The sequence below is a fragment of the Streptomyces altiplanensis genome (genome assembly GCF_053591575.1).
Window position 1 is genome coordinate 1 of the sequence record NZ_JBSFUB010000032.1, and the last position, 56,617, is coordinate 56,617.

The window sequence follows — 56,617 nt, forward strand, 5'->3', positions numbered from 1 at the left end:
ACGGGACCGGGCCCCGCAGCCGCGTTCCCGCAGCAGGTTCCAGCCGGTCAGAAAGCGAGCCGAATTACTCGGCACCGCCCTGCTCGGCCTGCTTGGCACCCGGACCGTGGGAACGGTCCGGGCGCCGAGGCGTGTGCGCGCCGTGGGCCTCTGTCGCGGCCGGGCGGCGACGGAGAGCCGGTTCAGGTCACAAGCCCTGTGCCATGCGGTAGTAGGCCTGGTTCCAGCGGATCTCCTGGGTGAACCGGCGGATCGTGGTGTCCGCGTCGATCACCAGCAGTTCGGTGCCGAGGATGTCCGCGAGATCGCCCAGCTCCTCGGCTCCGACGGCGCTCGACAGCACGGTGTGGTGCGGGGCTCCGGCGGTCAGCCAGGCTTCGGTGGAGGTCCGCAGGCCGGGGCGCGGCTGCCACACCGCCCGGGCCACCGGCAGGTTCGGCAGCGGCTCGACGGGTTCGACCACGTCAATCTCGTTGGCGACCAGGCGGAACCGGTCCCCCATGTCGGCGAGTCCGACCACCACGGCCGGGCCGGTGTGCGCGTCGAAGACGAGCCGGACCGGGTCCTCGCGCCCGCCGATGCCCAGCGGGTGGATCTCGCAGGACGGCACGCCCGCCGAGATGGTCGGGCAGACCTCCAGCATGTGGGCGCCGAGGATCAGTTCCCGGCCGGGCTCCAGGTGATAGGTGTAGTCCTCCATGAAGGAGGTGCCTCCGGGCAGGCCGGCGGACATCACCTTGAGGGTGCGCAGCAGGACCGAGGTCTTCCAGTCGCCCTCGCCGCCGAAGCCGTAGCCGTCGGCCATCAGGCGCTGCACCGCGAGGCCCGGGAGCTGCCGCAGGCCGCCGAGGTCCTCGAAGTTGGTGGTGAAGGCGCGGAAGCCGCCCTCGTCGAGGAATCCGCGCATCCCGAGCTCGATCCGCGCGGCGTAGCGCAGCGAGTCGTGCCGGTCCCCGCCGGCCCGCAGTTCGGAGGCGACCCCGTAGGTCTCCTCGTACTCCTTGACCAGTGCGGTGATGTCGGCGTCGGCGACCGCGTCGACCACCTCGACCAGGTCGTTGACTCCGTAGGTGTTGACGGACACCCCGAAGCGGAGCTGCGCCTCGACCTTGTCGCCCTCGGTCACCGCGACGTCGCGCATGTTGTCGCCGAAGCGGGCGAGCTTGAGGCCGCGCAGCTCGGCCCGGCCCGCGGCGGCCCTCGCCCAGGAGGCGATCCGGGCGGCCACGGACGGGTCGCTGACGTGTCCGGCGACCGTCTTGCGGGCGACGCCCAGGCGGGACTGGATGTACCCGAACTCGCGGTCGCCGTGGGCGGCCTGGTTGAGGTTCATGAAGTCCATGTCGATGGACGACCACGGGAGCGCGACGTTGGCCTGGGTGTGGAGGTGGAGCAGGGGCTTGCGCAGCGCGTCGAGTCCGGCGATCCACATCTTGGCCGGGGAGAAGGTGTGCATCCAGGCGATCAGGCCGATGCAGGCGTCGTCGGAGTTCGCGTCCAGGCAGACGCGCCGGATCGCGTCGGCCTCGGTGAGGACGGGCTTCCAGACGATACGGACGGGAATGCCGGCGTCGGCGCCGAGCGCGTCGGCTATCTGCCGCGACTGCTCGGCCACCTGCCGCAGCGTGTCGTCGCCGTACAGGCTCTGACTGCCCGTCAGGAACCAGATCTCGCGTCCCTCGAGTGACGTCATGGGAAAGCTCCTCACCGGGCAGCGCGCGGCTGGCCGTACACGTTCTGGTAGCGGTAGTTGAGGCGGTCGATGTCGTCCTGCGCGATCGGCAGCGGCTCGCCGAGCTGGCGGGAGATGTGGACGGTGCGCGCGACGTCCTCGCACATCACGGCGGCCTTGACGGCCGCCTTGGCGTCCTTGCCGATGGTGAAGACGCCGTGGCTCTTCATCAGGACGGCGGGCGACCGGTGGCCCCGCAGCGTCTCCACGATGCCGCGGCCGATGGAGTCGTCCCCGATCAGCGCGAAGGGCCCGACGGGGATCTCGGCGCCGAACTCGTCCGCCATGGCGGTCAGTACGCAGGGCACCGCCTCACCGCGCGCGGCCCAGGCGCAGGCATAGGTGGAGTGGGTGTGCACCACTCCGCCGACCTCGGGCATGTGGCGGTAGACGTAGGCGTGGGCGGCGGTGTCGGAGGAGGGCGAGTGGTCGCCCTCCACCACGTTTCCGTCCAGGTCGCAGAGAATCATGTTCTCCGGGGACAGCTCGTCGTACGCGACACCGCTGGGCTTGATGACCAGGAGGTCCTCGCCCGGGACGCGGGCCGAGACGTTGCCCGCCGTCCAGACGACGAGGTGGTAGCGGACCAGGTCCTGGTGCAGGTCGCTGACCTGGCGGCGCAGCAGATCGATGGGTGACGACATGGGTCAGACCTCGCTGTTGTGGGCGGTCAGGGCGTGGTTGCGGATGGCGCGGAGCCGGTGCATCTGCTGGTCGGGGCCGGTGCCGAAGTGGTCGTGCAGGAGCCGGTACTCGGCGTACAGCGCGTCGTAGGCGTCGGCCCGGGCCGGGTCCGGCCGGTACACCGCGCGGTCGACCCGGCCCATGGCCGAGGCGGCGGTGCGTACGTCCGGGTAGGCGCCGGCGGCGACCGCCGCGTGGATGGCGGAGCCGAGCGCCGGGCCCTGGGCGGACACGGCGAGCGAGACGGGGCGCCGCAGCACGTCGGCGTAGATCTGCATCAGCAGGGCGTTCTTCTTCAGCCCGCCGGTGACGATGAACTCGTGGACGGGGACGCCGCCCTGCTCCAGGGCGTCGACGATGGTGCGGGTGCCGAAGGCGGTGGATTCGAGGAGCGCGCGGTAGATCTCCTCGGGGCGGGTCGCCAGGGTGAGGCCGACGACGACGCCGGAGAGGTGGTGGTCGACCAGGGTGGAGCGGTTGCCGTTCATCCAGTCGAGGGCGACCAGTCCGTGGCCTCCGACCGGCTGGTCGGCGATCTTGCGGGTGAGCAGCTGGTGGAGGTCCTCGCCGGCCGCCTCGGCCTCGGCCGCGTACGCGGCGGGGACGCCCTGCCCCAGCCACCAGGCGAAGATGTCGCCGACCGCGCTCTGCCCCGCCTCGTAGCCGTAGGCGCCCTCGACGATGCCGCCGTCGACGACTCCGCAGATGCCGGGGACGTCGGCGAGCGTGGCGCCGTTGACGACGTGACAGGTGGAGGTGCCCATGACGGCGAGGAGCCGGCCGTTCTCGACGGCCTGCGCGGCGGCGGCCGCCACGTGGGCGTCGACGTTGCCCGCCGCGACGGCGATGCCCTCCGGCAGACCGGTCCAGGCGGCGGCCCCGGCGGTCAGCGAGCCGGCCCGCGAGCCCAGGGGCGAGAGCGGGTGCTCCAGGCGGGTGCGGGCGAAGTCGGCGAAGCCGGGGTGCAGCTCGCCGAGGTAGTCCTCGCTCGGGTAGTGGCCGTCCTGGTGGATGCCCTTGTAACCGGCGGTGCAGGTGTTGCGGGTCTCGACTCCGGTGAGCTGCCAGACGATCCAGTCGGCGGCCTCGATCCAGCGCTCGGTGGCGGCGTAGGCCGCCGGGTCCTCCTCCAGCACCTGGAGCGCCTTGGCGTACTGCCATTCGGCGGAGATCTTGCCGCCGTACCGGGAGATCCACTTCTCGGCCCGCCGGTGGGCGAGGTGGTTGATCCGGTCGGCCTGGCCCTGGGCGGCGTGGTGCTTCCAGAGTTTGGGCCAGGCGTGCGGACGGTCGCCCAGCCCGCTCTCGGCGAGCGGGGTGCCGTCGCCGCGGACGGGCAGGACGGTGCAGGCGGTGAAGTCGGTGGCGATGCCGACGACGGCCGCCGGGTCGATGCCGGCGGCGGCGACGGCGGCCGGGACCGCGGTGCGCAGCACCTCGCGCCAGTCCTCGGGGTGCTGGAGGGCCCAGTCCGGCGGCAGTTGGGCGCCGGTGGTGGGCAGTACGCGGTCGATGACGCCGTGGGGGTACTCGTGGACGGCCGAACCGAGCTCCTCACCGTCTCGCACGCGGACCACCACGGCCCGGCCGGACAGCGTGCCGAAGTCGACACCAACGACGTAGCTCTCCGGATCCCGGGTGGGAGGAGTCACGGTCACTTTCACTTCCTTCGTTACGAAGCCGGGGTGCCGGAGGCCGGCCGCTGGGTCGTCCGCGTCCCCGCGGAGCCCGGCGGCCGGCCACCTGTTCCGCTCCTCCCCCTGAGGTGCGGAACAGGTGCCGCCGACCGGGCGCAAGCCCGAGGCGTCGGCCGGGTCGGCGGAGTCGGTGGCCGCTCATGGAGCGGCGTCGAGGGCACGCTCAGTGATTGTTAACGCTAACAACCATGCTGTCAACAGGCTGCCCGGGCCCGCCGGCCCGCGCCGGGGCGGTCCGGAGCGGGGAGCCGGAGACGATCCGCTCGCGGTCGTGCTCCGGCTCCCCGTCCGTCGCCGCCTCGCAGGTGAAGCGCAGCACGGTGGTGGAGTGGTACACCTCCCCCGGCCGCAGCACCGCCGACGGGTACTCGGGGCGGTTGGGCGAGTCGGGGAAGTGCTGGGTCTCCAGGGCGACGCCGGCCCGCGCCGGGTAGCGGCTCCCGGACTTGCCGGCGAAGGACCCGTCGAAGTGGTTGCCGGTGTAGATCTGCAGACCGGGTTCGGTGGTGTGTACGTCCATCCGGCGGCCGGACGCGGGATCGCGGAGCACCGCGGCCCTGCGCGGCCCTGCGGCGTCGTCGCGCAGTACCCAGTTGTGATCGAATCCCCCGCCGCCGAGGCGCAGTTGGCGGTGGTCCTGGGCGAGGGCCTCACCGATGCGCCGGGGTGACGTGAGGTCGAAGGGCGTGCCGTGGACACGCTCGGCGGGCCCCAGGGGGATCAGGCCCCCGTCGACGGGGAGGTAGTGGTCGGCGTCGCACTGGAGCAGGTGGCCGTCGACGGTGCCCGCGCCTTCTCCCGCGAGGTTGAAGTAGGCGTGGTTGGTGAGGTTGACGACGGTGGGCCGGTCGGTGACGGCCGTGTACTCGATCGTCAGCGTGCCGTCCCTGTCCAGGAGGTAGCAGACCGTGGCGTCGACGGTGCCCGGGAAGCCCTGGTCGCCGTCCTGGCTGCGCAGCCGCAGCCGCACTCCGGTGCGGTCCTCGCACCCGGCGTACCCGGCAGACTGGGCGGACCACTTCCGCAGGTCGAAACCTTCGGGGCCGCCGTGCAGGCTGTGTCCGGTGGGGAGAGTGCGCAGGTGGTGGACCTCGCCGTCGAGCGGCAGGATCCCTCCGCCGATCCGGTTGCCGTAACGGCCCACGGTGGCGCCCAGGTAGCGGGCCCGGCCGGACAGCTCGCGCGGATCGGCCGGGGCCAGGACGACGTCGGCGAGGACACCGTCGCGGTCGGGGACGTGCAGCGCGTGCAGGCGGGCCCCGACGGCGTACACCTCGGCACGGACCCCGCCGTCGAAGCCGAAGGCCCAGAGCTCGTCGCCGTGCGCGGCGTCCGGTGTGCGTACGGCGTAGGGCGTGCTCACCGGGCGGGCCCCGGCCTGCGGTACGCCGGTCCGGCCGGACCGGGGTCCGGTGCTCCGCGGCGGGCCGCGGAACTCCGTTCGTGCGGTGCGGCGTTCGGTTCGGTGATCAGGTCGGTGATCACGCGGGTCTCCTTTGCGGGATCGTGCCGGCCGGGCGCCCTGGGGCGCCCGGTGCGGCGGATCGTGACGGGTCCGGACCGGGTCCGGGGGGGCGCTCTCAGGCCCGGCGGCGGCCGGTGCTGAGGCGCTGGAGGAGGATGAAGACGAGGAGCAGCCCGCCGATGACGATGCGGGTCCACCACGAGCTGAGGGTTCCCTGGAAGCTGATGACCGTCTGGATGAGGCCGAGGACCATCACGCCGAGGGCGGTGCCCAGGACGAAGCCCGATCCGCCGGTGAGCAGGGTCCCGCCGATGACGGTGGCCGCGATGGCGTCGAGTTCGAGACCGACGGCGTGCAGCCCGTAGCCGGAGAGCATGTAGAAGGTGAGGAGCACGCCGCCGAGGGCGGAGCAGAAGCCGCTGATCGCGTAGACGGCGATCTTCGTACGGGCCACCGGCAGGCCCATCAGGAGAGCCGACTGCTCGTTGCCGCCGAGCGCGTAGACGTTGCGGCCGAGCCGGGTGCGGTGCAGGACGACGAAGGCGGCGAGCAGGACCAGCAGCGCGATGATCACGCTGGGGGAGATGAACAGGCCCCCCGGCAGCGACAGCCGGGTCTGGGCGATCGAGACGAAGGTGGGGTCGGTGATGGAGATCGACTCGGTGCTGATGGTGTAGCAGAGCCCGCGGGCGAGGAACATTCCGGCGAGGGTGACGATGAAGGGCTGGATCTCGAAGGTGTGGATGATCCAGCCCATCAGGGTGCCGGACGCCGTACCGATGAGGAGGACCAGCGGGATGACGAGCAGCGGCGGCCAGTTGTGCTGTTCGACGAGCCAGGCCGCGACCATGGTGGAGAGGGCGAGCATCGCCCCGACGGAGAGGTCGATGCCGCCGGTGAGGATGACGAAGGTCATGCCGACGGCGACGACGAGCAGGAACGCGTTGTCGATGAGCAGGTTGACCAGTACCTGCCCGGAGAAGAAGCCTTCGTACTGTACCGAGCCGGCGGCGAACATGATCACCAGCAGCGCGGCGGTCACGAGCAGCGGGATGGACGCCCCGTTGCGGCGGAAGGTGTCAGTCAGGGTGCTCATGCGCCGACCTCGTGCTTCTCAACGTTTCTTGCGCGACCGGAGTTCAGTGGCGGGCGGGACGACGGGCGCCGGAGATCGACCTTGGCCCGGAAGGCCGACGACTGGACGAGGCAGACGGCGATGACGACCAGGGCCTTGAAGACCAGGGTCGTCTCGGGGGGAATGCCCATCGAGTAGACGGAGGTGGTGAGCGTCTGGATGATCAGCGCGCCGAGCACGGTGCCGCCGAGGGAGAAGCGGCCTCCGGTGAGCGCGCCGCCGCCGATGACGACGGCGAGGATGGCGTCGAGCTCGATCCACAGGCCGGCGTTGTTGCCGTCGGCGCTGGAGACGTTCGAGCTGATCATCAGCCCGGCGACGGCGGCGCACAGGGCGCTGAACACGTAGACGAGGGTGAGCAGTCCGGTGGCGCGGATGCCGACGAGCCGGCTGGCCGTGGGGTTGCCGCCGACCGACTCGATGAGCAGGCCGAGTGCGGTGCGGCGGGTGAGGAGCCCGGTGAGGGCGACCAGCACGGCGGCGAGGATCACGGCGAAGGGGACCGTCAGCCAGTAGCCGCCGCCGATGAGCTTGTAGGGGGCGCTGGAGACGGTGAGGATCTGGCCGTCCGTGATGAGCTGGGCGACGCCGCGGCCCGCGACCATCAGCATGAGGGTCGCGATGATCGGCTGGACGTCGAGCCTGGCGACCAGGAGACCGTTGATCAGCCCGAGGGCCAGCGCGACGGCGAGGGAGATGCCGACGGCTTCGAGCACCGTCGACAGCGCGGCCGGCGACGCGGACGTGGCGATGTGCTCGCAGGCCAGCGCACCGGAGATGGCCACGGTCGAGCCGACCGACAGGTCGATGCCGCGGGTGGCGATGACCAGGGACATGCCCAGGGCGACCAGCACCAGCGGTGCGCCGAACTGGAGGATGTCGATCAGGCTGCCGTAGAGGTGGCCCTCCTTGACCCGGATGGCGAAGAAGTCGTGGTTGAAGGCGACGTTGGCCAGCAGGAGTGCGAGCAGGACGGCGGCGGGCCAGAACAGGCGGTGCTTGGTCATTTCCGGTCTCCGGTGGCGATGGTGGCCATGATGCGTTCCGGTGTGAGGGTGCCGTCGTTGGTCAGGGTGGCCACCATGCGGTGATCCCGCAGGACGCCGACGCGGTGGCTGAGCCGCAGTACCTCTTCGAGTTCCGCGGAGATGAACAGGACCGACATGCCCTCGCCGGACAGCCGCTGGACGAGTTTCTGGATCTCGGCCTTGGCGCCGACGTCGATGCCGCGGGTGGGCTCGTCGAGGATCAGCAGCCGGGGATCGGTCAGCAGCCAGCGGGCGAGCAGCACCTTCTGCTGGTTGCCGCCGCTGAGGTTGCGGATCTGCGTCTCCGGGCTGGCGGGCCGGATGTCGAGCGCGGAGATCCAGTGCCTGGCGAGTTCGTCCTGCTTGCTCCGGGACAGGGGCCGGGCCCAGCCCCGGGCGGCCTGCAGGGCCAGGACGAGGTTCTCACGGACCGTCAGTTCGCCGACCAGCCCCTCGGCCTTGCGGTTCTCCGAGCAGAAGGCGATCTTGTGGGCGATGGCGGCCCGGGGCGTGCGCAGGGCGGCGGGCTCGCCGTTGACGGTGACGGTGCCCTCGTCGCTCTGGTCGGCGCCGAACAGCAGCCGGGCGGCCTCGGTGCGGCCCGAGCCGAGCAGGCCGGCCAGTCCGACGACCTCCCCGACGTGGATGTCCAGGTCGAAGGGGGCGATGGAGCCGCGGCGGGCCAGGGCTCCGGCCCGCAGGAACGGTTCACCGGCCGCGGCTTCGGCGGCTTCGGCCCGCGAGGCGTCGGAGAGGACGTCGAGTTCGGCCAGTTCGCCTCCGATCATGCGCTGGACCAGCTGTACGCGGGTGAGGTCGCCGATGGCGTACTCCCCTTCCAGCCGTCCGTTGCGCAGGATGGTGACGCGGTCGCAGATGTCGTAGACCTGGTCGAGGAAGTGGGTGACGAAGAGGATCGCCACGCCCTGGTCCCGGAGCCGGCCCATCACGGTGAAGAGCTGCCTGACCTCGTCGCGGTCGAGGCTGGAGGTGGGCTCGTCGAGGATGAGCACCTTCGCGGAGATGTCGACCGCGCGCACGATCGCGACCAGCTGCTGGACGGCCAGGGAGCAGCTGCTCAGCGGGGCGCTGACGTCGATGTCGAGGTCGAGGTCGCGCACCAGCTCACGGGCGCGGCGGCGCAGTTCCGGCCAGTGGATCATGCCGAAGCGGCGCGGTTCGCGGCCGATGAGGATGTTCTCCGCCACCGAGAGGTTGGGGCAGAGGTTGACCTCCTGGTAGACGGTGCTGATGCCGGTCTGCTGGGCCTGGAGAGGGCCGGAGATGTGGACGTCCTCGCCGGCCAGCGTGACGCTGCCGCCGTCGGACGGGTGGACCCCGGTCAGGACCTTGACGAGCGTGGACTTCCCCGCGCCGTTCTCGCCCATCAGGGCGTGCACTTCTCCGGGGAAGAGACGCAGGTCGACTCCGTCGAGGGCGACGACGCCGGGGAACTCCTTCCGTACTCCCCGCAGTTCGAGGACGGGGCGCCGGTCCGCGCCGGCCTCGGGGGTCAAGGACCTGTCAGTGGTGGGAGGGCCTGCCATCCGCCCGTCCTCTCGTGTCGGGTGCCGGGGGCACCGTCGGCACAGCGGTGCCCCCGTACGTCATGGGGTGGTTGCGGTGGTGCGATGCGGGCACGGGGTACGGGCGTTCGCCCGCCGGCCCTGCCGTACGGCGCTCCGGGGCGTTCTCACTCCCCGGCCGTCCCGCCGCGGTCAGTACTTGCGGTCCGGGAGGGCGGCTGCGGCCTGCTCCTGGGTGAAGACTCCCTCGTCGACCTTCACGCGGGCCGGGACGGACTCGCCCTTGGAGACCTTCTTGGCGAGGTCCATCAGCTGGTCGCCGAGCAGGGGGTTGCACTCGACCACGACGTTGATCTTGCCGTCGGCCATGGCCTGGAAGGCGTCCTTGATGCCGTCCACCGAGATGATCTTGATGTCGGTGCCGGGCTTCTTGCCGGCCTCCTCGATGGCCTGGATCGCGCCGAGCGCCATGTCGTCGTTGTGCGCGTACAGGACGTCGATGTCGGGCTGCGACTTGAGGAACGCCTGCATGACCTCCTTGCCCTTGGCGCGGGTGAAGTCGCCGGTCTGCGAGGCCACGATCTTGAACTTCGGGTCGCCCTTGACGGCCTGCGCGAAGCCCGCCTTGCGGTCGTTGGCGGGGGCGGAGCCGGTGGTGCCCTGGAGCTCGACGATGTTCACCGTCCCGTCCTTGCCCTCGTACTCCTTGGTCAGCCAGTCGCCGGCCTTCTTGCCCTCCTCGACGAAGTCGGAGCCGAGGAAGGTGGTGTAGAGCGAGGTGTCCTTCGAGTCGATGGCGCGGTCGGTCAGGACGACCGGGATCTTGGCGTTCTTGGCCTCCTTGAGCACGGTGTCCCAGCCGGACTCGACCACCGGCGAGAAGGCGATGACGTCGACTCTCTGCTGGATGAAGGACCGGATCGCCTTGATCTGGTTCTCCTGCTTCTGCTGCGCGTCGGAGAACTTGAGGGTGACCTTGGCCTCCTCGGCCGACTCCCGCACCGACTTGGTGTTGGCGGTGCGCCAGCCGCTCTCCGCGCCGACCTGGGCGAAGCCGAGGACGAGCCGGCCGTCACCCCCGCCGGTGGATTCGGCGGAGCATGCGGTCAGGAAGGACGCGGCAAGCAGTCCGGCGGCGACGGCGGAAACAACCTTCTTGGGCATCTGCGGTTCCTCTCGTGCTTCGAAACGCACCTGGAGCAGCGGCACGCCTGGTGCCCTCTGCGGTGCGGGGAGGGACTGCTGGGCCGGCCCGGAAGGCCGGCACGGCGACGTGACAGGCCACAGCAAGGTTCGTGCGGCCGCTGGAGAAGTGTGAGCGCTAACACAGACGAAACTCAAGAGTTACGAGGCTCGTTATAGATTCTTCATCACTCATGGCTGGCGTAGGATGATCGCGCTAACACAACGAGATCCCGCACCGGGGCTCCGTACGCAGTCCTCCAGTCAGCAGCGCGCCTTCAGCGCGCCTGCCCACCCTCAGGGAGATGCCCGTGCGTCAGTCCGCTACGGACCGCCCCCCGACGATGGCGGACGTGGCCCGCGTGGCGGGGGTGTCCCACCAGACCGTGTCCCGAGTCCTGAGCGGCCACCCCAACGTACGGAAGGCCACGCGGGCAGGGGTGCAGCGGGCCATCGACGAGCTCGGCTACCGGCGCAACTCCGCCGCCCGCGCCCTGGCCACCCGCCGCACCCGCACGCTTGGCGTCATCGCCGTCAACACCACGCTCTACGGGCCGGCGAGCACACTCTCCGGGCTCGAAGGGGCGGCGCGCGAGCAGGGGTACCTGGTGTCCGCGGTCAGCTTGCGCACCATCGACAAGGACGCGCTGACGCAGGCCATGACCCATCTGGCCACGTGGGGCGTGGAGGGGGTCGTGGTGATCACCTCCCAGCGGCAGGCCGTGGACGCGCTGGCCGAGCTGCGCACCCCGTTCCCCGTGGTCACGGTCGAGGGCGGGCACAGCCTGGCCCTCCCCGGGGTGGCCCTCGACCAGTACCTGGGGGCCCGGCTGGTGACGGAGCACCTGCTCGCCGTCGGCCACGAGACGGTGTGGCACGTCGCCGGCCCGCAGGACTGGCTGGAGGCCGAAGCGCGCACCGCGGGCTGGCGGGCCGCGCTGGAGGACGCGGGAGCGCCGGTCCCGCCCGCGCTCGTGGGGGACTGGAGCCCCCTCTCCGGGTTCCGGATCGGCCAGCAGCTGGCGGGCAGGGCGGGCAGGCGCAGCGGCCCGGACCCCCGGCTCAGCGCCGTGTTCGTCGCCAACGACCAGATGGCGCTGGGGGTGCTGCGCGCCCTGAGCGAGGCCGGCGTGCGGACGCCGGCGGACGTCGCGGTCGCCGGCTTCGACGACATCCCCGAAGCGGAATTCTTCCCTCCGCCCCTCACCACCGTCCGGCAGGACTTCGGAGCGATCGGTCGCGCCAGCATCAGGCTCCTGATCGACCGCATCGAGGAACGCGCGGTGCGGGAGACTCATCTGACCGTGGCTCCACAGCTCATCGTCCGCGCCAGCACCGCCCGCCCCCTCGTCTGACAGCGCCGGGAGCGGGCCGGGCCAGGTCGGAACAGACGGGAGCAGACCGGGAACAGGCCGGGAGCAGGCCGCCGGGGCCGGCGCCCCCTAGGAGTTCGGTTTCAGGAGCACCTTGCCCACCCCGGGGTCCCCGCCGTCCAGCAGCGCGACGGCCTGCGGGAACGCGTCCAGAGGCAACTCGTGCGTGATCAGCGGCAGGAGCGAGAGCAGCCCGGAACCATGGGCGCGTACCGCGTGGGTCCAGGCAGCGGTCGCCGCACCGAAGACGGACCGGATCTCCAGCTGCCGCGCGGTCAGCACTTCCGGGTCGATTCCGGTGGCCCCCGACGCCGGCGTGCCCGCGAGCACGAGGCGGCCGCCTCGCCGCAGGAGGGTCATGGAGAAGTTCACCGAGGAGGCCAGGCCGGTGGTCTCCACGACGACGTCGAAGTCCGGAGAGGGATTCCGGTCGTACGCGCCCCAGTGGGTGGCCCCGAACGACAGGGCCGGCTTCCGGCGGCCCGGACACGAGCCGACGGCCATCAGCCGGGCCGGGGACGCCGCCGCCATGAACTGGACGGCGAGCATGCCGGCCGTTCCGTCGCCCACCACGGCGACGCGCTCGCCGGGGAGGACGGCCGCCTTCAGGGCGGCAGCGGCGACGCGGGCGGCCGGTTCCAGCAGTGCGGCCGCGGTCAGGTCCGTGTCGTCGGGCAGGATGTGCAGGAGCCGCGCCGGCAGAGTCAGGGTCGCGGCCATCGCGCCGGGCCGGGTGAATCCGGTTTCTTCGTAGCCTGCGCCGCACAGCGTGTTCTCCCCGGCACGACACCGTTCGCACGCCTGGCAGTTGCGGAACCCCTCGCCGACGGCCTTCCGTCCGACCAGCGCCTTCGGCACGAGATCCCCGACGCTCTCCACGGTCCCGGACCACTCGTGCCCCGGGATGAGCGGATACCGCACGTATCCGGCGGGCCGGACACCCCGCAGGACGTCCAGGTCACTGCCGCACATGCCCACCGCGTGCACGCGGACGAGCGCTTCCCCGGGCCCGGGCGGCGTCGGTTCATGAGGGACCAGCCTGTGTGCGCCCGGCCCGGAAATCACGACTGCGGTACTCATTTTGATGCCTTCGGGTCCTGGCACTGCCGAGCACTGGTGTGCCGGCCGGAGGGAGACACGTCAAGGCAGACACGTCAACGGGACAGGGCCGGATCCGGCTGTCGAGCGGTGCTGGCGCGCACGATGAGCTCAGGTTCGATGGTGAGGTGGGCCGCTTCGGTCGTACGGCCCTCGATGTGCTCCAGCAGCAGGGCGATGCTGCTGCGGCCGATCGCGGCGAAGTCCTGCCGGACGGTGGTGAGGGGCGGAGGGAAGAACTCGGCCTCCGGAATGTCGTCGAACCCGGCCACCGCCACGTCGGCGGGGGTCCTCATGCCCGCCTCCCGCAGGGCTCGGAGCACCCCGAGTGCCATCTGGTCGTTCGCCACGAAGACCGCGGTCAGAGGGGCACCCGTGGCGCGGGCCGCGGCGTGGCCCGCGAGCTGCTGGCCCGCGTGGTAGCCGGAAAGAGGGCTCCAGTCCCCCCGCAGGAGCGGCGGAACCTCGGCCCCCGCCTCGCGCAGGCAGTCTTCCCATCCGACGGCGCGTGCTTCGCTCTCCAGCCAGTCCCGGGGGCCGGCGACGTGCCACACCGTGCGGTGCCCCGCGGCGAGCAGGTGCTCGGTGACCATACGGGCGCCGAGCGCCTGGTCGAGGGAGACGCCGGGGAGATCGAGGCTGTGTCCGCCTTCCACCGTGACCACGGGGAAGGGGGTCTGCATGGCCGCGAGGGCCTGCACCATCTCGCGCTGCGGAGTGATGGCGATGACACCTTCGACGCCCCACGCCGCGAGGTGGTCCATGGCCTGGGTGAGCGCTGACCGCGTCACCGTGCGCAGGGTGACGGTCGACACCAGATAACCCTGGCCCCTGGCCGCTTCCTGCACCCCGGAAAGGGTGCTCGCCGGCCCGTGGAGGGTGGTGTTGACGGCGATGACGCCAAGCGTGTGGGTGCGGCGGGTGGCCAGGGCGCGGGCAGCCGAGTTGCGGCGGTACCCCAGCCGCGCGATGGCTTCGTTGACCTGGTCACGCGTCGTTTCGCGCACGTTCGGGTGGTTGCTGAGCACACGCGACACGGTCTGGTGCGACACGCCCGCCACTCGGGCGACGTCCGCCATGGTCGGCGCTTTCACGGCGTCAGAGGACTGCTGCACGTGTCCTCCTTCCCTGTCACCTGGTGAGATCCCTGCCATACGGTACCTGCCCCGCCGAACGGCCGACCACGAGCCGACCCCCGGCCGAGCAGGAACCGAGCAGGAACCGAACAGGAACCGACGACCAGCCGCGGCCCGCCCGGCGGTTACCGCCCCAGCCAGTAGGTATGTTGACATAGGTATTGAGCCATACTTATGCTGTCCACATGCCCGCCTCCAGCGCGTCCGAACAGGACATCCAGCACATCGCCTCAGCGATGTCGGCTGTCCTGCCCGCGCTGCACCGGGCCCTGGACCGGCGTGTCGCCCAGGACTTTCCGTACCCCAAGCCGCCCGAGGGCCAGCTGGCGCTCCTGCGGCTCGTCGGCGAGCGCGACGGTGTCACCGTGCGCACGGCGGCCGACGTGCTGCTGATGAAGCCGAACAACGTGAGCGCCCTGGTCACCCAGCTGGCAGCCCAGGGGCAGCTGGAGCGCAGGCAGGACCCGGCCGACAAGCGAGTCGCGCACCTGCACCTCACGGCCCAGGCCCGGCAGCGGATCGCCGAGGTCGACACCCTCATGACCGGGTACGTCGCCGAGGCGCTGCGCGCCCTCACCGACGGGGACCTCGACGCCATCGGCTCCGCCCTCGGCGCCCTCGAGGGACTGGCGCGGCACGTCCACCCCGCCGCCGGCTGACGGCGCCCGCGTACCCGTATCACCCCCCGCTCAGGAAGCAGTACACCTTCATGCCCTCCACCACCGTGGATCGCTCCCCCCTGCCCGCACCCGCCCCGGCCGGCGCTCCGGCCGGCCGCCGCGGCAACCCCTGGCTGACGCTGATCGCCGTCGCCTTCGGCCTGTTCATGGTCGGCCTGGACGGCTCCGTCGTCGCGATCGCCAACCCGGAGATCGGCCGGGACCTGAACGCGTCCACCGCCGACCTGCAATGGGTCACCAACTCCTACCTGCTGGCCCTGGCCGCCGCGCTGATCCTCGGCGGAAAGCTCGGCGACCGCTTCGGCCGACGCACCTTCTACCTCGTCGGTGTCGTCGGCTTCACCCTCGCTTCCGTCGCCATCGGCCTGGCGGGCTCGATCGAGGGCGTCATCGTCTTCCGCGCCGCGCAGGGCCTCTTCGGCGCCCTGCTGATGCCCAACACGCTCGGACTGCTGCGGGCGGTGTTCCCGCCGAAGAAGTTCGGCATGGCGGTGGGCATCTGGGCCATGGTGTCGTCCGTGTCCACCGCGCTCGGCCCCATCGTCGGCGGACTGCTCGTCGAGCACGTCAACTGGGAGTCGGTCTTCTACATCAACGCCCCCATCGGCGTGATCGCGCTGGTCTTCAGCGCGCTGGTGCTGCCGCAGAGCAAGAACGCCTCCGGTGACCACCGCTTCGACGTCCTCGGCGTCGTCCTGCTGGCGCTCGGACTGCTCGTCGTCGTCTTCGGCGTGGTCAAGGGCGAGACGTGGGGCTGGAGTTCGGGAACGACCCTGGGCACCCTCGCCGCGGGCATCGTCGTCCTGCTGGTGTTCGGCTGGTACGAGACACGCATCGGGCGCCCTTCCCCGAGCTCCCGGTCCGGCTCGCGCAGGGGCTACCCCATCCTCCCGATGCGGCTGTTCCGCAGCCCGGCGCTGACCATCGGCACGATCATCACCGCGGTCAACTTCTTCGTCCTGCTCGGCGTGATCTTCTTCGTGATGCTCTACCTGCAGAACGTGCGCGGCTTCACCCCCGTCGAGGCCGGCGTGCGCACCCTGCCGCTGAGCCTGGCGTCCGTCGTCGCCTCCCCGCTGGGCGCGAAGCTCACCGAGAGGTTCGGCGCCCGGCTGTCCATGCCGCTCGGCATGGTGCTCCAGGCCGCCGCCTCCTTCGGGATGCTCGGCTGGGGCGTGCACTCCTCGTACGGCGCGATGTGGCCGCCGTTCATCGCCCTCGGCCTCGGCGTCGGCATGGTGATGGCCGCCTCCTCCGAAGCCATCGTGGGCAACTCGCCCGTCGGGGACGCCGGTGTGGCGGGCGGCCTGCAGGCCACCGCGCTGCAGGTCGGCGGAGCGCTCGGCACCTCCGTGCTGGTGTCCCTGATCAGCAGCAGGGTCGGCTCGACCCTGACCGGCGAACTCACCTCCGCCGGGGTTCCGGCGCCCCTGGCCGAACGACTGCACGAGGCCAAGGACGCGGTGGCGATGGGGGTTTCACCGGTCTCCGGCGACATGCCGGCGCAGCTGCGGGCCGCGGTCGTCGAGGGCAGCGGCCAGGCGTTCCTCAACGGCGTGCACACCGCCGCGCTCGTCACCGGCGTGCTGTGCGTGGCCGGCGCCGTCCTCGCCGCGGCCGGCGTACGACGCGACCCGCAGGCCCACGCCGAACAGTGAGAGCAGTGGCAGTGAACGGTTGACCGGCCCCGGCCGGGCGGCGCGCCTCCTCGGGGACGGCGGGCGCCGCCCGGCCGGGGTTTCCCGCGCCTGCGGCTCTTCGCGGTACGCCACTCCCCCGCACGCTCGTCGCACCGGGCCCGGAACGACGGCACGAGCGTCTCGTAGCCGACCACGGCCGGCGGTGCGGTGCGGTGCGGTGCGGTGGGGGCCTTGCGCGGTCGGTTCCGGTCCGACGGCTTCCTGGCGCCACCCCATGTGTCGCATACCTCCCGATATCATGTAGATGACGTGTAAGGTTCCCCGCGGTGTGCCGGGAAGCCTGGTCGGCGGTCTTGAGAGAACTCTCTTTGCCGATCGGGGTCCAGTCATGGTTCTCATTGCCGTCTTCGGAGTCGCACCGCTCATCGCCGTGCCGCTCTCCGGGCTCATCGCCCGTACGGCCCTTCCGGCCCGCTCCACCGCGGACAGCGGCATCCTCGTGGTCACCGCGGCCCCGGCACGGTTCCCGGCGCCGTCCGCCGACGGCAGGCACGTCTCGTTCCCCACGCCGCGCGAGTACGGGAAGAACCCGGCCCGCGCCCTGGGCTCGGCCCCGGGACCGGACATACCGCCCGCCTCCGTGGCACGGCCCCGCTCACGCACTGCCCCGCCGGCCTCGGCCGGACCGCCCTCGTTCCTGTCAGACGCCCACCCCAGCAAGGAGAACGGCCATGCTCGCACGTGATCTCGCGGAGACCTACCCCTCCGTATCGACCGACGCCGACGCGGTGGACGCGGCCCGGCTGCTCTCCGAGCACAAGCTGCCCGCGCTGCTCGTGGTCGACGCCGACCATCGCCCGTACGCCATCGTGCCGGGCTCCCAGCTCATCAAGCAGCTGGTGCCCGACTACGTGATGGAGGACCCGCTGCTCTCCACCGTGATCGACGACCGGCACCTCGACGAGGTCATGGAGCGGATGGCCGGGCTGACGGTCGCCGAATGGCTGCCGCGGCGCGGCTACGCGCCACCGGTGGTCGGTCCCGACGCCGGTGCGCTGCAAGTGGCGGCGCTCATGGCCCGTACGCGCAGCCCGCTGGTCGCCGTGATCGAGCGCGAGGGCGACGAGGTGCGTCTGCTGGGCGCCATCACCGCCGCCTGCCTGATGACCCACATCGTCGGAGCCTCGTGAACGACTGGCAGAGCTGGGCGGCGCTCGTCGTCTTCGTCGGCGCGTACGCCCTGATCATCAGCGAGAAGGTGCACCGCGTGGCCGCCGCCCTCGGCGGCGCCGGGCTGATGCTGGCGATCGGGGCGACCGACGACAAGTCGGCCTTCTACTCCGAGCACAGCGGGGTCGACTGGAACGTCGTCTTCCTGCTGCTCGGCATGATGATGATCGTCGGCGTGCTGAAGAAGACCGGCATGTTCGAGTACCTCGCCATCTGGTCGGTGAAGAGAGCGAGGGCCAGGCCCTTCCGGGTGATGACCATGCTGGTCGTCATCACGGCCGTCGCCTCCGCGCTCCTCGACAACGTCACCACCGTGCTGCTCGTCGCCCCGGTGACGCTGCTGGTCTGCGAGCGGCTCGGGCTGCCGGTGGCGCCCTTTCTGATCGCCGAGGTGCTGGCGTCCAACATCGGCGGCATGGCCACGCTGGTCGGTGATCCGCCGAACATCATCATCGCCAGCCGGGCCGGTCTGACCTTCAACGACTTCCTCGTCCATCTCGCCCCGCTGTCCGCGCTGTTGCTCCTGGTCCTGATCGCGCTGTGCCGGTGGCTGTTCCGCAGGTCGTTCGTGTACGACGAGGAGCGCGCGGCCGAGGTGATGTCGCTGGAGGAACGCGAGGCCATCCGCGACCCCCGCCTCCTCGTCCAGGGCCTGGCCGTCCTGGCGCTCGTCATGGCCGGGTTCGTCCTGCACCCCGTACTGCACTACGAGCCCAGCGTCGTCGCCCTGCTCGGCGCCGGGCTGCTGATCGCCGTCTCCAGCGTGCGGACCGGTGACGTGCTCGGTGAGGTCGAGTGGCCCACGCTCGCCTTCTTCGCGGGGCTCTTCGTGATGATCGGCGGGCTGATCGAGACCGGTGTGATCGGCCAGGTGTCCAAGGCACTCGCGGACGCCATCGGCGGCAACGAACTGGGCGGCTCCATGCTGCTGCTGACGGCCTCAGCCGCGCTCTCCGGCATCGTCGACAACATCCCGTACGTCGCCACCATGGCGCCCATCACCAGCGACCTCGTCGAGTCGGTCGGCGGCTCCGGCGACCACGTCATGTGGTGGGCCCTGGCCATCGGGGCGGACCTCGGCGGCAACGCCACCGCGATCGGAGCCAGCGCCAACGTCGTCGTCCTCGGCATCGCCGAACGCAACCGCACCCCCATCTCGTTCTGGCAGTTCACCAAGTACGGGCTCGTCGTCACCTCCATCACCGTGGCGATCGCGGCGGCGTACGTCCGGCTGCGCTACTTCACCCTGGCCTGAGAGGCGTGTGGTGCGGCCGATGCGGCCGAAACGACTGATGCGGCGATTTTCTTTGTATGTTTCACATCAATGGTCTGGTCAGAATCCGGGATGTGAATGAGGCTGGGACCAAGAGGAACAAAAAAGACACAGGAGCCTTGAGCCTTCTCCGAGAAGACGGGAGCCGGCCGTGCGCGCGCGTGACCTGGCAGAGGAGTACGAAGCCGTGAGCATCGGCAGCGATGCTCTGGAGGCCGCCCGGCTGATGTCCGAGCACCGGCTTCCCGGGCTGCTGGTGCTCGACGGGCGGGGCGAGCCGAAGGCGATCCTCCCCGCCTCCCAGATGGTCAAGCTCCTGGTCCCCTCCTACGTGATCGACGATCCGGCGCTCGCCGCGGTCATCGACGAGAAGCACGCCGACCGGCTCTGCGAGACCCTGGCCGGGCGCCGGGTCGGCGACTGCCTTCCCCGCACCACGGCCCCGCCGCCGATCGCCGACCCCGGCGACACCGCGCTGGAGGTGGCCGCGCTGATGGCACGGGTGCGCAGCCCGCTGGTCGCGGTGGCGGAGAAGACCCGGGAGGGGACGCGCCTGTTCGGCGTGATCACGGCTTCGCACCTGTTGCACGAGCTTCTCGGCTCGGCAGCGGTCTCCGGTGGCGAGACCCACCACCCGTAGTCCCTCCCGTCAGCGGGTGTCCGTCTCGCCGCCGGTCACGACGAGGACCTCGCCCACCGTGAAGCTCGAATCGGTGTCCGAGGCGAGGTGCAGGCGGGTGGGCGCGGGTGGGCGCGATCTCTTCCGGCTGGGCCGGCCGTCCGGCGGCCGTTTCGCGACCCACCCGGGCCGGACCGCCCAGCGGCACGTGCGCGCCGGCGACGTCGAGAACGGTCCGGGTGGGGGTGAAGGGGCGGCAGGGCCTCAGGGAAAGGGCAGGGGGGTGCCGCACCGGCCGCAGTACCGGTCGCCGCGCTCCGGCGCGAGACGGCCGCAGTCGGGGCAGACCCGGTCCAGCAGACAGGCCGCCTCGCCGCCCTCCTCCGCCACGGGTGACACGGGCGGGGCGTTGCGGATGGTGAGCCCCGGGCGGCGGCGGTGGACCGTGAGGTAGGCCAGGCCGTCGGGACCCGCCGAGACGGCGCGTCGGGCTCCGTGCGGCAGCCATGCCACGGCCCCCGGTGCGAGTTCGTGCCGTTCGCCGCCGCATTCCAGCAGGCCGGCGCCCTGTGCCACGTACACCAGGACGTCCAGGTCGGGCTCGACGTGCGGAGCGACTCGGGCGCGGGGCGCCAGCCGGATCACATTCGCGTCCAGCTGCCGGCCGCTCTCGCCCAGGCGCCACAGCGCACCGCCTCGGTGGGCGGCGGGCGCCCCGCCGGTCAGTGCCGCCAACCGGGCGAGGACGCCCGGCCCTTGCGTGCGGACCGGTGCTTGCACCGACCCGGTTCCTTCGGCTGTGGCCTCCCGCAGCCAGGACCGCTCCGCGTGGTCGGCGGCCCGGGCGACGGCGAGCATCCCGCGACGGTACGGGTCGTCCGTGCCGTCGGCGTCGGCGTCGTGGAAGGAGTGCCTCGGCTGTTCCAGGAACTCCAGCCGCCGGCGCAGCACCGCGTGGCGGTCGCCGGGGTCGGGGAGCCGGGAGAGGAACGTCAGGACCGTGAAGTACCGGGCGCTGTCGCTGATGTCCAGGTCGTCGGGGGCCCGGAGCCGCCGCAGCAGCTCGGCGTGGCCGGTGCCGGTCAGGCTCAGGGTGTGCTGCCGGGCGGTCGCGGCGCCCGGCTCGGTCCGCCGGTCCAGCAGGCCGGCCTCGACGAGGCGGTCGATCACCGGGCGGAGGCTGCCCTCACCGACCGGCCGGAAGCGGCCGGCCAGGCGCACCGTACGGCGGCGCAGCTCGTCTCCGTACAGTGGCCCGTCGGCCAGGAATCCCAGGATCGCGAGCTCCAGCATGCCGCCACTTTGGCACATCGGAACGGGGTGCCTCGAACCGAGCGAGGCGTCCCCGTCACGAGCGGGATTCGCGCTTCCCCGGTTCCGGTTGTTCTTGTGCCTCGTACGCGGAGCAGTCGGGGTTCTGGCACGGCCCCGGGCGCCAGACGGGCACGAAGACTCCCAGGGACTTGTGTCGTTTGATCACTGTCTGGACGGGTTGCTTGCAGGCCGGGCACACGTGCCGGGCCCGGGCTTCGGTCTCATGCTCATTACTGCCCATATGTAAATTTTATGCCAATATCGCACCGTGGGGCAGGTCGGAAAGGTCCGGCCGACACCTGGGCCCGGCGGCGGATTTCGTCGCGTCGGACCACTCCGCACTCCGCCCGCACCAGGGCGCCCTGCCCTCGCGGTACGTACCGCGAGGGCAGGGCGTCCGGCTCGGGGGTCAGCTCGCGTAGCCGGCGAGCGCCCCGTTCGCGACGGGCACGAAAAGGCGGCCCTTCGCGGTGGCCAGGCCCGGGACGACCCACCCGGTGCCGTCGTCCTCACCGTTCCAGAACCCGGGCGGCAGGTCGCCCGGCGCAAGGCGCAGGGACCAGACGAGCCGCCCGTCGGACGCCCTGAGCACCCGCAGCCAGTCGCCGCCGGCCGCGTAGACGTGACCGGCGGCGACCAGCCGCACGCCGATGCCCTCGCTGGTGCCCCGGTAGGTCCACAGCGTCTTGTCCGTGCGGGTGTCGACGGCGCGCACCGCGCCGTCCTTCGCGACGAACAGACGGTTCCCCGTGTACGCCGGAGTGCCGTCGGCGGCCAGGCCGGGCCCCAGCTCGCCGGTGGCCCGGTCCACGCCGGTCAGCGTCCCGTCCGGGGACGTGCCACGCATCCACAGCTTGCCTCCGCCGAGCACCGCGGGGCTGCCGCTGGAGCCGCTGTAGCCCGGCGGCTTGACGTAGTGGCGCAGGGTGCGTCCGGTGGCGTGGTCGAGCAGGTAGTACTCGATGTCGTCGAAGGCGACCCAGACGCCCTGCGAGTTCACCGCGACCGGCACCTGGCCCACATTGGCCAGCGGAGTGCTCCACAGGGTGTGCCCGTCGCTCGCCCGTACCGCCATCGCCGTACTGGCGTAGCCGGAGTGCGTGTAGAGCACGCCCTTGTACCAGACCGGCGGGTAGTGGAACCAGTGGCTGTCGGGAGCGTTCAGCCGGACCGACCAGCGCCGGGCCCCGGCCGCCGGGTCCCAGGCGGTGAGGACGCCGTCCTGGGTCTGTGTGTAGACGAGCCCGCCACCGTAGGAGAGCGAGGCGCCCGGCCGGTCGGTGAGGTGCTTGGCGGGCCACAGGTTCTTCCCCGTCCGGGCGTCGAGCCCGACGAGTTGCATCCGCGGGCCGCCCTCGTCGCCCTGGTCCGCGTTGACGACGGCGAAGAGCCGGTCGCCGACGGCGACGGGCGCGGAGACGGCGCTGCCCAGGTCGCGCGACCACAGCTTGCGGTAGGGCGGTGCGGCGGTGGCTCCGGCGACGGCGCTGCTGCGAGCGGGGTCCACCCGGTAGCCGAGGGTGGCGTCCGTGGTCTCGGCGGCCGTGGCGGTACGTCCGGGCAAAGCGGTGGCGGCCCGGGGCGCGGCGCCGGGCGCGGCCAGCAGAGCGGCGAGGGCGACGGCCGCGGTGACCGAGGCTCTGAGGCGTACGGAAGGTCTGTGGCGCATGATTCCCCCCTGGGAACACGGCCGCCTGCGCGGCGGCTTCCGCTGCGCTGGTACCCGCCGCCCCCGGCCCCATGCCCCAAGTAGGCGTGTTTCAGGGCCGGTTCGCGACCGGCCCCACGGCCGGCGGACCGACTCGCCGCTTCCGGACCGGACGTGGAGCGGCGTGCGCCGCCCTTCTCGTACGTTCACCAGAAGGGCGACGGCTGCGCGCACACGGCCGAGGGGGTCCCCACAGCCGCTTCCTCAGCGCGGCATGATGGCCGGGCTGGCGAGCCGCACCAGTTCCAGTGCCTGCTCCGGGAACCAGAGGCCCGCCTTCGGGTCGACCGTACGGCGCTCGGGGTCCTGGGGTCCGGCCGTACCGCGCAGGCACTCGCCGTCCGACTCCCCCGGCGTCTTGATCCACAGGTCGGCGTCGTTCAGCGGGTCCCCGGTGCGGGTGGTGGGGCGGGCACCGAGGCCGCGTCCCGGCGGGTTGCACCAGTCCTGCGCGTCGCTGTACTTGCCGGCGGGCGGGGTCCACGGGCCCTGGCCGTTGCGGCTGGTGTCGGTGACGAAGTGCTTCATACGGGCCGGGTCGGGGACCCCCACATGACGGTCGAGCCAGTTCTGCGCGTCGGCCCTCGGCCACGACTGGCTGGGGCAGTCGGACGCCTTGCCGCCCTTGTCGACGTAGGCCAGGCAGGAGGAGATGAGCTTGCCGTACCAGGCGTTGGCGCTGTCGGTGCTGTAGTTGGCGACGTTCACGGAGAAGCCCGCGGCATGTGCGACACCGCCCTTGACCAGCCGGGGCACGATGCTGTCCACGGTGTGCCAGGAGGGGTGCCCGGCGTCGACGTACACCTTGGTACGGGGCAGCGCGGCGAGGGTGGTGACGGCGTCGGTGATCTGGGCGTAGCGCGCGGCCGTCCTGGCCTCCTTCGCCCCCTCGGTGTCCTCGGCGCCGCCGTCGGGGCAGTCGGAGGGCACCAGGGCGAGCGCGTCGGGTTCGAGGACGACGAGCGCGCGGCTGTCGCCGATGCCCTTCGCCACGCCGCCGATCCACTCCCGGTACTCGGCGCTGTCGCGCAGGCCGCCCGCCGAGTACAGGGAGCAGTCGCGGCCCGGGACGTGGTAGAGCACCAGCGTGGGCGTCGCCTTGTCCCGGGCGGCGTCGCGGACGATCTCGCGCGTCTCGTCCCTGACCTCCCCCGGGGTGCGGCCGGCCAGCCAGACGGCGTGCGGGATGCGGGCCATGGCCCGGAGCCCGGCGGCCTCGCGCGACTGGGTGCCGCGGTCCAGTTCGTCGGCCTGGCGGTACGCCGCCGGGTTGGCGTCGGGGACGTACAGACGGGTGGCGGCGGAGCCGTCCGGGGCGTCCGGGCCGGCCGGGTCGTCGGTCGCGCCGGCGGACAGCGCGCCCAGGAAAAGCGCCGCTGCCAGGCCGGTCAGGGTGAGGGGTACTGCGGTCAGGGTCGGGAGGGTGGGTCTTCTGCTGCGCACGGGGTCGCTCCTGGCTCGCGAGAGGTGGGGACAGGGAGCGCTCCCACGCCCCACGTCACGACGCGTGGCGCGGGCCGCTCGGCCGGGGCACCATGGCGCATATGAGCAGGAAGAGGCCCGCGCCGACGGCGTACCAGAGCAGATCGGGCGCGTTGAAGGTCGAGCCGAGCACCAGCCGGGCGGCCGTACTGCGTTCGGCCAGCTCCGCGGGTACGCCGGTGAGCTGGGCGCACTCGACCGCCCAGCTGAGCCCCAGTGCGACGGCGGCGGCCACCGGCGGGCGGGTCGCGGGCGCGAGAAGCAGGGCGAGCGTGCACAGCAGGACGGTGTAGAGCGCGTCCCCCGCGTACTTGGCGATGTCGCCGTCCGCCACGGCCCGGACGCCGAGCCCCGCGGACAGGGTCAGGCCCGCGGCCACGGCCGCGCGTACGCGGGTCCGGGCCCGGGTCCGGCGAAGATCACTCACGCCGGACACTCTACGTCCATACCACGGTCAGGCGACGGAACCTATCCGCCCGGCCGGTTCCCGGGGACCCTCGTGGTGGATCGGGGTGTGGGCGCCGGTGAGGGAGACGCCGGTGCCGCCGCGCCGGGACGCGACGATCTCCGCGGCGATGGACAGGGCGGTCTCCTCGGGCGTACGGGCGCCGAGGTCGAGGCCGATGGGGCTGCGCAGGCGGGCCAGTTCGAGCTCGGTGACGCCGACCTCGCGCAGCCGCCTGTTGCGGTCCTCGTGGGTGCGGCGGGAGCCCATCGCGCCGACGTACGCGACCGGCAGGCGCAGCGCCAGTTCCAGCAGCGGGACGTCGAACTTGGCGTCGTGGGTGAGGACGCAGAGCACCGTACGGCTGTCGACCTCGGTCGACTCCAGGTAGCGGTGCGGCCACTCGACGACGATCTCGTCGGCCTCGGGGAAGCGCGTGGCGGTGGCGAAGACGGGCCGGGCGTCGCACACGGTCACGTGGTAGTCCAGGAACTTGCCGACGCGCACCAGCGCGGCGGCGAAGTCGATGGCGCCGAAGACGATCATGCGGGGGGCCGGGACGCTCGACTCGACGAGGAGCGTCAGCGGCCGGCCGCAGCGCGAGCCGTCCTCGCCGATGAGGACGGTGCCGGTGCGTCCCGCGTCGAGCATGGCGCGGGCCTCGCCCGCCGCCGTACGGTCCAGCTCCGGGTGTCCGCCGAGGCTTCCTTCACAGGCGAACGAGCCGTCGCGCGAACCGTCGGGGCGTACGAGCAGGGCGCGGCCCATGACTTCGGCCGGCCCGTCCGTGATCCGCGCGACCGCCGCCGCGCCCCCACGCGCGGCGGTGGCCAGCGCGGCCGCGAACACCTCCCTGGCGGGAGAGTCCGCGCGTACCGGGGTGACGAGGATGTCGATCACGCCGCCGCAGGTCAGGCCCACGGCGAACGCGTCCTCGTCGCTGTAGCCGAAGCTCTCCAGGACGGCCCGGCCGTCCTGGAGAGCCTGCCGGCACAGTTCGTACACCGCGCCCTCCACACACCCGCCGGAGACGGAGCCGATCGCCGTGCCCTCGGAGTCGACCGCCAGGGCCGCTCCGGGCTCCCGGGGCGAGCTGCCGTGCGTCGCCACGACCGTGGCGACGGCGAAGTCGCGTCCTTGCTCGACCCACCGGTTGAGTTCTTCGGCGATGTCCAGCATGACTGTCTCCTTACGGGGTGCGGGGGGAGGGACGGGGCGCTACTTGACGCCCAGCCAGCCCTCGATGGGGTGGAGTGCGAAGTAGGCGAGGAAGACGGCGGCCAGTACCCACATCAGCCAGCCCACTTCCCGCACCCTGCCCTGCGCCGTCTTGATCAGCACGTGGGCGATGACGCCGGCCGCGATGCCCGCGGTGATGGAGTACGTGAACGGCATCAGCACGGTGGTCAGGAAGACCGGGATGGAGGTCGCCGTGTCGTCCCAGTCGATGTGCTTGGCGTTGGTCAGCATCATCGCGCCGATGACGACCAGCGCGGCGGCGGCCACCTGGGTCGGGATGAGCTGGGCCAGCGGGGTGAAGAAGAGGCAGAGCGTGAAGGCGAGGCCGGTGACCACACTGGCGAAGCCGGTCCGCGCGCCGTCGCCGACGCCCGCGGTGGACTCGACGAACACCGTCTGCCCGGAGGCGCCGGCGAAACCGCCGATCGCGCCGCCCGCGCCGTCGACGGCCAGGGCCCTGTTGAGGCCGGGCATCTTGCCGTCCCTGTCGGCGAGGTTGGCCTGCTGGCCGATGCCGATGATGGTTCCCATGGCGTCGAAGAAGCCCGCCAGCACCAGGGTGAAGACGATGACGCCGACGGTGATGCCGCCGATGCTGCCGATGCCGTCGAAGGAGACGCTGCCGAAGAGGCCGAAGTCCGGCGTGCTGACGATGGAGCCGGTGAGCTCGGGGGCGTTCAGGCCCCAGGCCTTCTGGTCGAGGCCGGCGAGCTGGTGGACCAGCGCGGCGAAGACGGTGCCGCCGACGATGCCGATGAGGATCGCGCCGGGGACCTTGCGCACCTGGAGGAGGAAGATCAGCAGAACGGTGAAGGAGAAGCACAGCACCGGCCAGCCGGTGAGCATGTCGCTCGTGCCGAGCTGGATCGGCTTGGCGCCGGCGATGCCGCCCTCTCCGGGCATGGAGGTGACGAAGCCGGCCTGCACCAGGCCGATGAGGCAGACGAACAGGCCGATGCCCATGGTGATGGCGTGCTTCAGGGCCAGCGGGATGGCGTTCATGATGAGTTCCCGCAGGCCGGTGACGACGAGCAGGATGATCACGAGGCCGTAGATGACGCACATGGCCATCGCGTTGCCCCAGGTCATCTCCGGGGCGACCTGGAAGGCCATGACGGCGGAGACGCTGAGACCCGCCGCGAGCGCGAGCGGCACGTTGCCGACGAAGCCCATCACGATGGTGGTCACTGCGGCGGCGGCGACGGTCGCGGTGGTCAGCTGATTGCCGTCGAGCCTGTTGCCCGCCACATCGGGGACCGAGAGGATCACCGGGTTCAGCAGGATGATGTACGCCATCGCCATGAAGGTGGTGATGCCGCCGCGGACCTCACGGGCGACCGTGGACCCTCTGTGCGTTATGTGGAAGTAGCGGTCGAGCCACGACCGGCCGGCGGGCTGGCGCGTTCCCGCGCCGGCGTCCTCCGCCGTGGTCGTCGGCTCTGTGGACTGCTGGGTCATGGTGCCTGTCTCCCAAGGTTCAAAGGGGCACCCGCATGAAGACTGGAAACGCGGGATTTGGGATGGTGCGAGGGCTGCACGACCCGGGGGACGGCCCGAGACGAACTGGGGCAAAACCGGCTGAGCGAAAAAGCGGGTGGTGCGAGGACCGCGAGCGGTGCGGTACGTGGGGACCCCGGGCGGTGACAGGCGGGGAAGTGTGACGTTCCTTGGAGGCACGGCACCGCCCGGGGAGCTTTCCGGCGGAACTCGGGTGATCAGGTGCCCGTGAGGTGCTCGGGGCGCACCGGCGTCCTGTTGAGTTCCAGACCCGTCGCGTTCCGGATCGCCGCGAGGACGGCCGGGGTCGACGAGAGGGTGGGGGCCTCACCGATGCCACGCAGACCGTACGGCGCGTGCTCGTCGGCGAGTTCGAGCACGTCGACGGGGATCGTCGGCGTGTCGAGGATGGTGGGGATCAGGTAGTCCGTGAAGGAGGGGTTGCGCACCTTCGCGGTCTTCGGGTCGACGATGATCTCCTCCATGACCGCGACGCCCAGGCCCTGGGTGGTGCCACCCTGGATCTGGCCGACGACGGACAGCGGGTTGAGCGCCTTGCCGACGTCCTGCGCGCAGGCCAGCTCGACGACCTTCACCAGCCCGAGCTCGGTGTCCACCTCGACGACCGCGCGGTGCGCGGCGAACGAGTACTGGACGTGGCCGTTGCCCTGTCCGGTCCGCAGGTCGAACGCCTCGGTGGGCCGGTGGCGCCACTCCAGCTCCAGGTCGACCGCCTCGTCCTCCAGCACGTCGACCAGGTCGGCCAGTACCTCGCCGCCGTCGGTGACGACCTTGCCGCCTTCGAGCAGCAGCTCGGCGGTGGCCCAGGCGGGGTGGTACGAGCCGAACTTGGCGCGGCCGATCTCCAGGACCTTCTCGCGGACGTTCTCGCAGGTGTTCTTGACCGCGCCGCCGGTGACGTAGGTCTGGCGGGACGCGGACGTGGAGCCCGCCGAGCCGACCCGGGTGTCGGCCGGGTGGATGGTCACCTGCGCGACGCCCAGCTCGGTACGGGCGATCTGCGCGTGGACGGTGACGCCGCCCTGGCCGACCTCCGCCATCGCGGTGTGCACGGTGGCGACCGGCTCGCCGTTGATGACCTCCATGCGCACACGGGCGGTGGAGTAGTCGTCGAAGCCCTCGGAGAAGCCGACGTTCTTGATGCCGACCGCGTAGCCGATGCCGCGTACGACGCCTTCGCCGTGCGTGGTGTTCGACAGACCGCCGGGCAGGGCGCGTACGTCGGCCTGCTCGCCGGCGGCGAGCCACTGCTGCTCGGGCGGCATCGGCATGGCCTTGACGCGGCGCAGCAGCTCGGCGACGGGCGCCGGGGAGTCGCACGGCTGGCCGGTGGGCAGGAGCGTGCCCTGCTCCATGGCGTTGAGCCGGCGGAACTCCACCGGGTCCATGTCGAGCTTCGCCGCGAGCTTGTCCATCTGCGCCTCGTAAGCGAAGCACGCCTGGACGGCGCCGAAGCCGCGCATGGCGCCGCAGGGCGGGTTGTTCGTGTAGAGCGCGATGGCCTCGATGTCGACGTCCTCGATGACGTACGGGCCGGCGCTCAGCGACGAGGCGTTGCCGACGACCGCCGGGGAGGCCGACGCGTAGGCGCCGCCGTCCAGGACGATCCGGCACTTCATGTGCGTGAGCTTGCCGTCCTTGGTCGCGCCGTGCTCGTACCAGAGCTTCGCCGGGTGGCGGTGGACGTGGCCGAAGAAGGACTCGAACCGGTTGTAGACCATCTTGACCGGCTTGCCGGTGCGGAGGGCGAGGAGGCAGGCGTGGATCTGCATCGAGATGTCCTCGCGGCCGCCGAAGGCACCGCCGACGCCGGAGAGCGTCATGCGGACCTTCTCCTCGGGCAGGCCGAGGACGGGGGCGATCTGCTTGAGGTCCGAGTGCAGCCACTGGGTGGCGACGTACAGGTCGACGCCGCCGTCCTCACCGGGTACGGCCATGCCGGACTCGGGGCCGAGGAACGCCTGGTCCTGCATGCCGAAGACGTACTCGCCGGAGACGATGACGTCGGCGCGCTCGGCTGCCTCGTCGGCGTTGCCGCGGACGATCGGCTGGCGGTGCACGATGTTCGGGTGCGGGACGTGACCGATGTGGTGGTCGTCGCGGCCCTCGTGGATCAGCAGCGCGTCGGGCGCCGTCGCCGATGCCTCGTCGGTGATGACGGGGAGTTCGACGTAGTCGATCTTGATCTTGGCGGCGGCGCGGCGGGCCGTCTCCGGGTGGTCGGCGGCGACGACGGCCACCGGCTCGCCGTGGTGGCGGACCTTGCCGTGGGCGAGGACGGGGGTGTCCTGGATCTCCAGGCCGTAGTTCTTCACCTCGGTGGGCAGGTCGTCGTACGTCAGCACGGCGTAGACGCCGGGCATGGCGAGCGCCTCGGACGTGTCGATCGACCGGATCTCGGCGTGCGCGGTGGTGGAGCGCAGCGTGTGGCCCCAGAGCATGTCCTCGTGCCACATGTCCGAGGAGTACGCGAACTCGCCGGTGACCTTGAGGGTGCCGTCGGGGCGGAGCGTGGACTCGCCGATGCCGCCCTTGGTCTTCGACCCCTGGTTGATGCTGGTGGGGGTACCTGTGACGCCCATGATCAGACCCCGCTTCCCTGACGGTCCTGACGAGCCGCGGCAAGCCGCACCGCGTCCAGGATCTTCTCGTAACCGGTGCAGCGGCACAGGTTGCCCGAGAGCGCCTCGCGGATGTCCGCGTCGGAGGGCTCGGCGTTGCGCTCCAGGAGCTCGTCGGCGGCGACCAGCAGACCCGGCGTGCAGAAACCGCACTGCACGGCGCCGGCGTCGATGAACGCCTGCTGGATCGGGGCCAGCTCCGTGCCCTCGCCGGTCTGCGAGTCGGTCCCCTTGGCCTGCCACTGCTGGGCCGCCTGGAGCGACGTACCGCCACCGCAGGCGCCGCTCGCACAGCCCTCTTCGCGCTGCCTGGCGAAGTCGGCGAGGCCCTCGACCGTGACGACCTCGCGGCCCTCGACCTGGCCGGCGGCGACGAGGCAGGCGCAGACGGGGACGCCGTCGAGGCGGACCGTACAGGAGCCGCACTCGCCCTGCTCGCACGCGTTCTTGGAGCCGGGCAGGCCCATGCGCTCACGCAGGACGTAGAGCAGGCTCTCGCCCTCCCAGACGTCGTCCGCTTCCTGCTTACGGCCGTTGACCGTGAAATTGACGCGCATTGCTATGCAGCTCCTTCAAGCGTGCGGCCGGTGCCGCGGTACTGCTCCCAGGTCCAGCCCAGCGTGCGGCGGGCCATGATCCCGACCGCGTGGCGGCGGTACTTCGCGGTGCCGCGCACGTCGTCGATCGGGTTGCAGGCGCCGGAGGCCAGCTCCGCGAACTGCTTGGCGATCGAGGGGGTGATGATCTTCCCGCTCTCCCAGAACCCGCCCTCTTCGAGCGCGGCGTTCAGGAAGTCCTCGGCGGCGCGGGCGCGCAGCGGGGTCGGGGCGGCCGAACCGATGCCCGTCTTGACCGTGCGCGTCTCGGGGTGCAGCGCGATGCCGAACGCGCAGACCGCGATGACCATGGCGTTGCGGGTGCCGACCTTGGAGAACTGCTGCGGCCCGTCGGCCTTCTTGATGTGGACGCGCTTGATCAGCTCGTCCGGCTCCAGCGCGTTGCGCTTCACACCGGTGTAGAACTCCTCGACCGGGATGAGGCGCGTACCGCGCACCGACTCGGCCTCGACCTCGGCGCCCGCCGACAGCAGGGCGGGGTGCGAGTCACCGGCGGGGGAAGCGGCACCGAGGTTTCCGCCGACCGAGCCGCGGTTGCGGATCTGGGGCGATCCGACGGTGTGGGCGGCGAGCGCGAGGCCCGGCAGCTCCGCCCGCAGGTGGTCCATGATCTGGGTGTACGGGACGGAGGCACCGAGCTGTACGGTCCCCTCGCCCACCTCCCACTCGCGCAGTTCGCCGATGCGGTTCAGGTCCAGGAGGTACTCGGGGCGGCGGTGGTCGAAGTTGATCTCGACCATGACATCTGTGCCGCCCGCGATGGGCACAGCCGTGGGGTGCTCGGCCTTGGCGGCGAGCGCCTCCTCCCAGCTGGCGGGGCGAAGGAAGTCCATGAGGCTCTCTTCTTCTCAATCGGGTGGTTCGCGTGTCGCTGGGGCTGGAGACGGCCAACCGCCGGCTGTCGACCTGGTCGCTCCGAGCAGTTCCGGGCCGCTCTGGGGCGTTCATCTGCTGTTCACGTGGCTTGGCCCCAGTACACAAGCCGGGCCTCCGCCCGGTGCAGTCACCGAAACCATGAAGGAGTTGGCTGGTGGCCGCTCGCGTCTTGTAGATTCGAACGAAAGGCGGGGCCCGGTGGCCCCACGGTTTTCTTCGGGAAACCACAAACCCATTGGCACACACATCCCCACTGGCAACAACGAGAGACAGATCGGCGGCGACCCATGCGGCTGCGCGCACTGCTGGAGACCGACCCGCTGGGCCTGCGGCTGCTCGGCGGCGAGGACGAGCTCGACCGCACCGTGCGCGGTGTGATGACCACGGACCTGCGGGACCCCAGCCGCTATCTGTCCGGCGGCGAGCTGGTGCTCACCGGTCTGGCGTGGCGGCGCTCCGCCGAGGACTCCGAGCCCTTCGTCCGCATCCTGGCGGGCGCCGGCGTCGTCGGCCTGGCGGCGGGCGAGGCCGAGCTCGGCGCCATCCCGAGCGATCTGGTCGAGGCGTGCGTGCGCCACCGGCTGCCGCTCTTCGCGGTCAGCGAGGCCGTCGCCTTCGCGACCATCACCGAGTACGTGGTGCGCCAGGTGTCCGGCGAGCGGGCCGGCGACCTGGCGGCCGTCGTCGACCGGCACCGCAGGCTGATGACGTCGGGCCCGGCGGGCGGCGGTCCCGAGGTGGTGCTCGACCTGCTCACGTCCGACCTGGACCTGCGCGCCTGGGTGCTCTCGCCCACCGGCCGCCAGATCGCGGGCGCCGGCGACCCGCTGCCGCCGGCCGTGGGGGCCGCGCTCGCGGGCGAGCACCTGGCCGCGAGCCGCACCGGGCGCCGGGCGCCGCACCGGGCCGCCGTGCGGGGGACGACGTACTCGCTGTTCCCGGTCAGGGGCGGCGGCCGCGGCGCCACCGCGACCGCCGCCGCTTCCCGCGACGTGCGCGAGAGCGTGCTCTCCGACTGGCTGCTGGCCGTGGAGGCGGACGCGGGCGACTGGCCCGCCGCCCGCCTCGACCTGCTCCAGGGCGTGACCCAGCTGATCGCCGTCGAACGCGACCGGCGTGACGCGGCCCGTACGGTACGGCGCCGCCTCGCCCAGGAGGTCCTGGAACTGGTCCAGGCGGGCGCGGCCCCGGCCGAGATCGCGGCACGCCTGCGGGTCGCCGCCCCGGTGCTGCTGCCGGGCCTCGGCTCGGCGCCGCACTGGCAGGTGGTCGTGGCACGGGTCGACTGGCAGGAAGGGGGGCCCGGCGGGGCGGCCGGCACCGGCGGTCCGGGCGGACCGGCCGCGGCGATCCAGGCCGGGCCCGTCGCGCAGACGCTGCTGGAGGAGATCCTGGTCGACCCGGCGGTGACGGGCTCCGACTCCTCGGACCGGATCGCGGTGGCGCACGCGGGCGACGAGGCGATCGCGCTCGTACCGCTGCCGGCGTCCGCGCCGGACGGGGACGGCGGCGCGGACAAGGACGGGGAGGGCGGCGAGGGCGCGCCCGGCTCCCGTACGGGCCTGCACGCCGACGTACTCCTCGAAGCGGTGCGCGAGCCGCTCTCGGGCGGTCTGGCCGAGGACGGGCGGCTGACACTGGGTGTCAGCGCGGCCGTGCACTCGGCGGAGGGGCTGCGCGGCGCGCTGGAGGAGGCCCGGCACGCCCGCCGGGTCGCGGCGGCGCGCCCCGGCCGGGTCTGCGCGGCGGGCCACCACGAGCTGGCGTCGCACGTGCTGCTGCTGCCGTTCGTGCCCGACGACGTGCGCAGGGCGTTCACGGCGCGGCTGCTGGATCCGCTGCGGGACTACGACCGGCGGCACCGGGCGGAACTGATCCCCACCCTCGAAGCGTTCCTCGACTGCGACGGTTCTTGGACGCGCTGTGCGGCCCGGCTGCATCTGCACGTGAACACCTTGCGCTACCGGGTGGGCCGGATCGAGCAACTGACGGGCCGTGACCTGTCGCGTCTCGAGGACAAGCTGGACTTCTTCCTCGCCCTGAGGATGAGCTAGCGCACCCGGGAGGGGGCTCCGCCCTGACCACGAGCGGGGGCAGGCGGCCGGTGCCGGCCGGTGCCGAGTTGTCCGGGTACCCCGAACGGATGAAGCCGGTGACGACCGCCGCTCCCGGCCCACCGGCCGCCCCGGCCGGCCGATTGTGAATTCGTTCACCTGACCCCTTGGCCCGGGGTGCCATTCCGTGCTGAGATTCGCCCACTACCGCACGACCGGTACTCACAGCTCGATGACGTGCTGCTCGGGGAGGGCAATGTGGCGCATACCGCCATGTCTGGTTCCGGAACGACCGCAGATGACGGAAGCCCACTCCAGACCGCGGTATGGCGGCTGCGCTCGCGCGGCTGCTGGACCGACGCCGCGGCCCTGCTCGAACCACACGCGGGCGCCGCCGCGGCCCCCGCCGCCGCGCTACAACGGGCCTCGCTGCTCGTCGAGCGCTGCCTGTTCACCACGGAGGGCTGGGCGGAGGCGGAGGACGCCCTGCGTACCGCGGAGGCGGTGGCCCGGAGCGACGACGAGCGGGGCGCGGCGGCGTGCGAACGCGGTCACCTCGCGTACGCGTCGACGGTGCTCGGCGTCCGCGACCGCGCCGACGAGGCGCGTTCCGCGCTCGGCAGGGCGGCCGCGCTGCTCACCCCCACGGCGCCGGGGCGCCCCCTGCTGGACTTCCGCCGCGGTCTGGTCGCGGAGCACCTCTCCGACTCCCCGCAGTCGGCCCGCGCCGCCTACCGTCGCGCCCACGCGGGCGCCACGGCGCACGGCGAGACGCTGCTGCTGTCGTTCACCTGGCGCCACCTGGCCGGACTGTCCCTGCGCGAGGGCGAGTTGGCGGACGCGAGGCACGGCTTCGCCGAGTCGCTGCGGATACGGGAGGAACTGGGCTACCTGGTGGGCACGGCCCCGGCCCTGGCCGCCCTGGCAGAAGCGGAACCGGAGCCCGAGGCGACACGCCTGCGGGCGGAGGCGGGCCGCCTGTTCCGGCTGCTGGACGGCGTACCGACCTGGCTGGCGGCGCAGCTCTCACCACCTGCGGCGGCGTAGCGCGGCGGGTCCCGGCCCGGTCGGCGGGCCCCGGTTCGCCCGGTCGGCGCCGGTTCGCCGGGCCGGTGAGGCCCCGGGGGCCCTCCGCTCGCGGCCCGCCGCCCGGCCTGCTGGACTGGCTGTACGACGAGGCGGAACCGGTCCAGCAGCCCGAGGAGCAGACATGAAGGCCGTCCAGTACCGCGCCATCGGCGCCGCTCCCGAGGTGGTCACCGTCCCCACGCCCGAGCCGGCCCCCGGCCAGGTGCTGCTGAAGGTCACCGCGGCGGGCGTCTGCCACTCCGACATCGCCGTGATGGGCATGCCCGCCGGCAGCCTGGGCTTCCCGCTGCCCCTCACCCTCGGCCACGAGGGCGCCGGCACCGTCGCCGCCCTCGGCGACGGTGCCGCCGGCCCGGCCGTGGGGGACCCGGTCGCCGTGTACGGCCCGTGGGGCTGCGGGACCTGCGCCAAGTGCGCCGAGGGCAAGGAGAACTACTGCCCGCGGGCGGCCCGGCTCGGCATCTTCCCGCCCGGACTCGGCGCCCCCGGCGCGATCGCCGAGTACATGATCGTCGACAGTCCGCGCCACCTGGTGCCGCTCGACGGCCTCGATCCGGTCACGTCGGTCCCGCTCACCGACGCCGGCCTGACGCCGTACCACGCGATCAAGCGCTCGCTGCCGAAGCTGGTGCCGGGCTCGACCGCCGTGGTCATCGGTACGGGCGGCCTCGGCCACGTGGCGATCCAGCTGCTGCGCGCCATGACGACGGCCCGTGTGATCGCCCTGGACGTCACCGAGGACAAGCTCTCCCTGGCCCGCACGGTCGGCGCGCACGAGACGGTGCTCTCGGACGCGAACGCGGCGGCGAAGGTCCGCGAGCTGACGGGCGGCCTGGGCGCGACGGCCGTCTTCGACTTCGTGGGCGCGGCCCCCACGCTGGCGACGGCGGGCGCGGTGGCGGGGATCGAGTCCGACGTGACGATCGTGGGCATCGGCGGCGGCACGCTCCCGGTGGGGTTCGGCAGCCTCCCGTACGAGACGTCGGTGAGCTCCCCCTACTGGGGTTCGCGCTCCGAACTGATCGAGGTCCTGGACCTGGCCCGCGCGGGCGCGGTCGACGTGCACGTGGAGACGTACGGCATCGACGAGGCCCCCCTGGCGTACGAACGCCTGCACGCCGGCGAGATCAACGGCCGGGCGGTCATCGTCCCGGAAGCGGCCTGAAAGGGTCCGTACCTCAGCGGTCCGCGCCCGCGAAGTGTTCGCGGACCAGGGACTGGACCACCGTCAGGTCCTGCGCCGCCAGGGCGTCCAGCAGGGCCAGGTGTTCCGCGGCGTCCGCCAGGAGGTCCGCCCGGCGTCCCAGGGGGTCACCCGTGAGCAGGGGCCACTGGGAGCGGCGGTGGAGGTCGTCGGCGACGGTGACCAGCTGGTGGTTTCCGGAGAGGGAGAGGATCGCGCGGTGGAAGGCGCGGTCCGATTCGGCGTACGCCGCCCGGTTGCCCGTCGCCGCCGCCGCCGTGGTGGCTTCCGCCAGGGGACGCAGCTCGCACCAGCGGCCGGCCGGGACCGTGAGGGCCAGGCGGAGCATGACCGGCACTTCGATCAGGGACCGCACTTCCGCCAGCTCGGCCAGTTCCACCGCGCTGCGGACCGTGACGCGGAAGCCGCGGTTCGGTACGACCTCCACCGCGCCCTCCAGCGCCAGCTGCTGCATCGCCTCGCGGACCGGGGTCGCCGAGACGCCGAAGCGGGCGCCGAGCGCGGGGCCCGAGTAGACCTCGCCGGGGACCAGCTCGCCGGTGACCAGGGCCGTGCGCAGGGCGTCGAGAATCTGGCCGCGGACCGAGTGGCGCCGGACGGGGCGGGGGGCCGGGGGCTCGCTGTGCGTGTGTTCGCCGCGGGCCCGCTCCGGGGCGCGGACGGCAGGTATCCGCCCGTACGCGGCCTCGCGCGGTCTGGCCTGCTCCATGTGGGTCCCTCCGGTGCGTGTCCCGTATGCACGATAAGCGGCCGGGGTGACAGTTCAAACACAGAGAAGATCGGGTAAGGTAAGGCTTACCTGCAAACGATCGCGATTCGGTGGTCCCCTGCATGACCGTTCCCACGCTTGCCCCCGACGTCACCGCTTCCCCTGTCGCGGTTTCGTACGCCCGCCTCACGGAGGTCTTCTCCGGACTGCGCGTCATCGAACTGGACGACGGCGAGCAGGTGCCCCGCGGGAACGGCTGGGTGGGCGCGGCGGAGCTGGCGGCCGGCGGCGACGCGCTCGACGCCTTCCTCGCCTGGGACAACGCGCAGGTCCTGCGCGACTACGGACAGCAGGCCCGCCCCGACGTCGTCGCGAGCTTCGGTCTGCACCGGTACGCCTGGCCCGCCTGCCTGCTGGTCACCGTGCCGTGGTTCCTGGACCGCCGGGTGCCCCGCGTGCCCGTCGAGGACGTCGCCTTCCACCGGTCCCTGGGCCGCATGACCGTACGCGTGCGGGAGTTCGCCTGTCTGCCGGGCGACCCGGCCGCCGCCCTGCCCGGCGCCCGCGTCGTACCGGACGAGGAGGCCCTGCGCGCCGAGGTGCGGGACGCCGTCGCCGAACACCTCGGGCCGGTGCTCGACGGCTTCGGGCCCCGGATGCGGCGCGGGAAGCGCGCGCTGTGGGGCATGGCGACGGACGAGATCGTGGAAGGGCTCTGGTACGTCGCGCACCTGCTCGGGGACGAGCGGCGCGCCATGCGGGAGCTGGAGGAGCTGCTGCCGGGCACGACCAAGCCGTACGCGGGCACGGCCGGCTTCCGCGAGCTGACCGGGCCGAACGGCGAAGCGCTGCCGACCCGCGACCGGGCGAGCTGCTGCCTCTTCTACACGCTGCGCCCCGAGGACACCTGCGTGACGTGCCCCCGTACGTGCGACGCCGAGCGCGTACGGAAGCTGAGCGAGGAAGCCGCGGCGACAGCGGCGTCCGCGGTCGCCACCGCCTGACGGCACGCCACCCGGACGGGTGGCATAAATCGAACGCAACTCATCGTCCCAGCACGGCGGTTCGATCGGATCGCGCCTATTCGCATGCCCGGGCCCCCCCTTGGCGTTCTCTTGCACCGAAAGCCTCTTCGGGGCACTTCGATTCCGCCAATATGGCGCCCGAAACGCCCTACCGCGATGCAAGGGACACCGCATGAGACTGACCGACATATCGCTGGACTGGCTGCTTCCGGGTGGCGTGATGCTCGCGGGGGTCCTGGCGGCGGTCGCGGTGCTCGCGCGCGGCAAGCGCGCCGGCGGCAAGGCCGCGGCCGACGACTCCTGGGAACGTACCGAGGAACGGCGCAGGCGCAAGGAGGCGGTCTACGGGATCGCTTCGTACCTGCTGCTCTTCTGCTGCGCGGCGGTCGCCGCCGCACTCTCCTTCCACGGCCTGGTCGGCTTCGGCCGGCAGAACCTCAACCTCTCCGGCGGCTGGGAGTACCTCGTCCCCTTCGGCCTCGACGGCGCCGCCATGTTCTGCTCGGTGCTCGCGGTGCGCGAGGCCAGCCACGGTGACGCGGCCCTCGGTTCGCGCCTGCTGGTGTGGACGTTCGCCGGTGCGGCCGCCTGGTTCAACTGGGTCCACGCGCCCCGGGGCCTGGGCCACGCGGGCGCCCCGCAGTTCTTCGCCGGGATGTCGCTGTCGGCCGCGGTGCTGTTCGACCGCGCACTGAAGCAGACCCGCAGGGCCGCGCTGCGCGAACAGGGCCTGGTGCCGCGCCCGCTGCCGCAGATCCGGATCGTACGGTGGCTGAGGGCACCCAGGGAGACCTTCGGCGCGTGGTCGCTGATGCTCCTGGAGGGCGTGCGCACGCTGGACGAGGCGGTCGAGGAAGTACGCGAGGACGTACGCGAGAAGGAGCAGAACCGCATCCGCCGGCGCGACCACCAGAAGCTGGAACGCGCCCAGTTGAAGGCCATCAACCGGCAGCACAGGGCCTGGCGCGGCCGTGGCGGCGGCCGGCAGGTCGAGATCCCGCCTCTCGCACCCGCTCAGGGCTCCGCACCGCCGCAAGCGGTCGCGGAGCCTGCCATAGCAGAGCCCGGACAGCTGCCGCTTCGACCAAGGCCCTCCCTTCAGGCCGTGAAAGGCGCTGAGGGCGTGACGACCGTCGACCTCACCGCCGAGGACGACACCCAGGCCCTGCCGCGGCTCGACTCCCTCGAGCGCAAGCTCAAGGACCTCGAACAGCAATTCGGCTGAACCGCGGCGGCGGGCCGGGCGGTCACGCCGGCCCGCCGCCCAGGTCGAGTTCGAACCAGACCACTTTTCCCACGCCGTGCACCCTTACGCCCCACGCGTCCGCGAGCGCCTGCACCAGGAAGAGGCCCCTGCCGTGCGTACCGTCGTCGGCGATCGGTACGTGCAGCTGCGGGTGACGGGCGGCGAGGTCCCGCACCTCGACCCGTAGCCGGGAGGCGGCGACGGTGGCCGTGACCTCCGCGTCGTGTTCCGTATGGACCAGGGCGTTGGTCACCAGCTCGGTGGTCAGGAGCTCGGCGACGTCCGTGCAGTCCCGGTCGCACCGGTCGTCCCGGTCACCCCGGTGGTCTTCGTGGTCTTCGTGGTCCTCGCGGTGCCGCAGGTGGTCCTCCCGGTGCCGCAGCAGGTCGCGCAGAGCGCGCCGTACCTCCGGAACCGCTGTGAGATCCGCATGCCGCAGTCTGCGCCGCAGATGAATGAGTGCCCCCTTTCCCTCCGCCGGTGCTTGCGACGGCCCTCGCGCGGCGGCACCGCGGCCGCCCGCCTGTTGCCCTGTCATAGCCCCCACCCGCACGCCGGATCGGCCTTTTCTCTCGAACAGGTTCACGGGATGCATGCCCCGCTCGCGCGATAGCACTCATGTCCGTTCCCTGTGCCGGCCGGGCGGTGGCAGGCACATGCCGGGGGCCGGATGACGCCGTCACGCCTCCCAGACCGCCACCGCCGTCCGGTCGTCGGCGTACCCCTTCACCCTCAGGCAGGTGTCCATGAGGTACTCGGCGAGGCCGGGAGGTTCGGCGGGTGCCCAGCGTTCGGCGAGTTCCCCGGCGAGGGCGGGCTCGCCGCGCAGGGGGCCGGCGAGGCCGTCGGTGCACAGGAGGAGGGTGTCGCCCGGGCGGGCCACCGAGGCCCGGAAGCGGAAGGGCTCGGCGGGCGGGAGCTTGCTTTCGGCGTACGGGGGCGGGGGCGTCGCAATGCCGAGGTCCAGGGTGAGGCGGTCGCCCTCGGGGGTCTCGGACGGGGCCGAGCCGAAGCCGAGGACGGGCCCGCCGGTGACGGCGGCGGGCTCGGGGGCGGAGGGCTCGATGTCCTGCCAGGCGCCGCCGCGCAGCCGGAACAGACCTCCGTCACCGATCCCGAAGAAGACCCTGGTGCGGCACCGGGGGTCGGTGGGGAGGAGGAGGCAGCGCAGGCTCGATGTGTACTCCTCGGGTTCCAGGCCGAGTTCGGACGCGCGGGCGCGCAGCTTGCCGTAGCTGCGGTCGGTGAGGCGGTGCAGGCCGGACTTGAGGTCGCCCCTGCGGGCCGCCCGTATGTCGTCGGCGAGGCGGGTGTGGCTGCGGCCGACTGCTTCACCGATCCGGCGGCAGGCATCGGCGGCGGCCAGGTGCGCGCTCTCGGTGGCGCGGGCCCCGCCGGCCACCGCGACCAGGACGAGCCCGTCCTCGCCGTGGCCGAAGCGGGCGGTGAGCAGCGCGTCGCGGCGGGGTTCGCCGCGGTAGCGGGCGGAGTCGCCGCGGACGGAGGCGGCGCGCAGGGTGTACGTGCCGTACCGGGCGCCGTCGAGCACGGTGTCCGCGACCAGGGTGTCGAGTGTGCGCGGGTCCGCGGCGGGCAGGGCGGTGGGGTCGGCGTCGTAGGTGGGCGGCCGGTCCCCGACGAAGCCGGCACGGGGGCGGCCCTGGTCTCCCCCGCTGCCGGTCCCGGCGGTCTCTGGCGGCCCTCCCGCGTACGGGGCCGCAGGCCGCGGCCCGGCCTCCGGAGACGTGGGGGGCCCGGGCCGCCGGTCGTCCGGCGGAGCGACGTTCGCGGACCGCGGCCGGTCCGGCTTCCGTGGGGCATGCGGTACCCGGGGTGCGTCGGGCGGCTCCCAGGGGGCACGCCGGCGAACCGTGGCGGGAGGCCCGGACGGGCGGGCGGGAGCGGGCGGCGCCGGTGGTGGTGGTTCCGGTACGGCTGCCGGTGGAGCGGGTGGCTGCGCCGGTTCCGGCCGCGATTCCGGCTGTCGTACCTCGGGCGGGCCCGGGGGCGGTGCCGGCAGAAGCGGCTGTTCTGCCGCCGGGGCCGGTTCGGGTTCCCGCGCCGGTGGAGCCGGCGGGAGCGGGGGGCGGTCGTCCGCCGCGGGAGCCGGCCCCGGCCTCCACGAAGGCGGCAGCTCCGGAAGGCGCGGGGCCGGGAGCGACTGCGACTGCGGCGGTGGCGCGGGCGGGGGCGGGGGCGCCACCGTGCCCGCAGCGGAGTCGAAACGGTCGTCCAGGGTGTCGCCCGTGGGCGCGGGGCCCGTGTCCGGGGCGGTCTCGTCGCCGTACAGCCGGCTCCACCACTGGTCCTCGTCGGTGGTGCGCCTCTCCCCCTGCTGGCTCATGTCCCTTATTGTCCACCGCTCGGGCCGTACGAAAACGGGGCAGCCGGAAAAAGAAGTCCGCCGGGCGTCCCCTCCCCCCACGGGAAGGACGCCCGGCGGACGGCTTCCGGCAGACGCGCGGCCAACGCACGTCGTAGGCGCGCGCCACGACCTGGGTGACGGAATTCCCCTTCGCGTCCGTCAGTTCGGTCTTCAGCGTGACCGGCTTGCCCGACGCGCCCGCGTGGTTCACGGTCGCCGTCCAACGGCCCGACCGCTCGGCCGCCTTGGCGTCGGTCCAGGTCTCACCGTCGTCGTACGAGTACGACAGCTTCACGGCGGTGAGCGCGCCGGACGTGTAGCCGGGCAAGGAGACGGTGCTCAGGGACGGGCCGGTGTTGCCCGCCGCTACGACGAACAACGTGCCTTTGCTCCGCGCGAGTTGCTCGGCGCCGACGCTCATCGGGTCGGTGCAGTCAGCGGCCCCGAGCCGTCCCTGCTCACCAGCGCCTCGTCGCCGGTGACGAGGGTGACCGTGACCGGCCTGCCGCCCTTCTCCCCCGCGGCCTTTCCCGCGGCCGCGCTGCCGGTCAGCGGTCTCTTCCCCGCCACGTCGCCCTGTGGCCGGGCCACGGACGGCGCGACCACGGTGACGGCGAGGACGGCGGCGGCCGCCGCCCCCAGTGCCGTACGCGATATCGGGCGCATCGCCCTCCTCTGGTGAATCCGGCATAAAAGCGTTGTTGCCGGAGGCTGTTGGTGCTGCGGTGGCGCCACATTGGCAGAGCGGCAGGAGATGGGGGGATGATGCGTGCGGCGGGTTTACGCCGTGGCCGCTTCCCGCCACGAGCCAGTGGGCAAGATCGGGGAGGCGGTGCGGAATCGAAGCGTCCGGGGAGGGGTGCGGAGAGGTGCTGGGAGCCATTGGTCTGGATGAGGCACAGGAGTCGACGTACCGCGCGCTCGTCGCGCTCGGCGCCGCGGAGGTCCCCGACCTCGCGCACCGGCTGACGCTTCCCGAGGCGGACACGGAGCGCGCGCTGCGCCGCCTGGAGCACCAGGGGCTCGCCGCCCAGTCGTCGGCCCGTACGGGGCGCTGGGTGGCGGCGCCGCCCGGGGTCGCGCTGGGCGCGCTGCTCACCCAGCAGCGGCACGAGCTGGAGCAGGCGGAGCTGACGGCGGCGCTGCTCGCGGAGGAGTACCGGGCGGAGGCGGCCGAGCCCGCGGTGCACGATCTGGTCGAGGTGGTGACCGGGGCCAGCGCTGTGGCGCACCGCTTCGTACAGCTCCAGCTCGGCGCGGCCGAGGAGGTGTGCGCGCTGGTGACCGGGAATCCGATCGCGATCACCGGTACGGACAACGAGGCGGAGGAGCGGGCGGCGACCCGCGGCGTGACGTACCGGGTGGTGATCGAGCGCGCGGTGCTCGCGCTGCCCACCGGGATCACCGAGGTGTCGGCGGCACTGGGGCGCGAGGAGCAGGTCCGGGTGGTGGAGGAGGTGCCGACCAAGCTGGTCGTCGCGGACCGCACCATCGCGATGGTGCCGCTGACGGGGCGCGGCGCGGAACCCGCGGCTCTGGTCGTGCACGCGAGCGGGCTGCTGGAGTCCCTGACCGGGCTCTTCGAGGCGGTGTGGCGGGAGGCCCTGCCGCTGCGGCTCGGGATGGACGGGGTGGTGTCGGAGCAGGGGCCGCCGGGCCCCGATGCCACGGATCTCCAGGTGCTGTCGCTGCTGCTCGCCGGGATGACGGACGCGAGCGTCGCCAAACAGCTGGAGCTGGGCCTGCGGACGGTGCAGCGCCGGGTGAAGGGGCTGATGGAACTGGCGGGCGTGACGACCAGACTGCAGCTCGGCTGGCATGCGTACGAACGGGGCTGGGTGGCCAGGCACTGACCGGTTGGCGGGGGCGTCCTCCCGGGCGGGCTCTCCGGCCTGCGAAGACGGCCCGGGTCCCGCACTCTGGACAGATGGGCGTGTGGCAGCTCCTTCTGGTCGGCCTCGTCATGCTGCTCGGTCTGCTGGGCGTCCTGGCGCCGGGCGTGCCGGGGCAGGCGATCGTCTGGGCGGCCGTGCTGTGGTGGGCGCTGGACGAGAAGACCGCGCTCGCCTGGGGCGTACTGATCGGCGCGACCGCGTTGCTCCTGCTCAACCAGGCGCTCAAACCCCTGCTCCCCGCCCGCCGCCGCCAGGAGTCGGGCGCTCCGCCGCGGACGCTCGTGGTGGGCGGGATCGCCGGGATCGCCGGGTTCTTCCTGCTGCCGGTGGTGGGCGGGGTCGTGGGGTTCGTCGGAGGGATCTACGGGGTGGAGCGGGCGCGGCTCGGCAGTCACGGCGGCGGCTGGGCCTCGACCCGTATGGTCATGCGCGCCGTCGGATACCCGGTGCTCGTGGAACTGTTCACGTCCCTGCTGGTGGTCGGTGCCTGGGTGGGCGCGGTGCTCTGGGGCTGAAGAGCTTCCGGCCGGAGGCCGGCCCGAGGTCCGGCCCCGGGCCCGGCCCGGAGCCCGGCCGTCCGAAGTCCTGAGCCGTTGTGCCGATGTGCCGGTGGGCGGGACACGGCAGACGTGCGGGCCGGCGCCATGACCGCACGCAGCGGTGCCGGGCGCGCACACCTACGGCGCGGCCTCCAGGCGGACCCGAAGGCCGCACTGGCGGTCGACGACATCGCGGACCTGAAGCCGTGGACGGTGCGCGGGGTGGGCATCCGGGGCGAGGCCGAGCTGCGGCCGGGCCGGGCCGCACCGGCCGGGCCGCACTGGCCGGGCCGGGCCGCACTTCGGCGAGGAGCCGATCCGGAGCCCCCCACAGAAGACCCACAGCCGGGGTCCGGGCCGGGAACCGCCCGCCCGGTCATGAATTGCATAAGCAGTTTAGATAATTCCTTGATACATTCGGGCTCATGGCAGGACACCGCAGCCCGGACTTCGACGCCGCCGAACTCAACTCGGTCGTAGAGGAGTTCACCCGCAGCAACATCCGGCTCCCGGCCCGCGACAAGCACAGTTTCACCACGCTGTCCGTCCTGCACACCCTGACCCGCGAAGGCCCCATGCGGCTGACCGCACTGACAGCGACCGAGCAGATCACCCAGCCGGCCGTCACCCAGCTCGTCACCCGCCTGGAGCGCGAGGGACTGGTGGAACGCCGTCCCGACCCGGACGACCGCCGCGCCGTTCTGGTCCGGGTGACGGACGCCGGCGCTGAGGTCATCCACGGCCGCCGCCGGGAACGGGTCCGCCGCTTCTCCCAGCTGGCAGATCGCCTCACCCCCGAGGAACGGCACGCCATCGCCGCCGCCCTTCCCGCGCTGGCCCGCATGGCCGCGCTCATGGATGACCGGCCCTGACGTCCGGCGGTGCCGCCCCTGCCGTACCGGAAGGAATCCACCGTGACAGACACGCCGCGCTTCCCGCTGGACCCGACGCCCGTCCATGTGCCCGACGCCGTACTGGACGACCTCAGGAGGCGCCTGGAACTCACCCGCCGGCCCGACGACGCCGGAAACAGCGACTGGTCCTACGGCGTCGGCCGCTCGTACCTCCAGGAACTGGCCGATTACTGGCTCCACCAGTACGACTGGCGCAAGGCCGAAGCCGCCATCAACGCCTACCAGCACTACCAGGTGCGCGTGAACGGCGTACCGGTCCACTTCATGCGCAGGCCCGGAACCGGCCCCGCCCCGGTCCCGCTCATCCTCACCCACGGCTGGCCCTGGACCTTCTGGCACTGGTCCAAGGTCGTCGACCCCCTCGCCGACCCCGCCGCCTTCGGGGGCGATCCCGCCGACGCCTTCGACGTCATCGTCCCCTCCCTGCCCGGTTTCGGCTTCTCCTCCCCGCTGCCCGACCACCCGGACATGAACTTCTGGAAGGTCGCCGACCTCTGGCACACCCTCATGACCGACACCCTCGGTCACCCTCGGTACGCCGCCGGCGGCTGCGACATCGGCGCCCTGGTCACCGGTCAGCTCGGCCACAAGTACGCGGACGAACTCCACGGCATCCACATCGGCTCCGGCCAGAAGCTCACCTTCTTCAACGGCGACCGCGCCTGGGACTTCAGCGGCGGCCGGCCCATCCCGGACGGTCTGCCCGACGACGTCCACGCCCGCGTCGTCGCCCTCGACCGCCGCTTCGCCGTCCACCTGGCCGCCCACGTCATCGCCCCCAGCACGCTCGCCCACGGCCTGAGCGACTCCCCCGTCGGCCTGCTCGCCTGGCTCCTGGAGCGGTGGGTCAACTGGAGCGACAACCACGGCGACATCGAGACCGTCTTCACCAAGGACGACCTCCTCACCCACGCCACGATCTTCTGGGCCACCAACACCATCGGCACCTCGATGCGCTACTACGCCAACGCCAACCGCTACCCCTGGACCCCCGCCCACCCCCGCACCCCCGCCGTCGAAGCCCCCACCGGCATCACCTTCGTCGGCTACGAGAACCCGCCCGGCGTCACCACCGCGCAGCGCGTCGAGCACTGGCTCGCCGGGGACCGCGCCGACTGGTACCACCACGTCAACCTCACCGCCCACGACGGAGGCGGCCACTTCATCCCCTGGGAAGCCCCCGACGCCTGGGTCGACGACCTGCGCCGGACTTTCCGCAAGGCCAGGGCAGCTGAGGACGGCGCGTGAGCGGCGTCGCCGCCGGCCGGGCGGGCGGAGCCCAGCTCCCGGGCCCGGTACGGCTCGTCCCGCCCGAGGCGTGCGTACGGGCGTAGTGGCGGCGCACCCGGTCGCGGCTGCCGCAGTCGTCCGAGCCGCACCGGCGGCGCGTTCCGTCGCGCGTGCGGTCGGGGAGGAGCCACCGCGGCCGGGGCCCGCACGGCGCCGGACGCGTGCCGGGGCGTTACGCCGTCCAGAGGTGCCGTACCGCGTACGACCGCCAGGGCCGCCACGCGTCGGACTCCGTCCCGGAGGGGAAGCCCTCGCCCTCCGGCGCCACATCGGGATCGCCGAGCGCCCTCATCCGGATCAGCGCGGCCGTCCGCGCGCCGACACCGGGCAGGGCGCGCAGTGCCCGCTCCGCTTCGTCGCGGTCCGCTCCCGGGCCGAGGCGTACGACGCCGTCGGCGAGCGCGGTCGCCAGCCCCCGCAGCGCCGGGTCCTCGGCCCCGGCGAGGGCGGCCGGCTCGGGGAAGACGTGGGTCAGCGCGCCGCACGGCTGGTCCAGGACCTTCCCGTACGCCTCGACGAGCCCGGCCGCGGCCTCCCGGCCCACCAGCGCCCGCAGCGCGAACTCGTCGGGGTCCGCCGCACCCGGCGAGCGCAGTCCGGGGCGGGCGGCGACCAGCGGCGCCAGCGCCGGGTCGGCGGCGAGCCGCTCGTCGACGGCGTACGGGTCGGCGTCCAGGTCGAAGAGCCTGCGCAGCCGCTGGACGGCGGTGGTGAGGTCGCGCAGGTCGGTGAGGTGGATCCGGGCCTCGAGCCAGCCGCTGTGCGGCGCCTCGTCGACGGCGGCGATGCCCGTTCCGTACGGCAGGCGCAGGGTGCGCCGGTAGGTGCGGGCACCGGGCTCGCCGAGCATCTCCTCGACGCGGGGAACCGCCTCGCCGGCGAGCAGGTCGAAGACCTCTCCGGCGGCGTACGTCCCGCGGTAGGCCAGCCGCAGCGGAATCCCGGCGGCGAGGGCGGGGCCCGCGCCGGAGGAGCCCGCGGTCCCGGTTCCGGACTCCGCGCGCAGGAGGCTGGGGGTGCGGGCGTAGATCTGGCGGATCGTGTCGTTGAACTGCCGCACGCTCGCGAAGCCGGAGGCGAACGCGATCTCCGTGACGGGCAGCCCGGTGGTCTGGAGGAGCACCCGGGCGGTGTGCGCGCGTTGCGCGCGAGCGAGCGCGACGGGCCCGGCGCCCAGTTCGCCGGTCAGCTGCCGCTGGACCTGCCGGGTGCTGTAGCCGAGCCGGCCCGCGAGGCCGGGCACGCCTTCGCGGTCCACGATCCCGTCGCCGATCATCCGCATGGCGCGGCCGACGACGTCGGCGCGCGCGTTCCAGTCGGCGGAGCCCGGTACGGCGTCGGGGCGGCAGCGGCGGCAGGCCCGGAAGCCATTGCTCTGGGCGGCGGCCGCGGTCGGGTAGAAGCGCACGTTCTTGCGCTTGGGGGTGACGGCGGGGCAGCTCGGCCGGCAGTAGATGCCGGTGGTCACGACGGCGAAGAAGAACTCCCCGTCGAAACGCGCGTCGCGGCTGGTCACCGCCTCGTACTTGCTCTCTTCGTCCCTCACGCCATCCAGTGTGCGCCGGCCCCGCAGGGCCGGCTGGCGGAATTCGGACACGGCCCCGGGCGGGCCGGGAGTGGCCGCGAGCGGCACGGTCACTCCCGCCCCGGGAGCCGGGAGCCGGGGGCCGGGGCAGACCCGCAGACCCCGGAGCCCCGGCCCCCGGCGCCGCCCCTACCGCCGCCTGCCGCCGCCGCCCCGCTTGGCTTCCATGCCGGCCCGCCCCTGCGCGGTCTTCAGCCGCCACTCGCGCCCGATCTCCGCGCGCAGCCTCGCGTCGGTCTTGGCGACGATGCGCCGGTTCTCCCGCAGCAGCTTGCGGTAGCTCTCCAGCCGGCGCTCCGGCAGTGCGCCCTCCTCCAGCGCGGCCAGCACGGCGCAGCCCGGCTCCGACTCGTGCGCGCAGTCGTGGAACCGGCACTGTGCCGCCAGCTCCTCGATCTCGGAGAAGACCTGCCCGACACCCGCCTCGGCGTCCCACAGCCCCACGCCGCGCAGACCGGGCGTGTCGATGAGGACTCCCCCGCCGGGCAGGGCGAGGAGGTTGCGGGTGGTGGTGGTGTGCCGGCCCTTGCCGTCGACGTCACGGATGGCCTGGACCTCCATGACGTCGGCACCGAGCAGTGCGTTGGCCAGCGTCGACTTTCCCGCGCCGGACACCCCGAGCAGCACGCTCGTACCGCCCGAAACGACGGCGGTGAGCACGTCGATGCCGTCGCCCGTGGCGGAGCTGACGGGCAGCACCTGCACGCCGGGCGCGGTGGTCTCCACGTCCTCGACGAGGTACGAGAGACCGGTGGCGTCCGGCACCAGGTCGGACTTGGTGAGGACCACCAGCGGCTGGGCGCCCGACTCCCAGGCCAGGGCCAGGAAGCGCTCGATCCGCCCGAGGTCGAGCTCGACGGCGAGCGAGACCGCGATGATCGCGTGGTCGACGTTGGCCGCGAGGATCTGCCCCTCGGACCGGGTGGACGAGGTGGACCGTACGAACGCGGTGCGGCGCGGCAGGTACGCCCGTACGAACTGGGGGTCGCCGGCGGGGTCGACGGCGGCCCAGTCACCGGTGCAGACGACCCGCAGCGGATCGTGCGGAGTCACATAGGTGGTGTCGCCGCGGACGACGCCGTCGGCGGTGAGGACGTCGCACTGGCCGCGGTCGACCCGTACGACACGGCCGGGCAGCAGGCCCTGCGCGGCGTACGGGGCGAACTCCGCCTCCCACCCCTCGTCCCAGCCGTAGCGGGCGAGTGGGTGCGACGGAGAAGAAACCTCGGACGACGAGGCGAAAGAGGAGGACGAAGACAAGGGGTGACCCTTCACAAGGGCGGCCCCGGCACGCGCACACAGGCGCGGGAAGAGAGGAAGGTCAGCCGGTGGCCACGGGAGTGGAATTGATGAACTTCTGGATGAGGGCAGCGCCCGTCGAAGAGACAGCCATCGGTCACACCTCCCGGATCACACACCACTGGCATACGGCGGCCACCGGCCACCGCGAGGAACGGTCACACCTTAGCCCGGCCCCCCGGAACCGCGCCAAGCATTTTCGACGGCGTGACGACGGCTCAGCCGGTGCGGCCCACTATCAGCCACTGCGCGGGCAGGTCTATGCGGGTGCCGTCCGCCCGGAACTCCGTCTGGGCGAGGGCGGTACGGCCGGCCGCCAGGACGGTGAGCCCCGACGCCCGCAGGAGGTCCGGTACTTCGCGGTCCTCGGACCCGGCCGGTTTCAGCCCGTGTGCGAAGACCCGCGCCAGCTTCGGCGGCGGTCCGCCCGGCTCCCGCATGAGCTCCCGCAGCACGGTCTTCGCCTCGGCGGTCAGCTCCGCCACGAAGGCACGTCCCCGCTCCCCCACCAGCTCCGCGACCGCCGCCGCGATCAGTGGCCGGTCCGGCGGATCGCTCTGGTGGATGACGGCCCGCAGGTAGACGTTGCTGTCACCGAGCCGCTGGTGCAGCTCCCGCACGGCCGCCGTGTCGGTGGCGTTGAGCTGTCTGAACTCGGCCGTGCCCGCGGGGTCCGCCCGTCGCGCGTGGGCTATCCCCGCGTGGGAGACGTCTATGCCCACGGCGCGGGGGAAGTGGCGTGCCAGGTAGCGGGTCTGCGTACCGTTCCCGCATCCGAGGTCGACCACGGGCAACGCCGGGTCGGCGTGCGGCGCGAACAGTTCCAGGTGGGGTGCTGCGGTCAGCGACGGATCGCTGTCCCAGATCGCTTCGCCGGGCGCGTCCGGGGTGTCGCCCCAGTAGCTTTCCCATGCGTGTACGTAACGGCCGGTCAGGGTCATCGGATGCTCCCGGTGCGGAGGGACGGACGGACGGCGAAGCGGAGGGCACGGTGGTGTCACCCGGCCCTGCTGCCCTTCGCCGCCCGGTTCCTACCCCGGCAGCACCGTCCGGACCCCCTGGCCGGACGTCATCCGCTTCCCGTCCCGGAGCGCGCTCCCGGCGGCAGTTCCTGCTCGAACCAGACCACCTTGCCCGCCCCGGAGTGGCTCGCTCCCCACCGGTGGGCGAGCCGGCTCACCAGCCGGAGGCCGCGCCCGCACTCCTCCTCCGGCCCCGCCTCCCGCAGCACGGGCAGCGTGTGGTCCGCGTCCGACACCTCGCACAGCAGGGTGTCCGCGCGCACCAGACGCAGCTCCACGGGCCGCCCGCCCGCGTGCCGTACCGCGTTGGTGACGACCTCGCTCACCAGCAGCCGGGTGGTGTCGGCCAGCTCCGGCAGCCCCCAGCGGGCCAGTTGACCGTCCACCAGCCGCCGGGCCCGGCGCACGTCGGCCGTCGTGGGCTCCAGCTGCCACGCCGCCATGTCCTCGGGCGGCATGCCGTTCAGCCGGGCCATCAGCAGCGCGATGTCGTCCTTGCGCCCGCCGGACTCCCCGGCCGTCGACACGGCCAGCGTCCGGATGATCGTGTCGCACGCCGCGTCCATGGAGGCGGCCGGGTGCGCCGCCGACTCGCACAGCGCCGCCAGGCCGGTTCCGATGTCCTCGCCGCGCTCCTCGACCAGCCCGTCCGTGCACAGCACCAGCCGGTCGCCCGGTGACACAGGCACCCGTGCGGTGCCGAACGCCACACCTCCGAGGCCGATCAGCGCGCCGCCGGGCACGTCGATCAGCTCCGAGCGGCCGGTCTCGGCCCGTACGAGCACGGGAGGCAGATGCCCGGCGCTGGAGATCAGCAGTTCGCCGGCGACCGGGTCGTAGACGGCGTACAGACAGGTGGCGAGGTAGTGGTCGCCGAGCCGGTGCGCCAGATCGTCGAGGTTGCGCAGCAGCCGCGCCGGCGGGATGTCCAGTGCGGCCATGGTGTGCACGGCGGTGCGCAGCTGGCCCATCATGGCGGCCGCGTTCAGCCCGTGCCCCATCACGTCCCCGACGACCAGCGCCGTACGGGAACCGGGAAGCCGGACGGCGTCGAACCAGTCGCCGCCGACCCGGCCCAGCGCGGTGCCCGGCAGGTAGCGGGTGGCGAGGTCGCAGCCGGCCATGCGGGGTGCGACCTTCGGGAGCATGCTCTCCTGCAGCGTCTCGGCGACCTGCTGCTGGTAGGTGTACATGCGGGCGTTGTCCAGGACGAGTCCGGCCCGGGCGGCGAGCTCGGCGCCGGTCCTGCGGTCCATGTCGGTGAACGGCTCGCGGCCCGGGCGGCGCATCAGCACCATGAAGCCGAGCACCACCGTGCGCGCCACGAGCGGTACGACCAGCAGGGACCGGCCGGCGATCAGGGGGCGCAGGTCCCGCTTCTCGAACCGGGCGGAGATGCGTTCGCTCAGGTCGTTCCCGATGTGCGGGAGGAGCACGGGCTCCCCCGTCACCATGCACTGGAAGAACGGGGTGTCCTCGGGAAAGGTCAGCTCCTCCCCGACGGGGACGGTGTCGTCCCAGCGGCCCGGCTCGTCGTTGTGCTCCACCCACACCCGGCGCCAGTCGGTGGTCACGTCCGGCGGTCCGTCCGGGAACTCCTCGCCGTCGAGGACCTGCACCCGCAGGTGGGTGCCCGCGAAGTCCGCGAAGCGGGGTACGGCGGCGCTGGTGACCTCACGGATCGTGCGGGCCAGGTCGAGCGAGCTGCCGATGCGCCCGCTCACCTCGTTGAGGAACTCCAGCCGCTCGCGCACCGCGGCGTATTCGAGGTCCTGGTCCGGGCCGAGATCCTGGTCCGGGCCGGTGTCCTGGTCCGGGACCGTAGCCGTGGGCGGCCTTTCGGGGGCTGTGGGGCCGCCGCCCGCCGTGGCGGTGCGTGCCCGGCGCTCACGGTGCTTCGGTACGCCCCAGTCGGGTGTGACCGGGACCCGCTGGTGCGTGCTGATCTCCAGTACCGGGTAACCCAGTTCGAGCATCTGCGACACGATCCGGCCGGCCGTGGCCGGACCCATCTGGGGGAGGATGTCGGGCAGCCGGTCGGCGAGCCGGTCCGCCCCCGGGAATTCGGTGTGCAGCGCGAAACCGGGGACGACACGCTCGTGCGGATCCCCGTCGCCGCCCAGCCGGGAGGCGTCGGCGGCCAGTACCAGCAGCCGCTCGGGCCCCGGCACGGCCAGCGGGTACGCCCACCACAGCACGTCCAGAGAACCGGAACCGGCATCCCGGTGGGAGCCGCCGCCCGTCCGGGCGCACTTGGCACGCCCGGACGTGAGGTGGCCGGCGAAACCGCCACCGGGCGGCCTGCCGGGCCCCGGGACCAAGCCGTCGTACTCGTAGGAAGTGGTCAGGGCCCCGAAGACGGGCAGCAGGTCGGCGGCGGGGGCGCCCACGGCCTCCTCCCTGCGGGGGCCGAAGAGCCGCTGCGCGCCGGAACTCCAGTGCGAGACGAGGCCGTCGCCGTCCACCACAGCGACGGCGAGCGGAATCCGGCCGGACACGGCACGTTGCCGCGGAACCACACCTTCCATGGTTTGCGTACCCTCCCGGCGGCAAGATCTCCGACAACGTCATCACGGTACGCCGGGCGGCGGCCGGCACGTGGCCCAGGGCGGGAAATGCCTCCATCGGGTGCCGGAGCGCCCGGAGTTGCCCGAGGTCCGCGCTCCTGCCCGTGGCCCGCCGGGGGCGGGGCGGGAGGGCGGCGGGTGCCGTCAGAGCCGGGGCGCCACCGGCGATGCCGGCCCCGGCACGTGCCGGGGCCGGCGCACGAGTGGCGCATCCGTCCGGAGCACGGGCCCCGCAGCATCCGCCCGGCGCACGCCCCGCGGGCGTGACGGCGGGCCGGGCGTGACCGCGGGCCGGGCGGTCCGCCGTCACGCCCGGACGCGCGCGGGTTGCGTACGGTCCCCTTCCTCCCCGAGTTCCTCCCCGAGCGGGGCGAAGAAGCGGGCCACGTCTTCGGCCGTGACCTCCGCGAGGCCGGGCGGCGACCAGCGCGGGGCACGGTCCTTGTCGATCACCTGGGCCCGGATGCCCTCGACCAGGTCGGGCGAGGACAGCGCCGCGCACGAGACGCGGTACTCCTGCTCCAGGACCTGTTCCAGCGTGGTGAGTTCCCCGGCCCTGCGCATCGCGGCCAGGGTGACCTTGAGCGCGACGGGCGACTTGGCGAGGATCGTCCCGGCGGTCTCCTTGGCCGCCGGTTCGCCGCAGGCCAGGAGCCGGTCCACGATCTCCTCGACCGTGCCGGCCGCGTAGCAGTGGTCGATCCAGTCGCGGTGCGCGGCCAGTCCGGCCTCCGGCGCGTGGCGGGCGTACTTCGGCAGCGCGTCCCGCGCCGGGTCCGTCGCGAGGTCCGCGAGGAGGGCCGGCAGCCGCTCCGCCGGTACGAAGTGGTCGGCGAGCCCGCACAGCAACGCGTCCCCCGCGCCCACCGCCGCCCCGGTGAGCGCCAGGTGCGTGCCGAGCAGGCCGGGGGCCCGCGACAGCAGCCAGGTGCCGCCGACGTCCGGCACGAAGCCGATGCCGGTCTCGGGCATGGCCACCCGGGAGCGTTCCGTGACGACGCGGACGCTGCCGTGGGCGGAGACCCCGACGCCGCCGCCCATCACGATGCCGTCCATGATCGCGACGTACGGCTTGGGGAAGCGGGCGATGTGCGCGTTGAGCCGGTACTCGTCGCGCCAGAACGCCGCCGAGGCGTCGCCGCCGCCGGTCCGTGCGTCCTCGTAGATCGACCGGATGTCCCCGCCCGCGCACAGGCCGCGCTCCCCCGCCCCGGTGATCACCACGGTCGCGACCTCCGGGTCCCGCTCCCAGGCCGCGAGGGCCCCGGCGATCCGGTTCACCATGGCGTGGTTCAGGGCGTTGATGGCCCCGGGGCGGTTGAGCGTGAGGTACCCGGCGTGCCCTTCCCTGCGCAGGAGTACGGGGTCGTCGGTCACGGTCATCGGGGTTCCTTCCGGGGGTGGCGGGACCCGGGGGTCACGGACGGTCTTTTCTATACCCGCGCGGTTCCGGTCCGCCGGGCGGGCGGGTGTTCGCCCGTCCGGCGGATTCGGCCCGCCCGCGTGAAGCTGCGCTGTTGGCCCGGTTAAGAAATCCTCGATGGACCGCGGGGGCCGCGGGACGTCAGATTGGTACGCGTTCACGATCACCTCGCACCCGTCCCGCCTGGAGCCGCAGCCATGAAGGCACTTGTCAAGCAGTACGCCGAGCCCGGGCTGTGGCTCATGGACGTGCCGGAGCCGGAGACGGGCCCCGGTGATGTGCTGATCAAGGTGCTCCGTACCGGCATCTGCGGCACGGACCTGCACATCAGGTCCTGGGACGGCTGGGCCCAGCAGACCGTCTCCACCCCGCTCGTCCTCGGCCACGAGTTCGTGGGCGAGGTCGCGGCCGTCGGCTCCGACGTCGCGGACATCGCGGTCGGCGACCTGGTGAGCGGCGAGGGCCACCTGGTCTGCGGGAAGTGCCGCAACTGCCTCGCGGGCCGCCGGCACCTGTGCCGCTCCACCGTCGGGCTCGGTGTCGGACGCGACGGCGCCTTCGCCGAGTACGTCGCCCTGCCCGCGTCCAACGTGTGGGTGCACCGCACGAAGGTGGACCTGGACGTGGCCGCGATCTTCGACCCGTTCGGCAACGCCGTGCACACCGCGCTCTCGTTCCCGCTGGTCGGCGAGGACGTACTGATCACCGGCGCGGGCCCGATCGGCATCATGGCGGCGGCCGTCGCCCGGCACGCCGGTGCGCGCAACGTCGTGATCACCGATGTCAGCGAGCCCCGTCTGGAGATCGCCCGCAAGGCCGGCGCGACGCTCGCGCTCAATGTCGCGCAGTCGGACATCGCCGACGCGCAGCGGCAGCTGGGCCTCAAGGAGGGCTTCGACATCGGCCTGGAGATGTCGGGCCGGCCCGAGGCGATGCGCGACATGGTCGCCAACATGACGCACGGCGGGCGGATCGCGATGCTCGGCCTGCCGGCCGAGGAGTTCGCCGTCGACTGGTCGAAGATCGTCACGTCGATGATCACCGTCAAGGGGATCTACGGCCGTGAGATGTACGAGACGTGGTACGCCATGACGGTGCTGCTGGAGGGCGGCCTGGACCTCAGCCCCGTCATCACGGGCAGCTACGCCCACCAGGACTTCGACGCGGCCTTCGACGAGGCGGCGACGGCCCGCAGCGGCAAGATCATCCTCGACTGGACGACATAACCCCTGGCGGGGCCCTCCCCCTGCCCGCCCACCACCCCACTCACCGCCAGGAGAGCCACCCCATGTACACCTCCGTCCGCGACGACCTCCGCACCACCCTCGACGAGATCCGCGCCGCCGGCCTCCACAAGCCCGAGCGCGTCATCGCCACCCCCCAGAGCGCCTCCGTCTCCGTCCCCTCCGGCGAGGTGCTCAACTTCTGCGCCAACAACTACCTCGGTCTCGCCGACCACCCCGAGGTCGTCGCCGCCGCCAAGGACGCCCTCGACCGCTGGGGCTACGGCATGGCGTCCGTACGCTTCATCTGCGGCACCCAGGAGATCCACAAGGAGCTGGAGCAGCGCCTCTCCGCCTTCCTGGGCCAGGAGGACACGATCCTCTACTCCTCCTGCTTCGACGCCAACGGCGGCGTCTTCGAGACCCTCCTCGGCCCCGAGGACGCGGTCATCTCCGACGCCCTCAACCACGCGTCGATCATCGACGGCATCCGCCTGTCCAAGGCCCGCCGCCACCGCTACGCCAACCGCGACCTCGCCGACCTGGAGCAGCAGCTCAAGAGCGCTCAGGACGCCCGCCGCCGCCTGATCGTCACCGACGGCGTCTTCTCGATGGACGGTTACGTCGCCCCGCTCGCCGAGATCTGCGACCTGGCCGACCGCTACGACGCCATGGTCATGGTCGACGACTCGCACGCCGTCGGCTTCGTCGGCCCCGACGGCCGCGGCACCCCCGAACTGCACGGCGTGATGGACCGCGTCGACATCATCACCGGCACCCTCGGCAAGGCGCTCGGCGGCGCGTCCGGCGGCTACGTCGCGGCCCGCGCCGAGATCGTGGAGCTGCTGCGCCAGCGTTCGCGCCCGTACCTCTTCTCCAACTCCCTCGCCCCGGTGATCGCCGCCGCGTCGATCAAGGTCCTCGACCTGCTGGAGTCGGCGGGCGAGCTGCGCGAGCGCCTCGCCGCCAACACCAAGCTCTTCCGTACGAAGATGACCGAGGCCGGCTTCGAGATCCTGCCCGGCGACCACGCCATCGCGCCCGTCATGATCGGCGACGCGGCGGAAGCGGGCCGGATGGCCGAGCTGCTGCTGGAGCGCGGGGTGTACGTGATCGGCTTCTCGTACCCCGTCGTCCCGATGGGCGCGGCCCGCATCCGGGTCCAGCTCTCGGCCGCGCACTCCACCGCCGACGTCGAGCGGGCCGTGGCCGCCTTCGTCGACGCGCGGGCGACAATGGCGGGGTGATCGACCCCAGACGACTGCGCATCCTGCGGGCCGTGGCGGACCACCGGACGGTGACCGCCGCGGCCGCCGCGCTGTATCTGACCCCCTCCGCCGTGTCCCAGCAGCTCGCCGCGCTGGAGCAGGAGACCGGCCACACCCTGCTGACCCGCAGCGGCAGGGGCGTACGGCTGACGGCGGCCGGCGACATCCTGCTGGCCCACACCCATGCCGTACTGGCGCAGCTGGAGCGGGCCGAGGCCGAGCTCGCGGCGTACGCGGGCGGGGCGGCCGGCGAGGTGCGGGTGGTGGGATTCGCGACGGGGATCGCGGAGGTGCTCGCCCCGGCGATCGGCCGGCTCGCGGACCGTCACCCGGACGTTCGCGTACGGGTGCGGGACGCCGAGGGCGACGAGAGCCTGGCGCTGGTGCTGGACGGGGAGGTGGACGTCGCCCTGGCCGTCGAGTACCGGGGCGCCCCGCACGAGGACGACCGGCGCCTCGCGCGCGTGCCGCTCTACGCGGAGCCCTTCGACGCCGTACTGCACGCTTCGCATCCGCTGGGCCAGGCCCCCACGGTCTCGCTCGCGGAGCTGGCCGGCAGCGACTGGATCGGTCCGTATCCCG

General features: G+C 72.6%; 49 protein-coding genes (1 of these 49 cut by a window edge). 20 read left to right on the forward strand and 29 right to left on the reverse strand.

Annotated elements, in window-relative coordinates:
- Positions 1-187: 187 nt before the first annotated feature.
- From araA to ACWD0Y_RS16510, 9 genes are all read right to left on the reverse strand, one after another.
- Positions 188-1,693 carry an L-arabinose isomerase gene (gene araA, locus ACWD0Y_RS16470; RefSeq protein ID WP_450261036.1) on the reverse strand — a complete coding sequence of 502 codons (1,506 nt, stop codon included), beginning with the start codon at positions 1,691-1,693 and terminating at the stop codon, positions 188-190.
- Between the two features lie 11 nt (positions 1,694-1,704).
- A complete protein-coding gene (locus ACWD0Y_RS16475; RefSeq protein WP_450261037.1) occupies positions 1,705-2,376 on the reverse strand; it encodes an L-ribulose-5-phosphate 4-epimerase in 672 nt (223 codons plus the stop codon).
- 3 nt (positions 2,377-2,379) lie between these two features.
- Positions 2,380-4,074 carry a ribulokinase gene (locus tag ACWD0Y_RS16480; protein ID WP_450261038.1) on the reverse strand — a complete coding sequence of 565 codons (1,695 nt, stop codon included), beginning with the start codon at positions 4,072-4,074 and terminating at the stop codon, positions 2,380-2,382.
- A gap of 202 nt (positions 4,075-4,276) precedes the next feature.
- On the reverse strand, positions 4,277-5,476 hold the full coding sequence (locus ACWD0Y_RS16485; protein WP_450261039.1) for an aldose epimerase family protein: 1,200 nt from the start codon (positions 5,474-5,476) through the stop codon (positions 4,277-4,279).
- On the reverse strand, positions 5,473-5,598 hold the full coding sequence (locus tag ACWD0Y_RS16490) for a hypothetical protein (protein ID WP_450261040.1): 126 nt from the start codon (positions 5,596-5,598) through the stop codon (positions 5,473-5,475). Before ACWD0Y_RS16490 ends, ACWD0Y_RS16485 begins: the two co-directional genes overlap by 4 nt.
- A gap of 95 nt (positions 5,599-5,693) precedes the next feature.
- Positions 5,694-6,674 carry a galactofuranose ABC transporter, permease protein YjfF gene (yjfF, locus tag ACWD0Y_RS16495; RefSeq protein ID WP_450261041.1) on the reverse strand — a complete coding sequence of 327 codons (981 nt, stop codon included), beginning with the start codon at positions 6,672-6,674 and terminating at the stop codon, positions 5,694-5,696.
- Positions 6,671-7,720: an ABC transporter permease gene (locus tag ACWD0Y_RS16500; protein WP_450261042.1), complete on the reverse strand. Its 1,050-nt coding sequence runs from the start codon at positions 7,718-7,720 to the stop codon at positions 6,671-6,673. Before ACWD0Y_RS16500 ends, yjfF begins: the two co-directional genes overlap by 4 nt.
- Entirely contained in the window at positions 7,717-9,288 is a 1,572-nt protein-coding gene (locus ACWD0Y_RS16505) for a sugar ABC transporter ATP-binding protein (RefSeq protein WP_450261043.1), read from the reverse strand. Before ACWD0Y_RS16505 ends, ACWD0Y_RS16500 begins: the two co-directional genes overlap by 4 nt.
- Positions 9,289-9,459: 171 nt before the next feature.
- Complete coding sequence (locus ACWD0Y_RS16510; RefSeq protein ID WP_450261044.1) at positions 9,460-10,431, reverse strand: ABC transporter substrate-binding protein; 972 nt, start codon at positions 10,429-10,431, stop codon at positions 9,460-9,462.
- A 323-nt stretch (positions 10,432-10,754) separates the two neighbouring features.
- Here ACWD0Y_RS16510 and ACWD0Y_RS16515 point away from each other — a divergent pair, with 323 nt between their 5' ends.
- Complete coding sequence (locus ACWD0Y_RS16515) at positions 10,755-11,804, forward strand: LacI family DNA-binding transcriptional regulator (protein ID WP_450261045.1); 1,050 nt, start codon at positions 10,755-10,757, stop codon at positions 11,802-11,804.
- Positions 11,805-11,891: 87 nt separating this feature from the next.
- Here ACWD0Y_RS16515 and ACWD0Y_RS16520 read toward each other — a convergent pair whose 3' ends face one another.
- Both ACWD0Y_RS16520 and ACWD0Y_RS16525 read right to left on the reverse strand, forming a co-directional pair.
- The gene (locus ACWD0Y_RS16520) at positions 11,892-12,902 is read right to left on the reverse strand and encodes a zinc-dependent alcohol dehydrogenase (protein ID WP_450261046.1); all 1,011 of its coding nucleotides are present in this window, start codon (positions 12,900-12,902) and stop codon (positions 11,892-11,894) included.
- 74 nt (positions 12,903-12,976) lie between these two features.
- The gene (locus tag ACWD0Y_RS16525) at positions 12,977-13,999 is read right to left on the reverse strand and encodes a LacI family DNA-binding transcriptional regulator (RefSeq protein WP_450261093.1); all 1,023 of its coding nucleotides are present in this window, start codon (positions 13,997-13,999) and stop codon (positions 12,977-12,979) included.
- A 242-nt stretch (positions 14,000-14,241) separates the two neighbouring features.
- On the opposite strand from ACWD0Y_RS16525, the gene ACWD0Y_RS16530 reads away from it, so the two are divergent.
- The 6 genes from ACWD0Y_RS16530 (at position 14,242) to ACWD0Y_RS16555 (ending at position 19,519) form a co-directional block, all read left to right on the forward strand.
- Positions 14,242-14,715, forward strand: a complete 474-nt coding sequence (locus tag ACWD0Y_RS16530; protein ID WP_450261047.1) for a MarR family winged helix-turn-helix transcriptional regulator — start codon at positions 14,242-14,244, stop codon at positions 14,713-14,715.
- A gap of 50 nt (positions 14,716-14,765) precedes the next feature.
- The gene (locus tag ACWD0Y_RS16535; RefSeq protein WP_450261048.1) at positions 14,766-16,394 is read left to right on the forward strand and encodes an MFS transporter; all 1,629 of its coding nucleotides are present in this window, start codon (positions 14,766-14,768) and stop codon (positions 16,392-16,394) included.
- A gap of 370 nt (positions 16,395-16,764) precedes the next feature.
- Positions 16,765-17,121: a hypothetical protein gene (locus ACWD0Y_RS16540; RefSeq protein ID WP_450261049.1), complete on the forward strand. Its 357-nt coding sequence runs from the start codon at positions 16,765-16,767 to the stop codon at positions 17,119-17,121.
- Positions 17,108-17,566, forward strand: coding sequence for a CBS domain-containing protein (locus tag ACWD0Y_RS16545; RefSeq protein WP_450261050.1), 459 nt, complete (start codon positions 17,108-17,110; stop codon positions 17,564-17,566). Before ACWD0Y_RS16540 ends, ACWD0Y_RS16545 begins: the two co-directional genes overlap by 14 nt.
- Complete coding sequence (locus tag ACWD0Y_RS16550) at positions 17,563-18,861, forward strand: SLC13 family permease (protein WP_450261051.1); 1,299 nt, start codon at positions 17,563-17,565, stop codon at positions 18,859-18,861. Before ACWD0Y_RS16545 ends, ACWD0Y_RS16550 begins: the two co-directional genes overlap by 4 nt.
- A gap of 169 nt (positions 18,862-19,030) precedes the next feature.
- A complete protein-coding gene (locus tag ACWD0Y_RS16555; RefSeq protein WP_450261052.1) occupies positions 19,031-19,519 on the forward strand; it encodes a CBS domain-containing protein in 489 nt (162 codons plus the stop codon).
- A gap of 243 nt (positions 19,520-19,762) precedes the next feature.
- Here ACWD0Y_RS16555 and ACWD0Y_RS16560 read toward each other — a convergent pair whose 3' ends face one another.
- The 9 genes from ACWD0Y_RS16560 to ACWD0Y_RS16600 all read right to left on the reverse strand — a co-directional run bounded on the left by ACWD0Y_RS16560 (position 19,763) and on the right by ACWD0Y_RS16600 (position 31,275).
- Entirely contained in the window at positions 19,763-20,791 is a 1,029-nt protein-coding gene (locus tag ACWD0Y_RS16560; RefSeq protein WP_450261053.1) for a helix-turn-helix transcriptional regulator, read from the reverse strand.
- A 430-nt stretch (positions 20,792-21,221) separates the two neighbouring features.
- On the reverse strand, positions 21,222-22,481 hold the full coding sequence (locus tag ACWD0Y_RS16565; protein WP_450261054.1) for an outer membrane protein assembly factor BamB family protein: 1,260 nt from the start codon (positions 22,479-22,481) through the stop codon (positions 21,222-21,224).
- 243 nt (positions 22,482-22,724) lie between these two features.
- Complete coding sequence (locus ACWD0Y_RS16570; protein ID WP_450261055.1) at positions 22,725-23,963, reverse strand: glycoside hydrolase family 6 protein; 1,239 nt, start codon at positions 23,961-23,963, stop codon at positions 22,725-22,727.
- A gap of 55 nt (positions 23,964-24,018) precedes the next feature.
- A complete protein-coding gene (locus ACWD0Y_RS16575; RefSeq protein WP_450261056.1) occupies positions 24,019-24,429 on the reverse strand; it encodes a ribosomal maturation YjgA family protein in 411 nt (136 codons plus the stop codon).
- 27 nt (positions 24,430-24,456) lie between these two features.
- Complete coding sequence (locus tag ACWD0Y_RS16580) at positions 24,457-25,626, reverse strand: XdhC family protein (protein WP_450261057.1); 1,170 nt, start codon at positions 25,624-25,626, stop codon at positions 24,457-24,459.
- A 39-nt stretch (positions 25,627-25,665) separates the two neighbouring features.
- Positions 25,666-27,144: an NCS2 family permease gene (locus ACWD0Y_RS16585; RefSeq protein WP_450261058.1), complete on the reverse strand. Its 1,479-nt coding sequence runs from the start codon at positions 27,142-27,144 to the stop codon at positions 25,666-25,668.
- A 257-nt stretch (positions 27,145-27,401) separates the two neighbouring features.
- Entirely contained in the window at positions 27,402-29,786 is a 2,385-nt protein-coding gene (locus ACWD0Y_RS16590; protein ID WP_450261059.1) for a xanthine dehydrogenase family protein molybdopterin-binding subunit, read from the reverse strand.
- Positions 29,787-29,788: 2 nt separating this feature from the next.
- Positions 29,789-30,382, reverse strand: coding sequence for a (2Fe-2S)-binding protein (locus ACWD0Y_RS16595; RefSeq protein WP_450261060.1), 594 nt, complete (start codon positions 30,380-30,382; stop codon positions 29,789-29,791).
- Positions 30,383-30,384: 2 nt separating this feature from the next.
- Positions 30,385-31,275, reverse strand: a complete 891-nt coding sequence (locus ACWD0Y_RS16600; protein WP_450261061.1) for an FAD binding domain-containing protein — start codon at positions 31,273-31,275, stop codon at positions 30,385-30,387.
- 330 nt (positions 31,276-31,605) lie between these two features.
- Between ACWD0Y_RS16600 and ACWD0Y_RS16605 the strand changes: the two genes are divergently transcribed.
- The 3 genes from ACWD0Y_RS16605 (at position 31,606) to ACWD0Y_RS16615 (ending at position 35,626) form a co-directional block, all read left to right on the forward strand.
- Positions 31,606-33,372, forward strand: coding sequence for a PucR family transcriptional regulator (locus ACWD0Y_RS16605; protein WP_450261062.1), 1,767 nt, complete (start codon positions 31,606-31,608; stop codon positions 33,370-33,372).
- Between the two features lie 273 nt (positions 33,373-33,645).
- Entirely contained in the window at positions 33,646-34,419 is a 774-nt protein-coding gene (locus ACWD0Y_RS16610) for a hypothetical protein (protein WP_450261063.1), read from the forward strand.
- A 163-nt stretch (positions 34,420-34,582) separates the two neighbouring features.
- Positions 34,583-35,626, forward strand: coding sequence for an NAD(P)-dependent alcohol dehydrogenase (locus tag ACWD0Y_RS16615; protein ID WP_450261064.1), 1,044 nt, complete (start codon positions 34,583-34,585; stop codon positions 35,624-35,626).
- Between the two features lie 13 nt (positions 35,627-35,639).
- Here the strand turns inward: ACWD0Y_RS16615 and ACWD0Y_RS16620 are convergent, their stop codons facing one another.
- Positions 35,640-36,374, reverse strand: a complete 735-nt coding sequence (locus ACWD0Y_RS16620) for a GntR family transcriptional regulator (RefSeq protein WP_450261065.1) — start codon at positions 36,372-36,374, stop codon at positions 35,640-35,642.
- 122 nt (positions 36,375-36,496) lie between these two features.
- Between ACWD0Y_RS16620 and ACWD0Y_RS16625 the strand changes: the two genes are divergently transcribed.
- Positions 36,497-37,378, forward strand: coding sequence for a (2Fe-2S)-binding protein (locus ACWD0Y_RS16625; protein ID WP_450261066.1), 882 nt, complete (start codon positions 36,497-36,499; stop codon positions 37,376-37,378).
- Positions 37,379-37,571: 193 nt separating this feature from the next.
- Entirely contained in the window at positions 37,572-38,624 is a 1,053-nt protein-coding gene (locus ACWD0Y_RS16630) for a DUF2637 domain-containing protein (RefSeq protein WP_450261067.1), read from the forward strand.
- Positions 38,625-38,646: 22 nt separating this feature from the next.
- Here the strand turns inward: ACWD0Y_RS16630 and ACWD0Y_RS16635 are convergent, their stop codons facing one another.
- Entirely contained in the window at positions 38,647-39,183 is a 537-nt protein-coding gene (locus ACWD0Y_RS16635; protein WP_450261068.1) for an ATP-binding protein, read from the reverse strand.
- Between the two features lie 141 nt (positions 39,184-39,324).
- On the reverse strand, positions 39,325-40,989 hold the full coding sequence (locus tag ACWD0Y_RS16640) for a protein phosphatase 2C domain-containing protein (protein WP_450261069.1): 1,665 nt from the start codon (positions 40,987-40,989) through the stop codon (positions 39,325-39,327).
- A gap of 197 nt (positions 40,990-41,186) precedes the next feature.
- On the opposite strand from ACWD0Y_RS16640, the gene ACWD0Y_RS16645 reads away from it, so the two are divergent.
- Positions 41,187-41,330, forward strand: coding sequence for a hypothetical protein (locus ACWD0Y_RS16645; RefSeq protein ID WP_450261070.1), 144 nt, complete (start codon positions 41,187-41,189; stop codon positions 41,328-41,330).
- A gap of 97 nt (positions 41,331-41,427) precedes the next feature.
- Here the strand turns inward: ACWD0Y_RS16645 and ACWD0Y_RS16650 are convergent, their stop codons facing one another.
- On the reverse strand, positions 41,428-41,676 hold the full coding sequence (locus ACWD0Y_RS16650; RefSeq protein WP_450261071.1) for a hypothetical protein: 249 nt from the start codon (positions 41,674-41,676) through the stop codon (positions 41,428-41,430).
- Between the two features lie 203 nt (positions 41,677-41,879).
- Between ACWD0Y_RS16650 and ACWD0Y_RS16655 the strand changes: the two genes are divergently transcribed.
- From ACWD0Y_RS16655 to ACWD0Y_RS16670, 4 genes are all read left to right on the forward strand, one after another.
- Positions 41,880-42,863 (forward strand): helix-turn-helix domain-containing protein, encoded by a 984-nt coding sequence (locus ACWD0Y_RS16655; protein WP_450261072.1) that lies wholly within the window; start codon positions 41,880-41,882, stop codon positions 42,861-42,863.
- Between the two features lie 74 nt (positions 42,864-42,937).
- A complete protein-coding gene (locus ACWD0Y_RS16660) occupies positions 42,938-43,420 on the forward strand; it encodes a DUF456 domain-containing protein (protein ID WP_450261073.1) in 483 nt (160 codons plus the stop codon).
- Between the two features lie 449 nt (positions 43,421-43,869).
- Entirely contained in the window at positions 43,870-44,316 is a 447-nt protein-coding gene (locus ACWD0Y_RS16665) for a MarR family winged helix-turn-helix transcriptional regulator (RefSeq protein WP_450261074.1), read from the forward strand.
- Positions 44,317-44,358: 42 nt separating this feature from the next.
- Complete coding sequence (locus ACWD0Y_RS16670; protein WP_450261075.1) at positions 44,359-45,606, forward strand: epoxide hydrolase family protein; 1,248 nt, start codon at positions 44,359-44,361, stop codon at positions 45,604-45,606.
- A 214-nt stretch (positions 45,607-45,820) separates the two neighbouring features.
- Here ACWD0Y_RS16670 and ACWD0Y_RS16675 read toward each other — a convergent pair whose 3' ends face one another.
- From ACWD0Y_RS16675 to ACWD0Y_RS16695, 5 genes are all read right to left on the reverse strand, one after another.
- Complete coding sequence (locus ACWD0Y_RS16675) at positions 45,821-47,203, reverse strand: DNA-3-methyladenine glycosylase 2 family protein (protein WP_450261094.1); 1,383 nt, start codon at positions 47,201-47,203, stop codon at positions 45,821-45,823.
- 159 nt (positions 47,204-47,362) lie between these two features.
- A complete protein-coding gene (gene rsgA / locus ACWD0Y_RS16680; RefSeq protein ID WP_450261076.1) occupies positions 47,363-48,493 on the reverse strand; it encodes a ribosome small subunit-dependent GTPase A in 1,131 nt (376 codons plus the stop codon).
- 257 nt (positions 48,494-48,750) lie between these two features.
- Positions 48,751-49,473, reverse strand: a complete 723-nt coding sequence (locus ACWD0Y_RS16685) for a class I SAM-dependent methyltransferase (RefSeq protein ID WP_450261077.1) — start codon at positions 49,471-49,473, stop codon at positions 48,751-48,753.
- A gap of 128 nt (positions 49,474-49,601) precedes the next feature.
- The gene (locus ACWD0Y_RS16690; protein ID WP_450261078.1) at positions 49,602-52,082 is read right to left on the reverse strand and encodes a SpoIIE family protein phosphatase; all 2,481 of its coding nucleotides are present in this window, start codon (positions 52,080-52,082) and stop codon (positions 49,602-49,604) included.
- A 345-nt stretch (positions 52,083-52,427) separates the two neighbouring features.
- Positions 52,428-53,498: an enoyl-CoA hydratase/isomerase family protein gene (locus ACWD0Y_RS16695; protein WP_450261095.1), complete on the reverse strand. Its 1,071-nt coding sequence runs from the start codon at positions 53,496-53,498 to the stop codon at positions 52,428-52,430.
- A 243-nt stretch (positions 53,499-53,741) separates the two neighbouring features.
- Between ACWD0Y_RS16695 and tdh the strand changes: the two genes are divergently transcribed.
- From tdh to ACWD0Y_RS16710, 3 genes are all read left to right on the forward strand, one after another.
- Entirely contained in the window at positions 53,742-54,770 is a 1,029-nt protein-coding gene (gene tdh, locus ACWD0Y_RS16700; RefSeq protein WP_450261079.1) for an L-threonine 3-dehydrogenase, read from the forward strand.
- 62 nt (positions 54,771-54,832) lie between these two features.
- Complete coding sequence (locus ACWD0Y_RS16705; protein WP_450261080.1) at positions 54,833-56,014, forward strand: glycine C-acetyltransferase; 1,182 nt, start codon at positions 54,833-54,835, stop codon at positions 56,012-56,014.
- Positions 56,011-56,617: the 5' portion of a LysR family transcriptional regulator gene (locus ACWD0Y_RS16710; RefSeq protein WP_450261081.1), read on the forward strand. 320 nt of this gene lie beyond the right edge of the window; only the first 607 of its 927 coding nucleotides appear in the window; the start codon lies at positions 56,011-56,013; its stop codon lies off the right edge, out of view. Before ACWD0Y_RS16705 ends, ACWD0Y_RS16710 begins: the two co-directional genes overlap by 4 nt.

Excerpts from the sequence above, each read along its gene's own strand:
- araA (WP_450261036.1), bottom strand. The coding sequence starts at position 1,693 with ATGACGTCACTCGAGGGACGCGAGATCTGGTTCCTGACGGGCAGTCAG.
- ACWD0Y_RS16475 (WP_450261037.1), bottom strand. The coding sequence starts at position 2,376 with ATGTCGTCACCCATCGATCTGCTGCGCCGCCAGGTCAGCGACCTGCAC.
- yjfF (WP_450261041.1), bottom strand. The coding sequence starts at position 6,674 with ATGAGCACCCTGACTGACACCTTCCGCCGCAACGGGGCGTCCATCCCG.
- ACWD0Y_RS16500 (WP_450261042.1), bottom strand. The coding sequence starts at position 7,720 with ATGACCAAGCACCGCCTGTTCTGGCCCGCCGCCGTCCTGCTCGCACTC.
- ACWD0Y_RS16505 (WP_450261043.1), bottom strand. The coding sequence starts at position 9,288 with ATGGCAGGCCCTCCCACCACTGACAGGTCCTTGACCCCCGAGGCCGGC.
- ACWD0Y_RS16510 (WP_450261044.1), bottom strand. The coding sequence starts at position 10,431 with ATGCCCAAGAAGGTTGTTTCCGCCGTCGCCGCCGGACTGCTTGCCGCG.
- ACWD0Y_RS16515 (WP_450261045.1), top strand. The coding sequence starts at position 10,755 with ATGCCCGTGCGTCAGTCCGCTACGGACCGCCCCCCGACGATGGCGGAC.
- ACWD0Y_RS16520 (WP_450261046.1), bottom strand. The coding sequence starts at position 12,902 with ATGAGTACCGCAGTCGTGATTTCCGGGCCGGGCGCACACAGGCTGGTC.
- ACWD0Y_RS16525 (WP_450261093.1), bottom strand. The coding sequence starts at position 13,999 with ATGGCGGACGTCGCCCGAGTGGCGGGCGTGTCGCACCAGACCGTGTCG.
- ACWD0Y_RS16530 (WP_450261047.1), top strand. The coding sequence starts at position 14,242 with ATGCCCGCCTCCAGCGCGTCCGAACAGGACATCCAGCACATCGCCTCA.
- ACWD0Y_RS16535 (WP_450261048.1), top strand. The coding sequence starts at position 14,766 with ATGCCCTCCACCACCGTGGATCGCTCCCCCCTGCCCGCACCCGCCCCG.
- ACWD0Y_RS16540 (WP_450261049.1), top strand. The coding sequence starts at position 16,765 with ATGGTTCTCATTGCCGTCTTCGGAGTCGCACCGCTCATCGCCGTGCCG.
- ACWD0Y_RS16545 (WP_450261050.1), top strand. The coding sequence starts at position 17,108 with ATGCTCGCACGTGATCTCGCGGAGACCTACCCCTCCGTATCGACCGAC.
- ACWD0Y_RS16560 (WP_450261053.1), bottom strand. The coding sequence starts at position 20,791 with ATGCTGGAGCTCGCGATCCTGGGATTCCTGGCCGACGGGCCACTGTAC.
- ACWD0Y_RS16565 (WP_450261054.1), bottom strand. The coding sequence starts at position 22,481 with ATGCGCCACAGACCTTCCGTACGCCTCAGAGCCTCGGTCACCGCGGCC.
- ACWD0Y_RS16580 (WP_450261057.1), bottom strand. The coding sequence starts at position 25,626 with ATGCTGGACATCGCCGAAGAACTCAACCGGTGGGTCGAGCAAGGACGC.
- ACWD0Y_RS16585 (WP_450261058.1), bottom strand. The coding sequence starts at position 27,144 with ATGACCCAGCAGTCCACAGAGCCGACGACCACGGCGGAGGACGCCGGC.
- ACWD0Y_RS16590 (WP_450261059.1), bottom strand. The coding sequence starts at position 29,786 with ATGGGCGTCACAGGTACCCCCACCAGCATCAACCAGGGGTCGAAGACC.
- ACWD0Y_RS16595 (WP_450261060.1), bottom strand. The coding sequence starts at position 30,382 with ATGCGCGTCAATTTCACGGTCAACGGCCGTAAGCAGGAAGCGGACGAC.
- ACWD0Y_RS16600 (WP_450261061.1), bottom strand. The coding sequence starts at position 31,275 with ATGGACTTCCTTCGCCCCGCCAGCTGGGAGGAGGCGCTCGCCGCCAAG.
- ACWD0Y_RS16605 (WP_450261062.1), top strand. The coding sequence starts at position 31,606 with ATGCGGCTGCGCGCACTGCTGGAGACCGACCCGCTGGGCCTGCGGCTG.
- ACWD0Y_RS16610 (WP_450261063.1), top strand. The coding sequence starts at position 33,646 with ATGTCTGGTTCCGGAACGACCGCAGATGACGGAAGCCCACTCCAGACC.
- ACWD0Y_RS16615 (WP_450261064.1), top strand. The coding sequence starts at position 34,583 with ATGAAGGCCGTCCAGTACCGCGCCATCGGCGCCGCTCCCGAGGTGGTC.
- ACWD0Y_RS16620 (WP_450261065.1), bottom strand. The coding sequence starts at position 36,374 with ATGGAGCAGGCCAGACCGCGCGAGGCCGCGTACGGGCGGATACCTGCC.
- ACWD0Y_RS16625 (WP_450261066.1), top strand. The coding sequence starts at position 36,497 with ATGACCGTTCCCACGCTTGCCCCCGACGTCACCGCTTCCCCTGTCGCG.
- ACWD0Y_RS16630 (WP_450261067.1), top strand. The coding sequence starts at position 37,572 with ATGAGACTGACCGACATATCGCTGGACTGGCTGCTTCCGGGTGGCGTG.
- ACWD0Y_RS16635 (WP_450261068.1), bottom strand. The coding sequence starts at position 39,183 with ATGACAGGGCAACAGGCGGGCGGCCGCGGTGCCGCCGCGCGAGGGCCG.
- ACWD0Y_RS16640 (WP_450261069.1), bottom strand. The coding sequence starts at position 40,989 with ATGAGCCAGCAGGGGGAGAGGCGCACCACCGACGAGGACCAGTGGTGG.
- ACWD0Y_RS16650 (WP_450261071.1), bottom strand. The coding sequence starts at position 41,676 with ATGCGCCCGATATCGCGTACGGCACTGGGGGCGGCGGCCGCCGCCGTC.
- ACWD0Y_RS16660 (WP_450261073.1), top strand. The coding sequence starts at position 42,938 with ATGGGCGTGTGGCAGCTCCTTCTGGTCGGCCTCGTCATGCTGCTCGGT.
- ACWD0Y_RS16665 (WP_450261074.1), top strand. The coding sequence starts at position 43,870 with ATGGCAGGACACCGCAGCCCGGACTTCGACGCCGCCGAACTCAACTCG.
- ACWD0Y_RS16685 (WP_450261077.1), bottom strand. The coding sequence starts at position 49,473 with ATGACCCTGACCGGCCGTTACGTACACGCATGGGAAAGCTACTGGGGC.
- ACWD0Y_RS16690 (WP_450261078.1), bottom strand. The coding sequence starts at position 52,082 with ATGGAAGGTGTGGTTCCGCGGCAACGTGCCGTGTCCGGCCGGATTCCG.
- tdh (WP_450261079.1), top strand. The coding sequence starts at position 53,742 with ATGAAGGCACTTGTCAAGCAGTACGCCGAGCCCGGGCTGTGGCTCATG.
- ACWD0Y_RS16705 (WP_450261080.1), top strand. The coding sequence starts at position 54,833 with ATGTACACCTCCGTCCGCGACGACCTCCGCACCACCCTCGACGAGATC.